General features: G+C 71.2%; 54 protein-coding genes, 2 pseudogenes and 1 riboswitch (2 of these 57 running past the window's edge). Of the genes and pseudogenes, 28 read left to right on the forward strand and 28 right to left on the reverse strand.

Annotation, left to right across the window (positions count from 1 at the left end):
- The 6 genes and pseudogenes from ACO1BR_RS22270 to ACO1BR_RS22295 all read left to right on the forward strand — a co-directional run.
- Positions 1-36, forward strand: the 3' end of a protein-coding gene (locus ACO1BR_RS22270; RefSeq protein WP_426796839.1) for a SigE family RNA polymerase sigma factor. The gene continues 468 nt to the left of window position 1, outside the view; 36 of the gene's 504 nt are visible here — the last part of the coding sequence; its start codon lies beyond the left edge, outside the window; it ends in the stop codon at positions 34-36.
- Between the two features lie 10 nt (positions 37-46).
- Positions 47-556, forward strand: coding sequence for a hypothetical protein (locus ACO1BR_RS22275; protein ID WP_426796840.1), 510 nt, complete (start codon positions 47-49; stop codon positions 554-556).
- Positions 557-804: 248 nt separating this feature from the next.
- A pseudogene (secY, locus tag ACO1BR_RS22280) lies at positions 805-2,109 on the forward strand (preprotein translocase subunit SecY); the annotation flags it as partial.
- An 8-nt stretch (positions 2,110-2,117) separates the two neighbouring features.
- Positions 2,118-2,189: pseudogene (locus ACO1BR_RS22285) on the forward strand (adenylate kinase); the annotation flags it as partial.
- 648 nt (positions 2,190-2,837) lie between these two features.
- Positions 2,838-3,296 carry a DUF7144 family membrane protein gene (locus ACO1BR_RS22290; protein ID WP_426796841.1) on the forward strand — a complete coding sequence of 153 codons (459 nt, stop codon included), beginning with the start codon at positions 2,838-2,840 and terminating at the stop codon, positions 3,294-3,296.
- Positions 3,297-3,854: 558 nt separating this feature from the next.
- Positions 3,855-4,058: a hypothetical protein gene (locus tag ACO1BR_RS22295; RefSeq protein WP_426796842.1), complete on the forward strand. Its 204-nt coding sequence runs from the start codon at positions 3,855-3,857 to the stop codon at positions 4,056-4,058.
- A gap of 258 nt (positions 4,059-4,316) precedes the next feature.
- On the opposite strand, the gene rox is transcribed toward ACO1BR_RS22295, so the two are convergent.
- Both rox and ACO1BR_RS22305 read right to left on the reverse strand, forming a co-directional pair.
- The gene (gene rox / locus ACO1BR_RS22300; RefSeq protein ID WP_426796902.1) at positions 4,317-5,789 is read right to left on the reverse strand and encodes a rifampin monooxygenase; all 1,473 of its coding nucleotides are present in this window, start codon (positions 5,787-5,789) and stop codon (positions 4,317-4,319) included.
- A gap of 225 nt (positions 5,790-6,014) precedes the next feature.
- Complete coding sequence (locus ACO1BR_RS22305) at positions 6,015-6,488, reverse strand: hypothetical protein (RefSeq protein WP_426796843.1); 474 nt, start codon at positions 6,486-6,488, stop codon at positions 6,015-6,017.
- A 401-nt stretch (positions 6,489-6,889) separates the two neighbouring features.
- On the opposite strand from ACO1BR_RS22305, the gene ACO1BR_RS22310 reads away from it, so the two are divergent.
- A complete protein-coding gene (locus tag ACO1BR_RS22310; RefSeq protein ID WP_426796903.1) occupies positions 6,890-7,993 on the forward strand; it encodes an aminopeptidase P family protein in 1,104 nt (367 codons plus the stop codon).
- Positions 7,994-8,090: 97 nt separating this feature from the next.
- Here ACO1BR_RS22310 and ACO1BR_RS22315 read toward each other — a convergent pair whose 3' ends face one another.
- Positions 8,091-9,368, reverse strand: coding sequence for an NAD(P)-binding protein (locus ACO1BR_RS22315; protein ID WP_426796844.1), 1,278 nt, complete (start codon positions 9,366-9,368; stop codon positions 8,091-8,093).
- Positions 9,369-9,841: 473 nt separating this feature from the next.
- Here ACO1BR_RS22315 and ACO1BR_RS22320 point away from each other — a divergent pair, with 473 nt between their 5' ends.
- Positions 9,842-10,486: a pentapeptide repeat-containing protein gene (locus tag ACO1BR_RS22320; RefSeq protein ID WP_426796904.1), complete on the forward strand. Its 645-nt coding sequence runs from the start codon at positions 9,842-9,844 to the stop codon at positions 10,484-10,486.
- A 184-nt stretch (positions 10,487-10,670) separates the two neighbouring features.
- Here the strand turns inward: ACO1BR_RS22320 and ACO1BR_RS22325 are convergent, their stop codons facing one another.
- Together ACO1BR_RS22325 and ACO1BR_RS22330 are read right to left on the reverse strand one after the other, a co-directional pair.
- Positions 10,671-11,168 carry a hypothetical protein gene (locus ACO1BR_RS22325; RefSeq protein WP_426796845.1) on the reverse strand — a complete coding sequence of 166 codons (498 nt, stop codon included), beginning with the start codon at positions 11,166-11,168 and terminating at the stop codon, positions 10,671-10,673.
- The gene (locus ACO1BR_RS22330; protein WP_426796846.1) at positions 11,165-11,482 is read right to left on the reverse strand and encodes a hypothetical protein; all 318 of its coding nucleotides are present in this window, start codon (positions 11,480-11,482) and stop codon (positions 11,165-11,167) included. The genes ACO1BR_RS22325 and ACO1BR_RS22330 overlap by 4 nt, the downstream gene beginning before the upstream one ends.
- A 46-nt stretch (positions 11,483-11,528) precedes the next feature.
- Between ACO1BR_RS22330 and ACO1BR_RS22335 the strand changes: the two genes are divergently transcribed.
- Complete coding sequence (locus tag ACO1BR_RS22335) at positions 11,529-12,872, forward strand: SGNH/GDSL hydrolase family protein (protein WP_426796847.1); 1,344 nt, start codon at positions 11,529-11,531, stop codon at positions 12,870-12,872.
- 184 nt (positions 12,873-13,056) lie between these two features.
- On the opposite strand, the gene map is transcribed toward ACO1BR_RS22335, so the two are convergent.
- On the reverse strand, positions 13,057-13,824 hold the full coding sequence (map, locus tag ACO1BR_RS22340) for a type I methionyl aminopeptidase (RefSeq protein WP_426796848.1): 768 nt from the start codon (positions 13,822-13,824) through the stop codon (positions 13,057-13,059).
- 117 nt (positions 13,825-13,941) lie between these two features.
- On the opposite strand from map, the gene ACO1BR_RS22345 reads away from it, so the two are divergent.
- A complete protein-coding gene (locus tag ACO1BR_RS22345) occupies positions 13,942-14,229 on the forward strand; it encodes a helix-turn-helix domain-containing protein (RefSeq protein ID WP_159508592.1) in 288 nt (95 codons plus the stop codon).
- Positions 14,230-14,575: 346 nt separating this feature from the next.
- Here the strand turns inward: ACO1BR_RS22345 and ACO1BR_RS22350 are convergent, their stop codons facing one another.
- A complete protein-coding gene (locus ACO1BR_RS22350) occupies positions 14,576-15,151 on the reverse strand; it encodes a TerD family protein (protein WP_426796849.1) in 576 nt (191 codons plus the stop codon).
- A gap of 274 nt (positions 15,152-15,425) precedes the next feature.
- Here ACO1BR_RS22350 and arfB point away from each other — a divergent pair, with 274 nt between their 5' ends.
- Positions 15,426-15,854, forward strand: a complete 429-nt coding sequence (gene arfB, locus ACO1BR_RS22355; RefSeq protein ID WP_159508590.1) for an alternative ribosome rescue aminoacyl-tRNA hydrolase ArfB — start codon at positions 15,426-15,428, stop codon at positions 15,852-15,854.
- 779 nt (positions 15,855-16,633) lie between these two features.
- Here the strand turns inward: arfB and ACO1BR_RS22360 are convergent.
- Positions 16,634-17,248, reverse strand: a complete 615-nt coding sequence (locus ACO1BR_RS22360; RefSeq protein WP_426796850.1) for a flavin reductase family protein — start codon at positions 17,246-17,248, stop codon at positions 16,634-16,636.
- A gap of 403 nt (positions 17,249-17,651) precedes the next feature.
- Here ACO1BR_RS22360 and cdgB point away from each other — a divergent pair, with 403 nt between their 5' ends.
- From cdgB to ACO1BR_RS22375, 3 genes are all read left to right on the forward strand, one after another.
- The gene (cdgB, locus tag ACO1BR_RS22365) at positions 17,652-19,334 is read left to right on the forward strand and encodes a diguanylate cyclase CdgB (protein WP_426796851.1); all 1,683 of its coding nucleotides are present in this window, start codon (positions 17,652-17,654) and stop codon (positions 19,332-19,334) included.
- Between the two features lie 258 nt (positions 19,335-19,592).
- Positions 19,593-20,504 (forward strand): CBM35 domain-containing protein, encoded by a 912-nt coding sequence (locus ACO1BR_RS22370; protein ID WP_426796852.1) that lies wholly within the window; start codon positions 19,593-19,595, stop codon positions 20,502-20,504.
- A gap of 126 nt (positions 20,505-20,630) precedes the next feature.
- Complete coding sequence (locus ACO1BR_RS22375; RefSeq protein WP_426796853.1) at positions 20,631-20,972, forward strand: peptidase inhibitor family I36 protein; 342 nt, start codon at positions 20,631-20,633, stop codon at positions 20,970-20,972.
- Between the two features lie 150 nt (positions 20,973-21,122).
- On the opposite strand, the gene ACO1BR_RS22380 is transcribed toward ACO1BR_RS22375, so the two are convergent.
- From ACO1BR_RS22380 to ACO1BR_RS22390, 3 genes are all read right to left on the reverse strand, one after another.
- Positions 21,123-22,052 carry a 1-phosphofructokinase family hexose kinase gene (locus tag ACO1BR_RS22380; protein WP_426796854.1) on the reverse strand — a complete coding sequence of 310 codons (930 nt, stop codon included), beginning with the start codon at positions 22,050-22,052 and terminating at the stop codon, positions 21,123-21,125.
- A gap of 182 nt (positions 22,053-22,234) precedes the next feature.
- Positions 22,235-23,464 carry an N-acetylglucosamine-6-phosphate deacetylase gene (gene nagA, locus ACO1BR_RS22385; protein ID WP_426796855.1) on the reverse strand — a complete coding sequence of 410 codons (1,230 nt, stop codon included), beginning with the start codon at positions 23,462-23,464 and terminating at the stop codon, positions 22,235-22,237.
- A complete protein-coding gene (locus tag ACO1BR_RS22390; protein ID WP_426796856.1) occupies positions 23,464-24,396 on the reverse strand; it encodes an ROK family protein in 933 nt (310 codons plus the stop codon). The genes nagA and ACO1BR_RS22390 overlap by 1 nt, the downstream gene beginning before the upstream one ends.
- Before the next feature lie 298 nt (positions 24,397-24,694).
- Here ACO1BR_RS22390 and ACO1BR_RS22395 point away from each other — a divergent pair, with 298 nt between their 5' ends.
- The 3 genes from ACO1BR_RS22395 to otsB all read left to right on the forward strand — a co-directional run bounded on the left by ACO1BR_RS22395 (position 24,695) and on the right by otsB (position 27,521).
- The gene (locus ACO1BR_RS22395) at positions 24,695-25,963 is read left to right on the forward strand and encodes an extracellular solute-binding protein (protein ID WP_426796857.1); all 1,269 of its coding nucleotides are present in this window, start codon (positions 24,695-24,697) and stop codon (positions 25,961-25,963) included.
- A 331-nt stretch (positions 25,964-26,294) separates the two neighbouring features.
- A complete protein-coding gene (locus tag ACO1BR_RS22400) occupies positions 26,295-26,492 on the forward strand; it encodes a DUF3263 domain-containing protein (RefSeq protein WP_426796905.1) in 198 nt (65 codons plus the stop codon).
- A 111-nt stretch (positions 26,493-26,603) separates the two neighbouring features.
- Positions 26,604-27,521, forward strand: a complete 918-nt coding sequence (gene otsB / locus ACO1BR_RS22405) for a trehalose-phosphatase (RefSeq protein ID WP_426796858.1) — start codon at positions 26,604-26,606, stop codon at positions 27,519-27,521.
- Between the two features lie 87 nt (positions 27,522-27,608).
- Here the strand turns inward: otsB and ACO1BR_RS22410 are convergent, their stop codons facing one another.
- The 4 genes from ACO1BR_RS22410 to ACO1BR_RS22425 form a co-directional block, all read right to left on the reverse strand.
- Positions 27,609-28,283 (reverse strand): hypothetical protein, encoded by a 675-nt coding sequence (locus tag ACO1BR_RS22410; protein ID WP_426796859.1) that lies wholly within the window; start codon positions 28,281-28,283, stop codon positions 27,609-27,611.
- Between the two features lie 86 nt (positions 28,284-28,369).
- The gene (locus tag ACO1BR_RS22415; RefSeq protein ID WP_426796860.1) at positions 28,370-29,494 is read right to left on the reverse strand and encodes a cytochrome c oxidase assembly protein; all 1,125 of its coding nucleotides are present in this window, start codon (positions 29,492-29,494) and stop codon (positions 28,370-28,372) included.
- Positions 29,495-29,612: 118 nt separating this feature from the next.
- On the reverse strand, positions 29,613-31,106 hold the full coding sequence (locus ACO1BR_RS22420; protein ID WP_426796861.1) for an alpha,alpha-trehalose-phosphate synthase (UDP-forming): 1,494 nt from the start codon (positions 31,104-31,106) through the stop codon (positions 29,613-29,615).
- Between the two features lie 49 nt (positions 31,107-31,155).
- The gene (locus ACO1BR_RS22425; protein WP_426796862.1) at positions 31,156-32,142 is read right to left on the reverse strand and encodes a glucosyl-3-phosphoglycerate synthase; all 987 of its coding nucleotides are present in this window, start codon (positions 32,140-32,142) and stop codon (positions 31,156-31,158) included.
- A gap of 172 nt (positions 32,143-32,314) precedes the next feature.
- Positions 32,315-32,467, forward strand: a riboswitch (SAM riboswitch).
- A 17-nt stretch (positions 32,468-32,484) separates the two neighbouring features.
- On the opposite strand from ACO1BR_RS22425, the gene thrC reads away from it, so the two are divergent.
- The 4 genes from thrC (at position 32,485) to groL (ending at position 36,793) form a co-directional block, all read left to right on the forward strand.
- Positions 32,485-33,762, forward strand: a complete 1,278-nt coding sequence (gene thrC / locus ACO1BR_RS22430; protein ID WP_426796863.1) for a threonine synthase — start codon at positions 32,485-32,487, stop codon at positions 33,760-33,762.
- Positions 33,763-33,834: 72 nt separating this feature from the next.
- Positions 33,835-34,113, forward strand: a complete 279-nt coding sequence (locus tag ACO1BR_RS22435) for a MoaD/ThiS family protein (protein WP_426796864.1) — start codon at positions 33,835-33,837, stop codon at positions 34,111-34,113.
- A 441-nt stretch (positions 34,114-34,554) separates the two neighbouring features.
- Positions 34,555-34,758: a cold-shock protein gene (locus tag ACO1BR_RS22440; RefSeq protein WP_010035953.1), complete on the forward strand. Its 204-nt coding sequence runs from the start codon at positions 34,555-34,557 to the stop codon at positions 34,756-34,758.
- A 412-nt stretch (positions 34,759-35,170) separates the two neighbouring features.
- Positions 35,171-36,793: a chaperonin GroEL gene (gene groL / locus ACO1BR_RS22445; protein ID WP_426796865.1), complete on the forward strand. Its 1,623-nt coding sequence runs from the start codon at positions 35,171-35,173 to the stop codon at positions 36,791-36,793.
- Positions 36,794-37,351: 558 nt separating this feature from the next.
- On the opposite strand, the gene ACO1BR_RS22450 is transcribed toward groL, so the two are convergent.
- Entirely contained in the window at positions 37,352-38,467 is a 1,116-nt protein-coding gene (locus ACO1BR_RS22450; RefSeq protein WP_426796906.1) for a PP2C family protein-serine/threonine phosphatase, read from the reverse strand.
- 833 nt (positions 38,468-39,300) lie between these two features.
- On the opposite strand from ACO1BR_RS22450, the gene ACO1BR_RS22455 reads away from it, so the two are divergent.
- A complete protein-coding gene (locus ACO1BR_RS22455; protein ID WP_426796866.1) occupies positions 39,301-40,041 on the forward strand; it encodes a DUF998 domain-containing protein in 741 nt (246 codons plus the stop codon).
- Between the two features lie 76 nt (positions 40,042-40,117).
- Here the strand turns inward: ACO1BR_RS22455 and ACO1BR_RS22460 are convergent, their stop codons facing one another.
- On the reverse strand, positions 40,118-41,197 hold the full coding sequence (locus tag ACO1BR_RS22460) for a hypothetical protein (RefSeq protein ID WP_426796867.1): 1,080 nt from the start codon (positions 41,195-41,197) through the stop codon (positions 40,118-40,120).
- 301 nt (positions 41,198-41,498) lie between these two features.
- Between ACO1BR_RS22460 and ACO1BR_RS22465 the strand changes: the two genes are divergently transcribed.
- On the forward strand, positions 41,499-41,951 hold the full coding sequence (locus tag ACO1BR_RS22465; protein WP_426796868.1) for a hypothetical protein: 453 nt from the start codon (positions 41,499-41,501) through the stop codon (positions 41,949-41,951).
- A 20-nt stretch (positions 41,952-41,971) separates the two neighbouring features.
- On the forward strand, positions 41,972-42,106 hold the full coding sequence (locus tag ACO1BR_RS22470) for a hypothetical protein (protein WP_268249828.1): 135 nt from the start codon (positions 41,972-41,974) through the stop codon (positions 42,104-42,106).
- A gap of 114 nt (positions 42,107-42,220) precedes the next feature.
- Here ACO1BR_RS22470 and ACO1BR_RS22475 read toward each other — a convergent pair whose 3' ends face one another.
- Both ACO1BR_RS22475 and ACO1BR_RS22480 read right to left on the reverse strand, forming a co-directional pair.
- Entirely contained in the window at positions 42,221-42,508 is a 288-nt protein-coding gene (locus tag ACO1BR_RS22475) for a DUF397 domain-containing protein (RefSeq protein WP_426796869.1), read from the reverse strand.
- Positions 42,492-43,331 (reverse strand): helix-turn-helix domain-containing protein, encoded by an 840-nt coding sequence (locus tag ACO1BR_RS22480; RefSeq protein ID WP_426796870.1) that lies wholly within the window; start codon positions 43,329-43,331, stop codon positions 42,492-42,494. The genes ACO1BR_RS22475 and ACO1BR_RS22480 overlap by 17 nt, the downstream gene beginning before the upstream one ends.
- Positions 43,332-43,443: 112 nt before the next feature.
- On the opposite strand from ACO1BR_RS22480, the gene ACO1BR_RS22485 reads away from it, so the two are divergent.
- Positions 43,444-43,722, forward strand: a complete 279-nt coding sequence (locus tag ACO1BR_RS22485) for a hypothetical protein (protein ID WP_426796871.1) — start codon at positions 43,444-43,446, stop codon at positions 43,720-43,722.
- Between the two features lie 265 nt (positions 43,723-43,987).
- Here the strand turns inward: ACO1BR_RS22485 and ACO1BR_RS22490 are convergent, their stop codons facing one another.
- The 3 genes from ACO1BR_RS22490 to ACO1BR_RS22500 all read right to left on the reverse strand — a co-directional run bounded on the left by ACO1BR_RS22490 (position 43,988) and on the right by ACO1BR_RS22500 (position 47,694).
- Positions 43,988-45,607 carry a PTS transporter subunit EIIC gene (locus ACO1BR_RS22490; RefSeq protein WP_426796872.1) on the reverse strand — a complete coding sequence of 540 codons (1,620 nt, stop codon included), beginning with the start codon at positions 45,605-45,607 and terminating at the stop codon, positions 43,988-43,990.
- Positions 45,608-45,658: 51 nt separating this feature from the next.
- The gene (gene murQ, locus ACO1BR_RS22495; protein ID WP_426796873.1) at positions 45,659-46,612 is read right to left on the reverse strand and encodes an N-acetylmuramic acid 6-phosphate etherase; all 954 of its coding nucleotides are present in this window, start codon (positions 46,610-46,612) and stop codon (positions 45,659-45,661) included.
- A gap of 65 nt (positions 46,613-46,677) precedes the next feature.
- The gene (locus ACO1BR_RS22500; RefSeq protein ID WP_426796874.1) at positions 46,678-47,694 is read right to left on the reverse strand and encodes a MurR/RpiR family transcriptional regulator; all 1,017 of its coding nucleotides are present in this window, start codon (positions 47,692-47,694) and stop codon (positions 46,678-46,680) included.
- 129 nt (positions 47,695-47,823) lie between these two features.
- On the opposite strand from ACO1BR_RS22500, the gene ACO1BR_RS22505 reads away from it, so the two are divergent.
- Positions 47,824-48,186: a hypothetical protein gene (locus tag ACO1BR_RS22505; RefSeq protein ID WP_159508570.1), complete on the forward strand. Its 363-nt coding sequence runs from the start codon at positions 47,824-47,826 to the stop codon at positions 48,184-48,186.
- Position 48,187: 1 nt separating this feature from the next.
- The gene (locus ACO1BR_RS22510) at positions 48,188-48,457 is read left to right on the forward strand and encodes a DUF4031 domain-containing protein (RefSeq protein WP_043265638.1); all 270 of its coding nucleotides are present in this window, start codon (positions 48,188-48,190) and stop codon (positions 48,455-48,457) included.
- Positions 48,458-48,522: 65 nt separating this feature from the next.
- On the opposite strand, the gene ACO1BR_RS22515 is transcribed toward ACO1BR_RS22510, so the two are convergent.
- The 5 genes from ACO1BR_RS22515 to ACO1BR_RS22535 form a co-directional block, all read right to left on the reverse strand.
- Positions 48,523-49,800, reverse strand: coding sequence for a Cmx/CmrA family chloramphenicol efflux MFS transporter (locus ACO1BR_RS22515; RefSeq protein ID WP_426796875.1), 1,278 nt, complete (start codon positions 49,798-49,800; stop codon positions 48,523-48,525).
- Between the two features lie 119 nt (positions 49,801-49,919).
- Positions 49,920-50,561, reverse strand: a complete 642-nt coding sequence (locus tag ACO1BR_RS22520) for an HD domain-containing protein (RefSeq protein WP_426796876.1) — start codon at positions 50,559-50,561, stop codon at positions 49,920-49,922.
- Between the two features lie 20 nt (positions 50,562-50,581).
- On the reverse strand, positions 50,582-51,445 hold the full coding sequence (locus ACO1BR_RS22525) for a transporter substrate-binding domain-containing protein (protein ID WP_426796877.1): 864 nt from the start codon (positions 51,443-51,445) through the stop codon (positions 50,582-50,584).
- 50 nt (positions 51,446-51,495) lie between these two features.
- Entirely contained in the window at positions 51,496-52,233 is a 738-nt protein-coding gene (locus ACO1BR_RS22530; protein WP_426796878.1) for a hypothetical protein, read from the reverse strand.
- Positions 52,230-52,709 carry a hypothetical protein gene (locus tag ACO1BR_RS22535; protein WP_426796879.1) on the reverse strand — a complete coding sequence of 160 codons (480 nt, stop codon included), beginning with the start codon at positions 52,707-52,709 and terminating at the stop codon, positions 52,230-52,232. The genes ACO1BR_RS22530 and ACO1BR_RS22535 overlap by 4 nt, the downstream gene beginning before the upstream one ends.
- Before the next feature lie 348 nt (positions 52,710-53,057).
- On the opposite strand from ACO1BR_RS22535, the gene ACO1BR_RS22540 reads away from it, so the two are divergent.
- Complete coding sequence (locus ACO1BR_RS22540; protein WP_426796880.1) at positions 53,058-53,780, forward strand: copper homeostasis protein CutC; 723 nt, start codon at positions 53,058-53,060, stop codon at positions 53,778-53,780.
- Between the two features lie 232 nt (positions 53,781-54,012).
- Here ACO1BR_RS22540 and ACO1BR_RS22545 read toward each other — a convergent pair whose 3' ends face one another.
- Positions 54,013-54,771 carry the 3' end of a HelD family protein gene (locus ACO1BR_RS22545; protein WP_426796907.1) on the reverse strand. The gene runs 1,407 nt beyond the window's last position, so 759 of the gene's 2,166 nt are visible here — the last part of the coding sequence; its start codon lies off the right edge, out of view — the gene reads right to left on this strand; its stop codon occupies positions 54,013-54,015.

A 54,771-nucleotide genomic window follows, 5' to 3' on the forward strand; every position in this document is an offset into this window, starting at 1 on the left:
CGTCAGCTTCTGGCTGAGGCAGAGCCGGTGGAGTGAAGAGGGAGCCATGGATCACTTCGAGCAGGAGCTGGCGCGGATGATGCGCGACAGCCAGGAGGACACGCTCTATGAGGACCGGCACCGAGACCGACTGCACGCCGGCGTTCGCGCACGCCGGCGGGCTCGTGCGGCCTGGACGGCCACCGGATCCGTACTGACCGTTGCCGGACTCGGCGTCGGACTGATGGTCATGCCCAACTCCTTCGCCCAGGACGGCCCCACCGGCCCTCAGCACCGCCCCGGCACCCCCGCCGAGTCGGTCCCGATGCCGTCGACGCCCCGCCCCGTGCCCACTGCCACGGACGCGCCGATGCCGACCTGCACGTCAACCACCCGGCCGGTGCCGATGCCGTATCGCCCCTCGCCCCCCGGGCCTCCGATGCCCACCCGCACATCACCCGCCAGGCCGGTTCCGATGCCGACCTGCGCCTCAACTACCGGTCCGGTGCCGATGCCGTACCGTCCCTCAACCGCCGAGCCGGTTCCGACGCCGACACAGACCTCGACCGCCAGGTAGCGCCCTGGCCGCGTTCAAGCGGTCCCGATGGGTGTGTGCGGAAGCCCAGTGTCCGTACACCTGGGTGAGAGGGAGACGGCGACTTCGTTTGCGCGCGCACCGCACCCTGGGCAACCGAGTCAGCCCCGGGGCCTACCTCGGAACCCGCCGTGCGGGCGGGCTCCGCGCAGTACAGCCGCTACGTATTCGTTGATCCTCAAGACCGTCGCCTCCCTGCCCTGAAAGTGGCGGGGGGCGCAGGAGGCACCGTGCTCACCGCGTTCGCCCGAGCGTTCAAGACGCCCGACCTGCGCAAGAAGCTGCTGTTCACGTTGGGCATCATCGTGCTCTACCGGATCGGAGTGCACATCCCGGTCCCAGGGGTGAACTACACCAACGTCGAGTTCTGCATGGAGCGGACCCACGCCAACAGCGGGTTGTTCGGCCTGGTGAACATGTTCAGCGGTGGAGCGCTGCTGCAGATCACGATCTTCGCGCTGGGGATCATGCCGTACATCACGGCGAGCATCATCCTCCAGCTGCTGACCGTCGTGATCCCGCGACTGGAGGCCCTCAAGAAGGAGGGGCAGTCCGGCCAGGCGAAGATCACCCAGTACACCCGCTACCTGACCGTGGCGATCGCCGCCCTGGAGGGCACCGCCCTGGTGACCACCGCCCGCGCCGGTTCGCTCTTCCAGGGCTGCACGCGCCAGATCGTGCCCAACGGCTCGGTCTTCACCACCATCACGATGGTCATCACGATGACCGCCGGCACCTGCCTGGTCATGTGGCTCGGCGAGCGGGTCACCGACCGCGGCATCGGCAACGGCATGTCGATCCTGATGTTCATCTCGATCGCCGCCCGCTTCCCGAGCGCGCTGTGGCAGGTCAAGCTCCAGGGCAAGCTCGCCGGCGGCTGGATCGAGTTCTTCGCGGTGATCCTGGTGGGCCTGGCGATGGTCGCCCTGGTGGTCTTCGTCGAGCAGGCACAGCGGCGCATCCCGGTGCAGTACGCGAAGCGCATGATCGGGCGCCGGTCCTACGGCGGTACCTCCACCTACATCCCGCTCAAGGTGAACCAGGCAGGTGTGACTCCCGTCATCTTCGCGTCGTCGCTGCTCTCCATGCCGGCGCTCATCGCACAGTTCAGCGGGTCGAAGGCGGCATGGGCGACCTGGATCGCCACCATCTTCACCAAGGGAGACCACCCCGTTTACATCGCCGCGTACGTCTTGTTGGTCGTGTTCTTCGCCTTCTTCTACGTGGCCATCAGCTTCAACCCCGAAGAAGTCGCCGACAACATGAAGAAGCACGGTGGCTTCGTCCCAGGTATCCGGGCTGGTCGCCCGACGGCCGAGTACCTCAGCTACGTGCTCAACCGGATCACGTGGCCGGGCTCGCTGTACCTGGGGCTGATCGCGCTCGTACCAACAATGGAGTTGGTGCTGTTCAACGCGAACCAGAACTTCCCGTTCGGCGGGACGAGCATCCTCATCATCGTGAGCGTGGGCCTGGAGACCGTGAAACAGATCGAGAGCCAGCTTCAGCAGCGCAACTACGAAGGGTTCCTCCGCCGACGCGAATCGTCCTCGTCGGACCCGCGGGAGCCGGCAAGGGTACCCAGGCCGCGTACCTCGCCGAGAACCTCGCGATCCTAGAGGTTCATCCCCGCCCTGAAGAAGGTGCGCATCCGCCTGCCCGTCGGCCGTCCCCACACCCGGCCCGCTGCCGTGGCCGGAGCAATCCACGTCCCGCCGACAGTGGTGTGCGCGGGAGGCAGAGATCCGGCGCCTGCGCCCGCCTCTCGGTAACCCTGACGAGCCACAGTCGCCACGCGGCGACAGCCGGCCTCGGCTCCCTGGGAGAAATCCGGGAGAAGACCTTCTCCCGAAGCCCCTGCGACACCATGCCATACCAACCCACACCAACCCACTGACCTGGGCAGATACCCGAACACGCAGGTAAGGATCTTGCCCGTATGTCATTCGGGACGGAGAGGTCGTGGGTTCACATCCCGCTGTGGCGAATCTTTTCCTGCGTGAGCGATACGTGAGCGGACGGCGGAACACGAGGTGCCGAAAGCCGGACCCAGGGTCAGGGCGGGCGGCGCTGACCTGCAAGAACAGCACCGCCCGGCCTGATCCAACACCGGTGAGAAGAGTGCGTTCCAGCCCCGCCCTGGGGGCGAGCAGCGGGGTGGGATTCCGCGGTCTCCGGGTGGCGGGTTGCAGTCGCGGCACCGGAGAATTGAGGTGACGCTGTCAGGGGAGCGTGGCTCGCCTCGCACGAGCTGTGTGCGTCGGTGGCCGCGCTGGACAGAAAGGCGGCGGCCATGGCAACGGTGCCCGATAAGGGGCGGCAGGGGAGTCCCTACAGCAGCGAATTGATCTCCGGCCAGTCCCTGTTCGCGGGAACGACGCTGATGCTGAGCGGGCCGCTCAGCATTCTTCAGGGCGTAACCGGCATCACCCGCGACACCGTGTTCTCCTCGCCTCGGTACGACTACCGGTTCGATCTCGCCGCTTGGGGTGGGATTCACCTCGTGGTCGGAGTGGCGCTCGTCGTAGCAGGCGTGGGGATTCTGCTCGAAAAGAGCTGGGCGCGCGCGGCTGGTATACCGGTGGCGGCAATCAGCCTGGTCACCCAGTTCATGTTCGTTCCGTACTACCCCGTGTGGTCCATCATCGTGATGACGCTCGACCTCCTGATCATCTGGGCGCTGAGCAGATCGTTCCATCCCGGAACCAGCGGCGGTCGGTGAACCCGGACCGGGCCTTTGCCGGTGGGAACCGGGTAGGGGCTCACACCGCACCGTCCAGGTCCGTTATGTGCGCGACGATCTGGTCGCCGACGCCCTCCAGCAACTTCCCGGACCGCCGGCGGCTCCAGGCGGCGCCCCGGGGAACGGTGGCGGCGGTGGCTTCGGCGGCCGGCTGCTGTCGACGGATCGCCCCCGGCGGTCGGCCCCCGGGGCGCCCTGCTTGCCCTGCGCCCGCTGGGGCGCTGTGCAGTGACCGGTCCGCCGAGGATGACGTCGGCGGATGACGTCGGCGGCCGGGAATGTGAGCTGTGGACTGTGCCGGCATGTGGAATGCGGCCGTGCCGGATAGGGGCCGGCATCTCGGGGGCGAGGAATCGCCCGGTGACGGTAGCGGTAATGGTGACGGCGATGGTGGGGATGCCGGCGGGGAGTGCAGCGGCGCCTTACGTTTTACGTTTCTCATGGTGCGGTGGGTCGTTGAACGGGCTGAGGTATACCGAGGCAGCCGTGTCCCGGTAGGAAGAAGGGAACATCACTGTGCGTCGAATGAGTTCCGGTATGGCCGTGGCCACAGGCATTGCCATGAGTGGCGTGTTCACGATCGCGGCCGCCCACACGGCCTCTGCGTCCGTTACCGGCGGGACCATCCCCTATGCAGAGTGCATGAAGGACCTGAAGGTGCAGCACGGGACGGAGAAGTCGCCTGCGATCGTATGCGATGCGATGGCGAAGCAGGGGTGGATTCAGCAGCCGACGGGCTGACTCTTTTCGCCTGCTGCCAGGTTGCCTCGTTGGGGCCGATGGTGTTCTCGCCCCCCGTGCCTTGACACCACGAAATGTGTTTCTTGCGATGGCAGTTCTGGCAGTGCTGGCAGTGCGGCGGGTGTGAATGGTCAAGTCGGCGACCTCGCCTGCGAAGGGACGTGGACGCTCGCGGTTTGGGGTTGGCGGCGGCCGCGCGCTCCGGTCCGCCCCGGAGGGCGGAGCCGGGGCGACAGCTCGCTGCGGACGCGGCTGCGGTCAGCCGACCCGCGCGCCGAACCACCTCGGTATCCGGCTGAGCAGATCCGCCTGGTCTTCGCCGGCCCAGACCACGTGACCGTCGGGCCGCAACAGCACCGCGGGTACGTCCAGTTCCTCGCTGACGTCGGTGACGTGGTCGATCCGGTCTTCCCAGCCCGCCACCGAGAGCCGGCCGGTCTGGTCGAGCAGAAGTCCGCGGCCGCCGTGCGTCAGCTCGTACAGGCGGCCCTGCTTCAGGCCCACGTCCCGCATGCGCCGGCCGAGCAGTTCATGCTCCTCGCCGAAGTCGTAGCGGACCGCGAGCGCCGTGATCTTCTCGGTCAGGTACCGGTTCACCTCGTCGAAGTCCATCAGTTCCGACAGCAGTTGGCGCACTGCCCGAGGGCCCGGCTCGGTGGACATCAGCTCGATCTGCGCGCGGGTGTTGACCAGCACGTCGGCGGCCACCGGGTGCCGTTCGGCGTGGTAGCTGTCGAGCAGCCCGTCCGGTGCCCAGCCGCCCACCTCGGCGGCCAGTTTCCAACCGAGGTTGAACGCGTCCTGGACGCCGAGGTTGAGCCCCTGCCCGCCGGTCGGCGGGTGGATGTGCGCCGCGTCGCCGGCCAGCAGCACCCGGTCGACCCGGTAGCGCTCGGCCTGCCGGGTGGCGTCGCCGAAGCGGGAGAGCCAGCGCGGTGAGTGCGCGCCGAAGTCGGTGCCGGCGATCGCCCGCAGCTGCCGTGTGAACTCCTCGAAGGCCGGCGGGACCGAGCGGTCCGCGGCCAGCCCCTTGGCAGGCACGACGACGCGGTACACGCCGTCCCCCAACGGCATGGCGCCGAACCGCTTCTGGGTCTTGCGGACTTCGGCCATCACGGCGGTCAGCGTCTCCGGTGGCGCGGTCAGCTCCATCTCGCCCAGCAGCGTCTCGACCCTGCTGGGCTCGCCGGGGAAGCCGACGCCGAGCAGCTTGCGCACCGTGCTGCGTCCGCCGTCGCAGCCGACGAGGTAGCGCGAGCGCAGCCGTGTGCCTTCCCCTCCCGCGGCGGCCACGTCCTCACTGGCGGGGGTACCCCCATGGGCCAGTTCGACGGTCACCCCGTGCTCGTCCTGGCTCAGCCCGACCAGCTCGCAGCCGCGCCGGATCTCGGCGCCGAGTTCGACGGCGCGCTCGGCCAGCAGGCGGTCGGTGGTGGTCTGCGGGATGCCGAGGACGTAGGGATGGGTGGTGTCCAGCCCGTCGGGCGCCGGCTTGTCGATGGCGGCGAAGAAACCGCCGACGGGGTACTTCCGGCCGTGCGCGAGGAACCGCTCCAGCAGACCGCGCTGGTCCATCACCTCGATGCTGCGTACGTGCATGCCGAGCGCACGGACATACGGGAGCGGCTCCGGCTCCCTCTCCAGCACGACCACGTGCACGCCGTGCAGCCGCAACTCGCAGGCCAGCATCAGGCCGGTCGGTCCGCCGCCGGCCACGATGACGTCGATCACCACTACCCCCATGTGCGCAGGTTCTCTTGCTTCGGCCGGTGATTCTGCGGCACGACCGGGGCCTTGCCGCAAGGCCCCCCATGCGCTATACGTTGAGAGTGGCAAGGAGTGAGTGACCTCCTTGCCTTTGTTTTTGCCCCGTGGTTTCGCGCCCTCTGGTTTTGCGCCCCGTGGGTTCGCCCGTGGTCAGCGATGGGCCGAGGTGGGGTGCGGGTGGGCCCTCGGTCAGCGGGGCCACTTCTCTGGGGTGCTGCTGGTGATCACGTGGCAGACGGCGGGCTTGCCGGGGCCGGGGGACTTCCCTGAGGCGACGACCCGGATGCCGTCCAGCAGGATGCGGCAGGTGGCGGTCCCGTTCCCGCTCGGGGTGACCTCCACACGTGCCTCTTTGCCGGTGTTGACGACGACGTTCGTGCTCCAGGGCAGCTTGGTGGAGCCCAGCCGCTCGTCCCTGTAGTCGGGCTTGGAACTGTCGGGGTTGCGCCGGAAGCTGAGGGCGGCGGCCTGCGGTTCGCCGCCGGACGACGTGGCCTCGTACTTGAGGTACCAGGCGTTCTCGCCGCGCCACTTCTTCAGCTCGGTCATGTGGTCCTTCGCCCACAGCATCCCGCCGAGGATGAGGGCTCCGATCGCGACGAACGCGATCACGAAGTAGAGGTCACCCCGGCTGCGGCGCGACGACTGGTGTGGGGGTGCCATGGTGACCTCGGCCTGTTTCCGTGCCTGTCCGTGCCGGTCCGCGCGGCGTGGGGCTGCTGCCCGCGGTGCCGCACGCGGCGGCTTGGCTTTCCACGCCACCGTACCCACGGCGGGCATGGCCCGTAGTCGACCCGCTGGCCGATCTCGGCATCCGCCTCCGGTCGCATGCGCCCGGTGCGCGGGACGGCCTAAAGGATGACCGGCGGTGGGTGGTCACGGCCCGGACGCGGCGGTCGGGGCCGTTGGCGGATGTGGCGGTCCCGGACCGGGATGGTCCGGGGCTTAGGGGTGCGCGGGGGTGCGGCGGGTGGCGCTGGAGGGGTGAACGGGGCTTTGGGGGACTGGTTTTGATGGCGCGGGCGGGGGCGGGGCGGCGTAGGTTCGGTGGCATGGTGAGTGCGATGGCGCGGGACGATTACGTACGGCGGATGGAGCGGGCCGGGCTGGCGGCGGTGGAGGCCGGGCTGGCCGGTCTGATTGTGACGCCGGGACCGGATCTGGTGTGGCTGTGCGGGTACCGGCCGCCGGCGGTGACCGAGCGGCTGACCGCGCTGGTGATCGAGCCGGGGCGGGCGGCGCGGCTGCTGGTGCCCGTGCTGGAGCAGCCGGATGCGGAGCGTGCGCCGGGGGCCGGGGCGCTGGAGGTGGCGGGCTGGTCCGACGGGGCGGATCCGTATGCGGAGCTGGGCAAGTGGCTTGCTCCGCGCCGGCGTTACGGGGTGGCGGACGGGATGTGGGCGCTGCATCTGCTGGGGCTGCAGCGGGCGGTGCCGGGGAGCGGGTATGCCGCGCTGACCGAGGCGGTGCCGATGCTGCGGGCCGTCAAGGACGCGTACGAGGTGGAGCGGTTGGCGGCGGCCGGGGCGGCGGCAGATGCGACATATGAGGACATCCTGGGCGTGCGCTTCGGTGGGCGGCGGGAGTCTGATGTGGCGGCGGATCTGGCGCGGCTGCTGACGGAGCACGGGCACAGCCAGGTGGACTTCACGGTCGTCGGGTCGGGCCCCAACGGAGCCAACCCGCACCACGAGGCGGGGGATCGGATCATCGAGGACGGCGACATGGTCGTACTCGACTTCGGGGGGCTGAAGGACGGGTACGGGTCGGACACGACGCGGACCGTGCATGTCGGGGAGCCGGGTTCCGAGGAGCGCAAGGTGCACGGGATCGTGCGGGAGGCGCAGCAGGCGGCGTTCGAGGCGGTGCGGCCCGGTGTCGCCTGCCAGGAGATCGACCGGGTGGCCAGGAGGGTCATCAAGGCGGCGGGGTACGGGGAGTACTTCATCCACCGGACCGGGCACGGGATCGGGGTGACCACGCACGAACCGCCCTACATGGTGGAGGGCGAGCACCTCCCCTTGGTGCCCGGGATGTGCTTCTCGATCGAGCCGGGGATCTATCTGCCGGGGCGGTTCGGGGTGCGGATCGAGGACATCGTGGTGTGCACGGAGTCGGGCGGGCGGCGGCTGAACGAGACGGACCGGGGGCTGGCGGTGGTGGCGTAGGGGGGTGGGTGCCCGGTGTCCGGGCGCCCAGGTGTCTGGGTGTCCGGGTGTCCACGTGTCCACGTGTCCGTACCTGGGTACCTGGGTGCCCGGCTGTCTAGTGGGCCGATGTCCGATCCGGGGACCGGGTCCTTGAGGGGGCGGGTGCCTGTTCCGTGGGACGGGTGTCTGAGGGGGTGGGCACCTGATCCGTGGGACGGGTGCTTGACCTGGGGGTGTCAGGGTGCGGGCGCGGGCCGCCGGACAGGGCGAGCGCGACGGCCTGCAGGGCGCTGGTGAACGAGACCTCGGAGAGCACGCCGGGTGCCGCGACCTGGTCGCCCGCCAGGTAGACGCCGTGACCGCGGTCGATCGCCGGGCGGTCGCGCCAGGTGGTGCCGGGGAGGTCCACCGCTCCCGTACGGCCGGCGGCAAGCGACTCGCGGCGCCAGGTGGTGCGGTCGCGCCAGTTGGGGAAACCGGCGTCGAGGAGGCGTTCGGCGCGGGCGATCCCGGCGGCGCGGGTCTCGTCCGGGGCGATGCCGACATGGCCCTGGATGAGCTGTTCGCCCTCCGGCGCCAGGCCGGGATCGGGGCCGGTGAACCGCTCGATCCAGCCGGGGAAGTCGAGCCCGGACACTACGAACGGGTCGCCGCGCCGGGTCCGTACGGCGAGGTCGAGCAGCACGGCGCGGGCGCTGCTCCAGCGGAGCCGGTCGTCCTTGAGGAGGGCGCGGGCGGAGTCGAGGTGGGTGGCGACGACGACCGGCGTGTCCTCTGGCAGTGTCTCGACGCGGGCCCCGGTCTCGATGCGTACGCCCAGGTCACGGGCGTACCGTGCCATCCCGTCGATGAGTGTGACCCAGCCCCCGGCGACGTAGTGGGCCTCGGGCGGGAGGCTGGTGTTGCGGCGCAGCCGTTCCTGGACGAAGGCGGCGGAGAGCGAGCCGGGGTCGTGGTGGAAGGTGGAGACGCCCACGTAATGAGCCGCGGCGCGGGCGGTCGGTTCGCCGACCCGGCTGCTCGCCCAGCTGAGGAAGTCCCGGTCGACCGGGGCGGTGCGGTGGCGGCGCAGCGTCGTCACCATGCCGAGCGGGGGCAGCCGGTGCAGCCTGCCGTGGTGCAGGAAACGCAGCCGGGTCGCCTCAAGGGGGCGCAGCGGGGCCAGCGGCGGCAGCAGGCCGCGCTTCTTGAGCCAGGGCCAGTGCGGGCCGCGGTTGTAGAGGGCGTGCCCGCCCTCGTTGGTGCGGTAGGGGGCGTCGGCGGTGCGGGCGCGGCCGCCGAGGGTGCGGTGGGCCTCGTAGAGCGTGACGGCGGCGCCGGACTCGGCGGCGGAGATGGCCGCGGTGAGGCCGGCGAAGCCGCCGCCGATGACGGTGAGGCGGTGGTGAGCCATGTGGGGCTCCTTTGGTGGCTGTGGCTGTGGCTGTGGCTGTGGCCTTTGTTGTGGCGGTGGCCGTGGCCGTGGTTGCGGATGCGGTTGCGGTTAGGCGTGCTCGGTGGTGCGGGGGTGCTCGTGGGCTTGGACGGATGGGGGTGCGGCGGATGTGACATGCGGCTGGCGAATCGGGTGTTTGTGCAGGTCAGGGCGATTGTCAGTGGTGTGGGTCACTATGGGTCGAGTAGCTGCGGACCGGTCGCGGGCTGGTCGCGAACCGCTCGCGAACCGGTCGCGAAGGGACCACTGAGGGTTCGGGGAGGGGGCAGAGAGGGTTCGGGGAGGGGCAGGGAGGCTTCAGGGAAGGTCCGGGAGGGGGCGCGGGCGGAACCGCGAGTGGGCCACTGAACGGGATCGCGGTTCGGGATTGTGGAATCGGTTCGTGCGGGACGGAAGGCGGTGATCGCGTGGCGGGGCGCGGCAAGGAGACGGTGCGGGCGGTGCGGCGGCCGGAGGTGCGGTTGCCGGAGCTCCAGCCGTACGACGGCGCGGAGCTGGAGCCCGAAGGGGACTACGACGGGCTGGAGTTCGCGGGGACGGACTGTTCGCGGCAGTCGGCGCGGGGTGCGAGGTTCATGGACTGCGCGCTGCGGCGATGTGTGCTGGACGAGGCGGTGCTGAGCCGGGCGCGGATCATCGACAGCGTGCTGAGCGGGGTGCGCGGGGTCGGTACGGACCTGTCGCAGGCGATGCTGCGCGATGTGGAGGTGTCGGACGCCCGGCTCGGCGGGATGCAGCTCCACGGTTCGGCGCTGGAGCGGGTCGTGGTGCGCGGCGGGAAGATCGACTTCCTGAATCTGCGCAAGGCGAAGTTGCGGGATGTCGCCTTCGAGGGGTGTGTGCTGGTCGAGGCGGACTTCGGCGGCGCGCAGCTGGAGCGGGTGACGTTCGACGACTGCACCCTGGCGCGGGTGGATTTCAGCGCGGCCCGGATGAAGGACGTCGATCTGCGTGGTGCCGCGGCGGTGGATATCGCGCGGGGGATCGACTGCCTGGCGGGCGCGGTGATCAGTCCGGCCCAACTCATGGATCTGGCACCGGCGTTCGCGGCACAGGTGGGCGTACGGGTGGAGTGAGCGGGTGGGTGAGTGGATGAAGCGAGCGGGTGGGGCGAGTGGATGGGGTGAGGCGGCGGCGTAGGGGGAGCGAAGCGGTGGAGCAGCGTGAGGGCAGAGACGTGGGAGGACGTGCGGGGCGTGAAAGGCGCGCGGCGAGGAGGGGCGGCGTGTCGGGGGAGGGCGCGCCCGTCGGCCGTAAGGGTCAGACGCGGGGGAAGCGGGCCTGGAGTTCCCAGATGGCGGGGTTGTCGGCGAGGCCGTCGTGCATATCGGTGAGGTCGGCGATCAGGTCGTGCAGGAAGTCGCGGGCCTCACGGCGGAGCGCGGCGTGGTTGAAGGTGAGCGGGGCCTCGTCGGCGGGCATCCAGTCGGCGTCGATGTCGACCCAGCCGAAACGGCGCTCGAAGAGCATCCGGTCCGCGGATTCGGTGAAGTCGAGTTCGGCGTGGATCGGCCGGGCGGAACGGCTGCCGCGCGGGTCGGTGTCGAGCTGCTCGACGATGTCGCACAGCGCCCAGGCGAAGTCCAGTACCGGCACCCAGCCCCAGGCCGTGGACAGCTCGCGGTCGGACTTGGTGTCGGCGATATAGACGTCGCCGCAGAAGAGGTCGTGGCGCAGGGTGTGCACATCCGCGGTCCGGTAGTCCGTCTGCGGCGGATCCGGAAAGCGGCGGGAGAGGGAATAGCCGAGGTCGATCACGTCTTGATGGTGTCACGCCGGTGCGGCGGGCGGTCCGGATGGTCGGCCGCCGTCCTTCCGCCCCGGCCGGCCCGGGGCCCGTGTGACCTCGGGCCGATCACGGCAAGGGCCTCGCCGACGGGGGGACGACGTACGGCGTGATCGCCGATGGCGAGGTCGCGGACGGCGTGATCACGCACGGCGAGACTGCGCACGGCGAGACTGCGCACGGCGAGACCGCGTACGGCGAGACCGCGTACGGCGAGACCGCGTACGGCGAGACCGGGCACGACGAAGTGACGCACGACGAAGTGATGCACGACGAGGTATCGCACGACGAGACCGTGTACGACGGGATCGTCATGGCCAGAGGGTGGGGTAATGATCATGTCTGGTTCGCTGGTGAGACGTTCGGGCGTTGCGCTGGTGTCGGCGGCGGCGCTGGTGGCGCTGCCGGTGCTGCCCGTGGTGCTGGGCGGTGCGGGTGGGCAGGGCGCGGCGGCATACGCGGCGGGTTTGGGCGCCGGCGGTGGACTGGCCGGTGTCACCGCGCCGTATGCGCAGGGGCATTGGCGTGGTGGCTGGGCGGCGGCGCCGCAGCGGGCCACCGGGGTGTTTGGCAAGAACTGGTCCGAGGACGGCTTCGCCCGGCAGACGGTGCGTCAGGTCGTCCGGGTCAGTGCCGGCGGTGCGCAGGCCCGTATCAAGCTGTCGAACCGCTACGGCGCAGCGCCGCTCAAGGTGGCCGGCGCGACCATCGCGCGGACCGCGCAGGGGGCTTCGGTGCAGGCCGGGTCGGTGCGGCAGCTGACTTTCGGGAACGGGCGGTCGGCGACCATACCGGCGGGTGGTGAACTGCTCAGCGACGGCGTGGGGTTGCGGGTGCGCGCCCTGGAGTCGGTGACCGTCACGCTGTATCTGGACGCGCCGACCGGCCCGGCCACCTTCCATGCGATGGCGATGGCCACCAGCTATCGCGCGGCCGGTGACCACCGCTCCGATGTGGGGGCCGCGGCGTTCACCGAGACCTCGCAGTCCTGGTACTACCTCTCCGGTGTCGAGGTCGCGGGCGGTGGGTCGGTCGCGCGGCGCGACGGGGTGGTGGCCTTCGGGGACTCCATCACCGACGGGTACGGCTCCACGGTCGACACCGATCGCCGCTATCCGGACCGGCTGGCCGAGCGGTTCGCCGCCGCGGGCCGCCCGCGCAGTGTCCTGAACGAGGGGATCAGTGGCAACCAACTGACCAACAGCACCAGCGGGTTCGGCGAGAAGGCCGTGGTCCGCTTCCGGAAGGACGCGCTCAACACGCCGAACGTGGGCACCGTCATCCTCCTGGAAGGCATCAACGACATCGGTATGAGCGAGTGGAGCGGCGCGCCGGGCGGGCCGACACCCGCGGTGTCCGTGCAGCAACTCATCGCTGCTCAGCGGGAGTTGATACGTCAGGCGCACGGCAGGGGCATCCGGGTGATAGGTGCGACGCTGACACCGTTCAAGGGAGCCGCGTATTACACCGAGCGGGGCGAGATCAAGCGCGAGGCGCTGAACGACTGGATACGCACCTCCGGTGAGTTCGACGGGATCGTGGACCTGGACCACGCGGTGGCCGATCCCGCCGACCGGAGCCGGATAGCGCCCGCCTACGACGAGGGCGACCATCTGCACCCGAACGACGCCGGCTATCGCGCGATGGCCGAGACGGTCGACGTCGACGCGTTCTGAGGGCGCCCGTGCTGTCGTAGGCCCTGGCGGCGGCTCGCCGTCCTGTGACCGCGGCGAGTCAGCGCTGGTGCTCACGGCGGCGCTGGTGCCTACGGCGGGGCCCGTGCCTACGGCGGTGCTGGTGCTTACGGAGGGTCCGGTGCCTACGGCAGTGCTCGCGCCTACGTCGGCGGAGCGCTCGCGCCTACGGCAGGGTCAGTACGCGTGGCCCGTCGTCCGTCACCGCGACGGTGTGCTCGAAGTGGGCGGCGCGGCTGCCGTCGATGGTGCGCAGGGTCCAGCCGTCGGGGGCCGCGTAGTAGCTGTCCCCGCCGCCCGACAGGAACATCGGCTCGATGGCGATGACCAGGCCGTGGCGGAGGACGAGGCCGCGGCCCGGCCGGCCTTCATTGGGGACCGCCGGGTCCTCGTGCATCGCGCGGCCGATGCCGTGGCCGCCGAAGTCCTCGGCGATGCCGTAGCCGGCGGAGCGTCCGACGCTGCCGATGGCGTGCGAGACATCGCCGATACGGGCGCCCACGACGGCCGCCGCGATGCCCGCTTCCAGGGCGCGCCGGGTGGTCTCCATCAGCCGGTGGTCCTCGGGCCGCGTGGCGCCGACGGTGAAGCTGGTGGCCGCGTCGCCGGCCCAGCCGTCGACGACCGCACCGCAGTCGATGCTCACCAGGTCGCCGTCGCGGAGCCGGTAGCCGTCCGGGATGCCGTGCACGATCGCGTCGTTGACGGAGGCGCAGATCACGGCCGGGAAGGGGGTCGGCGCGAAGCTGGGGCGGTAGCCGAGGAAGGGGGAGGTGGCGCCGGCCTCGCGCAGGACCGCACGGGCCACCTCGTCCAGATCCATCAGCCGTATGCCGGGGGCGGCCGCGGCGCGGACCGCGGACAGGGCGTCCGCGACGACCCGGCCGGCCACGCGCATCGCGTCCAGCGACGCATTCGTCTTGATCTCCACCATCGGTACGACCTCCCGTTCGGGCCGCCCGTACGCACCTCGGTGCCGGGCGGCGGCCACAGCTTCGTGCAGCCGGTATTTGTTTACCGGTATTTGTTTACCGGTATTAGTATCACGGGCATGGTGCGCACTCCACTGACCCCCTGGGAACGCGAACGCGGCGAGCGGCTGGGCACGCTGCTGCGCGCGGCGCGCGGCGAGCGGAGCATGGTCGAGGTCGCCGCGGCGGCCGGGCTGTCCGCGGAGACGCTGCGCAAGATCGAGACCGGGCGGGCGCCGACCCCGGCGTTCTTCACGGTCGCCGCCCTGGCCGGCACGCTCGGGCTGTCGCTGGACGAGGTGGCGGTGCTGGCCACGCCCCCGGACGCCGCGCCGGAAGCGGCCGCCCACGGTGGCGCGGCGGCCTAGCGAGGGGCTGTCCGACGGGTGCAGGGCCGGGCCCTCGATGCACGGACGGCCCCGTCCGGGTCCGGCTCCTCACGCGAAGGGCCGGCCCCCCCGGGAACCGGCACCCGGCGTGGCGGGTAGGGCCCCAACGCGAAGGGCCGGCCCCCTTCCGGGAACCGGCCCTCTGGCGGGGCGTCACCTACTGCCTGCGCCTCACCTGCCGCCGGCGCTCCACCTACCGCCGTTGCCGCGCCTGCTGTCGGTGCCCCACCGGGTCGCCCAAGCGTGCACCCCGAGTGCCCCAGGCGTGCGCTCCGAATGCCTCAGGTGTGCACTCCGAGTGCCCCGGGTGCGGACTCCGAATGCCTCAGACGTTGACGCCGAAGTCCTGGGCGATGCCGACCAGGCCGGATGCGTAACCCTGGCCCACGGCGCGGAACTTCCAGTCCGCGCCGTTGCGGTACAGCTCGCCGAAGACCATGGCGGTCTCGGTGGCGGCGTCCTCGCTGAGGTCGTAGCGCGCGATCTCGGCGCCGCCGGCCTGGTTGACGATGCGGATGAAGGCGTTCCGCACCTGGCCGAAGTTCTGGCTGCGGCTCTCGGCGTCGTAGATGGAGACCGGGAAGACGATCTTGTCGATGTCGGCGGGCAGCGCGGCGAGGTCGACGTTGATCGACTCGTCGTCGCCGTCGCCCTGGCCGGTGGTGTTGTCGCCGGTGTGGACGATGGACCGGTCCGGCGTCGCCTGGTTGTTGAAGAAGACGAAGTGCTGGTCGGAGTAGACCTTGCCGGTGGCGTTGACCGCGATGGCGCTGGCGTCGAGGTCGAAGTCCGTGCCCGTGGTCGTGCGGACGTCCCAGCCGAGGCCGACCGTGACGGCGGTCAGGCCCGGCGCCTCCTTGGTGAGCGAGACGTTGCCGCCCTTGGACAGGCTTACAGCCATGGGAAGTCCCTTTCCTCGTCGAGGTCGCGGGCGTGCGGTCGCATGGGTGCGGTCACACGCTTCGGGCTCCGCCTCGGGCGGAGCCGCCGTTACCCACCTCAACGCGGCCGGGGGACCGGGTGGTTCCAGGTTTCTTTACTTTCTCCACTCGATTCCTTGCCTGATCCTTTGCCTGTTCCTGGCGTCGGACTTTGCCCGGTCCTGATGTCGGAGCCGGGAGCCGGCCGGGAAAAGTGAGGTGACGGGCGCCCGTGGGCGCGAGATCATGGGAGGCATGTCCGGGCCCTATGTCATCCGAGGTTCGGTCGCCCTGCCGGAGGCCGAGCTGGTCTGGCGTTTCTCGCGCTCCTCCGGGCCGGGCGGCCAGCATGTCAACACCAGCGACAGCCAGGTCGAGTTGCGCTTCGACCTGGCCGGTACGAAGGCGCTGCCCCCGGTGTGGCGGGAGCGCGCCCTGGAGCGGCTGGCCGGCCGGCTGGTCGACGGAGTGCTGTCCGTACGGGCCTCCGACCACCGCTCCCAGTGGCGCAACCGCGAGACCGCGGCCGTACGGCTCGCCGCGCTGCTCGCCGAGGCCACCGCGCCGCCACCCAAGCCGCGCAGGAAGTCGCGGATCCCGCGCGGTATCAACGAGCGGCGGCTGCGCGAGAAGAAGCAGCGCGGCGAGACCAAGCGGGGCCGCTCGGGCCGCGATTGGGGCTGAGGGGGCTGCCGGCTCCCAGGGCTTTTCCGCCTCTGCCCCATCGGACGGACTTCAGGGCTTTTCCGCCTCTGACCCATCGGACGGACTTCAGGGCTTTTCCGCCTCTGACCCATCGGACGGACTTCAGGGCTTTTCCGCCTCTGACCCATCGGACGGACTTCAGGGCTTTTCCGCCTCTGACCCATCGGACGGACTTCAGGGCTTTTCCGCCTCTGACCCATCGGACGGACTTCAGGGCTTTTCCGCCTCTGACCCATCGGACGGACTTCAGGGCTTTTCCGCCTCTGACCCATCGGACGGACTTCAGGGCTTTTCCGCCTCTGACCCATCGGACGGACTTCAGGGCTTTTCCGCCTCTGACCCATCGGACGGACTTCAGGGCTTTTCCGCCTCTGACCCATCGGACGGACTTCAGGGCTTTTCCGCCTCTGACCCATCGGACGGACTTCAGGGCTTTTCCGCCTCTGACCCATCGGACGGACTTCAGGGCTTTTCCGCCTCTGACCCATCGGACGGACTTCAGGGCTTTTCCGCCTCTGACCCATCGGACGGACTTCAGGGCTTTTCCGCCTCTGACCCATCGGACGGACTTCAGGGCTTTTCCGCCTCTGACCCATCGGACGGACTTCAGGGCTTTTCCGCCTCTGACCCATCGGACGGACTTCAGGGCTTTTCCGCCTCTGACCCATCGGACGGACTTCAGGGCTTTTCCGCCTCTGACCCATCGGGCAGACTTCAGGGCCTTTCCGCCCCTGGGTCATCGGACAGGTCCCAGGCCCTCAGCCCAGCTGGCGGTACTTCCCCCGGAAGTACGTGAGCGGCCCGTCGTCATCGTCGGACGTCGTGGTCGCCAGGACGCGCCCGATGACGAGGGTGTGGTCGCCGGCCACCACCCGCTGCTCGGTACGGCACTCCAGCGTCGCCAGGGCGCCGCCGATGAGCGGGGCGCCGGACGCTTCGCCGCGTACGAACGGAAGGTCCTCGAAGAGCAGCCGGTCGCTGATGCGGCCCTTCATGGCGAATCGTCCCGCCACCTGGCGCTGATGGCCCGAGAGTACCGAGACGGCCCACAGTGGCTGCTGCGCCAGCAGGTCGTCCATCCGGGAGTCGTTGCGAACGCTCACCATGACCAGCGGCGGCTCCAGGGACACGGACAGGAACGCCGTCGCGGTCATGCCGACGTCCTCGCCGCGTGGGCCGGCGTCCGGGTCGTGGGCGGTGATCAGCACCACGCCTGCGGCGAGGCGGGACAGGGCGGCACGGAACTCGTCGTCACTCACCCCAACAGAATGCGCGATCGGCGCGTCGCCCGGCACGGAGGCGAGGGAGACGGTGGGTGCGGCGGGTGCGGCGGAGCCGGCGGCCGGGGTGGCGGCGGGAGTTTTCGTGAACACGCCATGAACGCTAACTTCGACCCGCCCCGGTCTGCATCGGGCCCCGGGACCACTTGCGTCCTAGGTCCCGCGGCGGAGGCGACCGCGACTGCGGAGCGTGCCGGGGCGGCGGCCGGGGGCGGGGTGTGCAGAAGTGCTCGGAGGTGGCTGGAATTTGCGTTCAGGAAGATTTCAGGGCGTGGGTGAGCGGTGTTCGGGCGGCCTGGTGAGCTGTGAACGCGGACCGGTAACGGGCCGTCACGGCTTGTGACTTGAGTCACAGCGGGCGCTAATTGTTGACCCTGTGTACCGAGTGAACAGCTCACTGTGATTCAGTGAGCGTGGAATCGGACGACGAAGACGACGAAGAAGAAGACGACAACGAACCGGTGGAGTGCTGTCGAGGTCTCAGGGAGAGCGAGCGATGGAGACCGAGTCGGAGCCCTATGTCCGTCTTGCGACCCTGCGGCAGCTGCACCAAGTGGTCGCCGAGCTGAATACCGCCCGCAGCCTTGCGGACACCTTGCAGTCCGTTGCCGACGGGGCGATCGTCGGGCTGGGCTTCGAGCTCGCCGCGGTCAATCTCGTGCGGCCGGACGGCGACCTCGTGGTCGCCGCGGTGGCCGGCAGCGCGGGTGCCGAGGCACTGATGGCCGGGCGGGTGGGCTCGCGCTCCTCATGGGAGCGGCGGCTGTCCATGGGGGAGCGCTGGGGCGATCTGTGCTTCATCCCGTACACCGAGGGGTGGGTGCTGGATGACGACGACGTGCCCCAGTGGCACACCGCCGGACCCGCGCCCCGCTTCCCCGACGAGTGGCACCCGATGGACCGCCTCTTCGCGCCGATGTACACGGCCGCCAACGGCAACGGCGAGCTGCTCGGGGTGCTCTCCGTGGACCGGCCGCGCAACGGCCGGCGCCCCGGCCCCTGGGGCCAGGAGGCGCTCCAGATGTACGCGTTCCAGTCGGCCATCGCGATCAGCAACGCCCGGCTGCGGGCCAACATGCAGCGTGCCCTGGTCCGGCTGGAGCGCGAGCAGCAGGCGCTGCGCGCCAGCGAGGAGAGCTTCCGGCAGGCTTTCGAGTACGCGCCGAGCGGGATGGCCGTCGCCGAAATGGGCGGTGACCAGCACGGACGGCTGCTGCGCACCAACGACGCGCTGTGCCGGCTGCTGGGCCGCCCGGCGTCCACGATGCGCCGGCTGTCCTTCTCCGACCTCGTGCACCCCGAGGACATCGGCACCCTGCTGCGCACCTCCGCCGAGGGCGGCCGGGCCGAGCTGCGGCTGGCCCGCCGGGACGGCACGTACGTCTGGGTGTCGCTGCGCAACTCGGTCGTCGCGGACACCGCCGACGGGCCCCGCTTCCTGCTCACCCACGTCGAGGACATCGAGGAGCGCAAGCGCCATGAGCTCCAGCTCGCGCACCGCGCCAGCCACGACTCGCTGACCGGACTGCCCAACAGCGCCGAACTGCGTGCCCGGCTCGGCGCGCGGCTGTGCTCCCGTCGGCCGGGCTCGCTCGCCGACGCCTACGCCTCCTCGGGTGCGGACGGTTCCGATCCGCGCGCCCCGCACGGCTTCGGGGTGGACGGCCCGGAGCCGTTCGAGGGGCTCGACGGCTTCGAGGGCAAGGCCGGCAGCCCGGTCCCGTTCGACCACCACATCCACCTCGTCGCGCCTCCCGACGGGCCCGAGGACGACGGCTCCAAGGGGCTCGCGGTCCTCTTCTGCGACCTGGACGGCTTCAAGTCGATCAACGACCGCTTCGGGCACAACACCGGTGACGCGGTGCTGATCGAGGTCGCCCGGCGGCTGACCAGCGGCGTCCGGGACGGCGACACGGTCGCCCGGCTCGGCGGCGACGAGTTCGTGGTGCTGGCCGACGGGCTGGGCACGGCCGATGCCCAGGACCTCGCGGTCCGGCTGCGGAACGCGATCATCCCGCCCATCCGGGTCGAGGGCCGGGCCGTACGCGTCGGTGCCAGCTTCGGCATCGGCTGGGCGAGCTGCGGCATGACGGCCGAGGAGGTGCTGGAGTCCGCCGACCAGCGGATGTATGTGGAGAAGCGCTCCCGGTCGAAGGGGAACCGGCGGGCGGCGGGCTGAGCGCGGGCGCTGGGCCGGGAACCGCGGCCCCGGTGCCGCGCATCTCACACCCGCGGCATCGTGCCTGGCGTACCGCCCGTTCACCGATCGTTGGTGATCTTGTGATGGGGCGGGATCGGCGTGGTACGGCCCTGACGGGGTAGGCTGCGCCGATGCGGCGCGGCGTCGCCGGGGCCCGGAAAGACAGTTCGCGCGGATGCCCGCGAACGCGTACATCACGCGTACGGACGCGTACGGATCGCTTGGGAGTGACAGGGGATGACGGCCGGTAACAACGGCGCGGACACGCCGGAGAACGACGACCCGTTCGGCTACCTCTACCGCTCGGAAGGCGGCGAGGGCGGCGCGGGCCCGTCGGGCGACGGCGGTGCGGCGCGGCAGCCGGGCGTTCCGCGGACCTCCTACAACCAGGTCCGCGCGGTCGGCCAGCGCCAGTACGGCGGCCAGCAGGCCCCGCAGCAGTCGTACGGCCAGCAGAACGCCCACTACGCCGCACCCGAGACGCTGCCCGGAGGCGGCGAACGCACCCGCCAGGCCCCCGCGTACGGCAACCAGGAGCCCCGGCGCGGCCGCAACGGCCTCCTCATAGGCGCGGTCGCGGTCGTCGCGGTGGTCTGCATAGGCATCGGCGTGGCGATGCTGACCAACAGCGGCGACAGCACGAACGACACCGCGCAGAAGCCCGGCCCGACGGCCGGCGACTCGGTCGAGCCCAGCGCCCAGCCCTCCACCAAGCCCACCCCCGGCGCGCTCCCCAAGGACGACGCGGGCGCGCTGCGGCTCAGCGGTGGCGCGACGACCGCCAAGGACATCAAGGGCGCCCAATCGGCCAGCGGTTCGTACGTCACCGGCTTCAACCAGGTCGGGGCGAAGGTGCAGTGGACCCTGGATGTGCCGGCCGCCGGCGACTTCCGGCTGAATGTGCACTACAGCATCCCGGGAGAAGACGCCAACGCCACGCTCTCGGTCAACGGCAAGCCCAACGGCTCGCCGCTGGGCCTGAAGAACTTCACACACCACCCGAAGGGCGACTGGGTGCAGGGCTGGCAGACGACCTGGGCCCCGGTCACCCTGAACAAGGGCACCAACACCATCGAGATCGCCTGCGCACAGGGCAATCAGTGCAACGTCATCCTGGATCAGGTGTGGCTGACGGGGGCCAATCAGTAGGCGGCGACTGCTACTTCTCCAGCTCAGGTGGGCAAGTCCGTTGTCCCGTATACCGCCTTGACAAGATCACTTTGTCTCTGTGGAGGATGGGACGGTAACAGTCCATTTGATCTGGGGAGATCACGCATGAAGTTACGTGCCTTGGCCCTGTCCGGTGTTGCCTTGTTGGCCGTGCTGCCGCTCACTGCGGGAACAGCCGAGGCTGCTGCCAAGTGCCCAAACGGCAACGTCTGTGGCTGGACGCAGCCGAACTTCGCGGGCCATGAGTCGGACGTGTTCCAACCCACTTCGGGGTGCAACGGCTTTGACAGTGATGCCCGGTCGGTATCCAACCAGCAGTGGCACCGGGTGACTGTCTACAGCGATACCGGGTGCTACGGCGAGCACTTCGACCTGACCCAGGGGCAGTACTCGGCCAAGACTCCGTGGCCAGTGAAGAGCATTGCCGTCTGGGGGCCGGACCAGTAGCAGACGGCCTTGCGGTGATGGGAGCCGAGGGTGCGACCAACCGCGTCGTGCCCGCAGCCCGTTGTCCCTCGGAGTGCTGTGCTTCGGAGCCCTGTCCCGGCAGTTGAACGGCGGTAGGCGAGGGCCGCTGAGCGCGGCCCTGAAGGGCCCTCACGCCGCCGTAGGACGATCCGTCACCACCACGTGCGGCAGCAGTTCTTCGTAGGTGGCGGGGTCGAACTCGCCCGCGGCCGGGGCCCGTACGGTGGCCGCCGACAGGGCTACCGCGCGGGTCAGCCGGTCCGGCCAGGGGAGTTCCTCGACGAGGCCGGAGAGCAGGCCGGCCACGGCGGAGTCGCCGGCCCCGGTGGGGTTTCCGGTGAATCGGCGGGGCGGGGTGGCCTGCCAGGCGCCGTCCGCGGTGACCGCGAGCATGCCGTCCGCGCCCAGGGAGGCGGCCACCGCATGGGCGCCGCGGCGGCGGGCGTCGCGGGCGGCGCGCAGCGGTTCGGTGCTGCCGGTGAGGGCGGCCAGCTCGTCGGCGTTGGGCTTGGCGAGGTCGGGGCGGGCGGCCAGGCCGCGGCGCAGCGGTTCGCCGCTGGTGTCGAGGAGGACGGGGACGCCGGCGGCGTGCGCGGCGCGGGTGAGGCGGGCGTAGACGTCCACGGGGACGCCCGGCGGGAGGCTGCCGCAGAGCGCCACCGCCCGTGCCTCGCCCAGCAGTTCGCGGTAGGTGCCGAGAAACGCGGACCATTCGGCGGGGGAGACGGTCGGGCCCGGTTCGTTGAGCTGGGTGGTGTCGCCGGTGGCGGCGTCGACGACCGCGATGGTGCGGCGGCTGGTGCCGCCCACCGGGACCAGTGCGTCGGTGACGTCGGTCTCCTGGGTGAGCAGGGCGCGCAGCGCCTCGCCGGTGCCGCCGCCCGCGAAGCCGGTGGCGACCGTGCGGTGGCCGAGCGCGGCCAGTACGCGGGCGACGTTCAGGCCCTTGCCGCCGGGGCGTTCGGCGACCTCGGTGACGCGGTTGGTGGCGTGCGGGTGGAGCCGGGGGACGCGGTAGGTGATGTCCAGGGCGGCGTTCAGCGTGACCGTGAGGATCATGGTCTCCCCTCCGGGAGGCCGGCCGGACGGCCGTGGGTCTGGCACCGCGTGCGGCGGTGGCATACGGACAAGTGCGCGAGCGATCATGCCATCGCGGATGCCGGTACGCCCAGACCCGGTACGGGCACCCGGTGTTGCCCGGTCACCAGGCCGGCGGCCGGGCGCACCGGGTGCCCGTCGGTTCAGGCACCCTGCGGGCGCACCAGCCACTCACCCCGGCGCATGACGCCGACCAGCCCGTAGGCCGCGTCCAGCACCACCAGGTCGGCGTCCTTGCCGGTCTGGAGGGAGCCGGTCCGGCCGTCGATGCCCAGCAGCCGGGCGGGGGTGGCGGAGAGTGCCCGCACGGCCTGATCGATCGTCAGGCCGTCGACGGTGACGGCCCGTTGGAAGGCCCGGTCCAGGGTGAGCGTGGAGCCGGCGATGGAGCCGGCCGTGGGGCCCTCGCTGATCCGGGCGACCCCGTCCTTGACCTCGACCCGCATCGGGCCGAGCGGATACATCCCGTCGGTCATGCCGGCCGCCCCCATCGCGTCCGTGATGAACGCGACCCGCTCGGCGCCCGCTTCGCGGAACGCCATCTGGAGGACCGCGGGGTGCAGATGGGTGCCGTCGTTGATCAGCTCGACGGTGATCCGCTCGTCCTCCAGGAGGGCGGCGACCGGGCCGGGAGCCCGGTGTCCCAGTGCGGGCATCGCGTTGAAGAGGTGGGTGGCGACGGTGGCGCCGGCGTCGATGGCCCGGCGGGTGGCGTCGTAGCCGGAGTCGGTGTGGCCGATGGCGGCGATCACCCCGGCGTCGGTGAGGAGCCGTACGGAGTCCAGTCCGCCGTCGAGTTCGGGGGCGACGGTCATCATCCTCGCGGTGCCGTGCGCGGCGTCGACGAGCTTGCGGACGTCGGCCGGGTCCGGGTCGCGCAGCAGCTCGGGCTGGTGCGCGCCGCAGCGGTGCGGGGAGATGAACGGGCCCTCGAAGTGGATGCCCGCCAGGTCGCCCTGCTGGACCAGCTCGGCCAGCACCGCGGCCTGCCGGGCGAGGTCGCCCAGTTCGCCGGTGACGGTGGAGGCGAGCATCGAGGTGGTGCCGTGCCGGCGGTGGGTGCCGATGACCTTCAGGCACTCCTCGGGGTCGGCGGACGAGAAGGAGCCGCCGCCTCCGCCGTGGACGTGCAGGTCGACGAAGCCGGGGACGATCAGGTGCCCGGTCAGCTCGACGACCGTCTCCGCCCCGGCATCTGCGTCGCCGGACGCCGGCACCCGGTCCGGGTCGCGGCTGTGGACCCCGGCGATACGGGTGCCCTCGACGGTGAGCCGGCCGCCGTCGACGACGCCGGACGGCCGGGCGATGCGGGCGCCGGCCAGGACGGTGCGCCGGGGGGCCGAGGTCCGTCCCGCGGACTGTTGCTGTGCCATCAGGCGGTTACCTCCGTGGAGAGTAGATCCCAGGCGAGCAGTCCTGCGCCCAGGCAGCCGGCGGCGTCCCCGAGGGCCGCCGGAACGATCGAGGGGAGCCGCTGGAACGTAACGCGCCGTCGGACCGCTTCCCGCAGAGGCGCGAACAGCGTGTCGCCCGCCTCGGCGAGCCCGCCGCCGATGATCAGCGTCCGCGGGTCGAGCAGGGTGAGCGCGATGACCAGGCCGTCGGCGAGGGCGTCCACCGCGTGCTGCCAGACCTCCCGGGCGCGCCGGTCGCCGGACTCCACGGCTTTGGCGCAGTCGGCGGCGCCGGCCGCCGGATCGCCGCAGACCGCCGCCCAGTCGCGGCCCACCGCCGCGGCCGAGGCCACCGTCTCCAGGCAGCCGCGCTGTCCACAGCCGCACGCGCGCCCGCCGGGCCGCACGACGATGTGGCCGATCTCGCCGGCGCTCCCGTGGGCGCCCGCCTCGATTCCGCCGCCGATCCCGATGGCGCCGGCGATACCGGTGCCCAGGGGGACGAACAGGAACCGGTCGGTGTCCCGGCCCGCTCCTATCCGGCCCTCGGCCAGGCCCCCGGTGCGGACGTCGTGGCCGAGGGCGACCGGCACCCCGCCGAGCCGCCGGGACAGCAGGTCGCGCATCGGCACGTCCCGCCAGCCGAGGTTGGCGGCGTAGACGGCGATGCCCGTGGCCTCGTCGACGATGCCGGGGACGGCGACGCCGGCGGCCAGGGCGGTGCTGCCGAAGCGCGCCCGGCCGAGGTCGCGCAGCTCGGCGGCGAAGCCGAGGATCGTCTCGACGACGTCGGCGGGGCCGCGTTCGCGCCCGGTGGGGCGTCGCGCCTCGTGGAGCAGGGTGCCGTCCGCCCCGGCGAGGGCGGCCTTCATTCCGGTGCCGCCCACATCAAGGGCGATGACGTGTCTCACGGGAACAGTTTCGCGCGATCCGCCATGAAAGGTCTAGTCCACTCGCCGGCCCGGTCGCGCCGGCGCCCGAATTCGGATCTGTCGTACGCACGGGTAGCATTTCCTCTTCGCCATCCCACACGGCGCCTGACCTGCGCAAGAGGCGGGGCGATAGGGAAACGGAATGGCGAGTGGTGTAGACCTTGTGAGGGACAGTGGGGAGACTCGCTGTTCTGCGTCGATCTTGGGCGACCCCCGAGACGGCGGTGGGAATGGCCCGGCAGACACGGAATTTCGGGACAAAGGGGCGGTAACAGCGGTGCAGCGGCGGTACTTGAGCCTGGCGGCGGCGGGACTGGCCGCCACCATCACACTGACTCTTACCGGTTGCGGAAGCGGTTCGGGCGGCAACGATGTCACCCTCAAGCTGATCGCGGCGGACTACGGCGACAGCAGGGCCAACAGCTCCCAGCACTACTGGGACGGGCTCGTCCGGGAATTCGAGGAGAAGAACCCCGGCATCAAGGTCGACGTCAGCGTCTACAGCTGGACCGACGTCGACAAGAAGGTCGAGGACCTGGTCCGTTCCGGCAAGGCCCCCGACATGGCCCAGATCGGCGCGTACGCCGACTACGCCGCCCACGGCAAGCTCTACACCGCCGACGACCTTCTCTCCATCCCCGTCCAGGCCGACTTCGCGCCCTCCCTCGCGGAGGCCGGCGAGTACCAGCGGCTCCAGTACGGCCTGCCCTTCGGGGCCAGCACCCGGCGGCTCTTCTACAACAAGAAGCTCTTTGCCCAGGCCGGTATCGCCAACCCGCCGCAGAACTGGGACGACATCGTCAGCGACGCCCAGGCGCTCAAGGCGCACGGCGTGAAAATACCCTTCGCGCTGCCCCTCGGCCCCGAGGAGACCCAGGCCGAGACGCTGGAGTGGATGCTCGCCGGAGGCGGCGGCTACACCGACAACATCGGTAAATACACCGTCAATTCGGCCGAGAACGTCAAGACCTTCGAGTGGCTCCAGAAGGACCTCGTCGGCAAGGGCCTCACCGGCACCGACCCCGCCAAGCTCAACCGCGGGGACGCCTTCGCGGGCTTCGCCGCCGGCCAGGTCGGCATGCTCAACGGCCACCCCACCCTCATGAAGCAGGCCGAGGCCAACGGCATCGACTACGGCACCGTCGAACTCCCCGGAACCAACGGCAAGGCCAAGGCCACCATGGGCGTCGCCGACTGGATGATGGCGTTCAAGCAGAACGGCCACCGCGCGCAGATCGGGAAGTTCCTCGACTTCGTCTACAGCGAGAAGAACGTCCTGAAGTTCTCCGCGGACTACAACCTGCTGCCGGTCACCACCTCCGCCTCCCAGGCGATGCTCGCCGACGACCGCTTCAGCAAGCTGCACGGCTTCCTCACCCAGCTCCCCACCGCCCAGTTCTACCCGTCCAACAAGATCTCCTGGCCGCTGGTCTCCAAGACCGTCAAGGCCCGGATGGGCGCCGCCGTCGGCCCGCAGGGCAATCCGTCCGCGGTGCTCACCGACATCCAGAACACCGCCGACACCGCCGACAACGCCACCGAGTGAGGCCGGCGGGTCCGAGGCCATGGGCCGGGCAAACGAGGCCACGGGCCGGGTAATCGAGGCCATGGGCCGGGCGATGGAGCCGCGGTCCGGGCGCGGGGGCCCCGGGCCGGGCACCGCGACCCCGGACCGGGCGCCCGAGGGCGTCCGGCGGTGGGCTTATCGTGGGAATGTGAGGGCGGAGCACGTGGAAGGCGCAGACGGCGCAGACGGCGCAGAAGGCACGGACAGCACGGACAGCACGGACAGCACGGACAGCACGGACAGCACGGACAGCACCGACGGCGCGGACGGCGCGGGCGCGGAGCGCGGGCTCTCCTCCCGCGACGAGGCGGTGCTCGCCGTGGAACGCCGTTCCTGGCCCGGCCCCGGCGCCAAGGAGCGCGCCATCCGCGAACAGCTCGGCATCTCCCCGACCCGCTACTACCAACTCCTCAACGCGCTGCTCGACGACCCCCGGGCGCTCGCACACGACCCGGTGACCGTCAACCGGCTGCGCCGCGTACGGGACGCCCGCCGCGCCCGCCGCTGACCCCTACCGCCGCTGGCCCCTCCCGGCGCCGCCCCCTCGGCGCCCCGGCCCGCCGCCCCGATGCGCCCGTACACCCGGCGTGCGCCCGTGCCCCGCCGGTAGGGTCGCCCCATGGGCAGCACCCCGAACGCCGCGCCGCACCCCGAACCGACGCCGGACCCGGCCCCGACGCCCCCCGCCGTCCCCACGCCGCATTCCGCCGCCGGTCGCGAGGGCCTCGCCGCGCTGCTGGCGCATCCCGAACGCGCCGTCGTCGCCCTCGACTTCGACGGCACGCTCGCCGACATCGTCCCCGACCCGGCGAAGGCCCGCGCCCACCCCGGCGCCACCGCGGCCCTCGCCCGGCTCGCCCCGCACCTGCGCGCGGTCGCCGTCATCACCGGCCGCCCGGCCGCCGTGGCGGTCCGTCTCGGCGGTTTCGACGGCATGCCGGGCCTGGACCACCTCACTGTCCTCGGCCACTACGGCGCCGAGCGCTGGGAGGCCGCGACCGGTGCGCTGCACGCCCCCGCCCCGCACCCCGGCATCGCCGCCGTACAGGCCGAACTCCCCGGCGTACTGGACCGTTCCGGCGTCTGGCGCGGCACCTGGGTCGAGACCGCCGTCGAGCGCAAGGGCGGCCGGGCCGTCGCCGTCCACACCCGCCGCGCCGCCGACCCGCAGCACGCCTTCGAGACGCTGCGCGGACCGCTCACCGAGCTGGCCGAGCGCCACGGCCTGATCGTCGAACCGGGCCGGCTGGTGCTGGAGTTGCGCCCGCCGGGCATGGACAAGGGCGTGGCGCTCGCCGACTGGGTCCGGGAGACCGACGCCGCCGCCGTCCTCTACGCGGGCGACGACCTCGGCGACCTCGCCGCCTTCGCCGCCATCGAGAAGCTGCGCTCCGACGGGCCGGGCGGCGTCCTGGTGTGCAGCGGCAGCAACGAGGTCACCGAGCTGGCCGAGCGCGCCGACCTGGTCGTCGACGGCCCCCGGGGCGTGGTGGCGCTGCTCGGCGCCCTCGCGGACCGCATCGAGAGCCGGGGCTGAGCCCGCCCGGGCCGGAACACCCGGCCCGGGCCGCTGCCGGGCGCCGCTCTCTCCCTGCGGCCCGGGACCGTTCCCCGGGGCCCGGGACTACTCCTTGATGCCCAGGGAGGACAGCGCCGTCGTCCAGTCGTGCGCGATGGCCTGCTGCGCCTTGGCCAGGTCGGTCTTGCCGGAGCAGATGGCGGTCTTGAGCTTGTTCTCCACCCCGTCCTTGGGGTTGTTCGGCCCGGCGCCCGGCTTGTGCCCCGGGGACGGCGGCTCCACCCACAGGTTGCGCGGGTCGTTGGGGTCGCCGCCCAACTGGAGGCTGATGAGGTGGTCGTACTCGGCGTCGTGCATCGGGCCGGTGTAGCCGTACGACTTGGCGTTGGCGGCCTTCTCCCGGTTGGTGATGCTCACCGGCGGCCGGATGCCCTTGGTGTAGCCGCTGGAGCAGATGGTGGCCTTGAGCGTCTGCTGCGTGACCTTCGGGTTGGTCGCCCCGGGGGTGCACTTGGGGTCGGGCAGCGGCTGCTTGTCGGCGGTGTAGCGGACGTGACAGGTGCCGGGGTCGGGCTGCTTCTGGACCGTGTACGCGGACTGCGGCCCGGGGCCGACGGGTATCGGCCCGGACGGGGCGGAGGCGGAGGAGCCCGGCGCCCCGGACTTCGAGGAGCTGCCGCCCTTCGGGTCGGACCCGCTCTTGCCGGACGTACAGCCGGCGAGCGTGGTCGCCAGGACGGTGACGGCCGCAACCGCGGTCCATCGTGCGGAGATTGACATAGAACAAGAACTACCCCACTCCGGCCCCGCACAGGCGCGCGGTGGGAGTGTGGGGGAGCATCCGCGGGGCGCCGGGCCCGGCTGGGCTAGCGACCCCGCCGGAAGCGCTCGCCCACCGCGCCCTGGTCGGTCTCCCACCAGGGCCGGGTCAACTCCGGTTGCGGAACGGCGGGTTCCGCCCGCCGTACGGCCGGTTCGCCCGCTGTGTCGGTGCTGCCGGTGTTGTCAGTGTTGCCGGAGTTACCGGTGTTGCCGGTGTCTTCGGATGCCCGCCCGGCCGGGGTCGGGGCCGCCGCGGGGGCGACCACCGCCAGCTCCCGGTCCAGCTGCGCGTCCAGCGCCGCCGTCCGGCCGCGCTCCGCCCGCACCCACTCCGCGAACACCGCGATCATGAACGGCAGTCCGACCAGCTCCGCGATCGACAGCATCAGCCCGCCGCCGAGCATCTGGTCCTGCTCCGGACTCGGGCCCCACGGCCGGTGCTGGGACGTGTACCAGCCGCCCGCGATCAGCGTCCCGCTGGTCATCACCACGATCCCGGGCACCGCGTCGACCAGCCCGTCCACCAGCACCAGCAGGGCCCGCACCGGATGGCTGCACCACGAGGGCAGCAGCTCCTCCCGGGTGAGCATCGGCAGTACGAACAGGCTGCCGGTGACGATCAGTTGCAGATACATCAGCTCGTGCAGCGGGTCGTGCCGCAGCGCCGTCGAAAAGTACGGCGTGAAGTAGATCGCCAGCTCGGAGGAGAGCACCAGAACGGTACTCACCAGCGGAAACGTCAGCAGCCGCAGCACCCGCCCGGAGAGCGCCGCGCGCAGCCGCCGCGCCGTACGACCGTCCTCGGGCAGCGCCCGCAGCGCCAGCGAGAGCGGATCGCCGAGCGCCAGCCCGAGCGGCGCGATCAGATCGAGCACGATGTTCTGCACCGCGGCCGGCCAGAACAGCTCGTGGTCATAGACCGCCAGCCCGGACATGGTCGCCACCACGACCGCCCCGAGCCCCAGGCCCGCGAACGCCACCGTCCGCGCCACCGGCCACCGCTCCCCGCGCCGCGCCAGCCGGACGACTCCCCAGCCGTACAGGCCGCCCAGCACGAGCACCAGCACGAGCGCGTACGGGTCGAGCTGCCAGCTGCCGGCCAGCCGCCCCGCGGTCGGCTCCGGCAGACCGGCCGCGAGCGTCGTGGTCGCAAGCGTTGTCACTGTCACGGACCACCACGCTAGCCGGGCCCGCGAACGATCTACCGGCGGGGCACCTCGGGGCGGCTCCGTCCGCGCCTTCAAGGCGCAGGCGGACCGACCACCGACGCGCCCGCGCGGGCGCCGATCACTCCGCCAGCGCCCGCAACTGCTCCAGGAACCACCGCGCCGGCGGCAGCGCGGTGGCCGCCGCGGCCAGCCGCGCACTGCGCTCCGCCCGCTCCCGGGCGGGCATCGACAGCGCCGTGTGCAGCGCCTCCGCGGTCGCCCCGACGTCGTACGGATTGACGCCCAGCGCGTCCTCGCCCAGCTCCTCCCAGGCGCCCGCCTCCCGCGACAGCACCAGCGCACAGCCCGCGTCGGACACCACCGGCACCTCCTTCGCGACGAGGTTCATCCCGTCCCGGATCGGATTGACCAGCGCCACGTCCGCGAGCCGGTACGCCGCCAGCGACCGCGCGAAGTCGTCCTTCACATGCAGGACGACCGGCCGCCAGCCGGCCGTCCCGAACTCCGCGTTGATCTCGTCCGCGAGCCGGCCGACCTGGGCGGTGTAGTCGCGGTAGACGGGCAGGTCCTGCCGCGAGGGGTAGGCGAACGCGAGGTGCACCACCCGCTCCCGCCACTCCGGGCGGTCGGCCAGCAGCCGCCGGTACGCGAGCAGTCCGCGCACGATGTTCTTGGACAGCTCCGTCCGGTCGACCCGGACGATCGTCTTCCGGTCCGCCCCGCCGATCTGCTCCCGCAGCGCCGCCATCCGCTCCTCGACATCGGCCTGCCGCGACCGCTCCCGCAGGAACTCCGCATCGGCGCCCAGGCCGTGCACCCCGATCCTGGTCCGGTGCGCCGTGCGGTCCGGCGGCATCGCGATGACGCTGGGCGCCTCGTGGCGCGGCCAGTGCGCCGTGCAGTCCCCGCCCAGCGCCTGCTCGCAGCAGGCCGTGAACGCCCGGGCCCACCGCCCGGTCAGGAAGTTCGCCCGGTCCGCGCCGAGGATCCCCAGCACCAGCTGCCGCTGGATGTCGTCGGGCAGCATCGCGAAGTACTCCGGCGGCGCCCAGGGCGTGTGCGAGAAGTGCGCGATGCGGACGTCCGGCCGCACCTCGCGCAGCATCCCCGGCACCAGCGCCAGGTGGTAGTCCTGCACCAGCACCGCCGCCCCCGGGCTCGCACAGTCCGCGAGCGCGGTGGCGAACGCCGCGTTGTACGCCTCGTACGCCGCCCACTGGCCGCGGAAGTCCGCGTCGAACACCGGCTCCAGGGGCGTCTGGTACAGCATGTGGTGCACGAACCACAGCACGGAGTTGGCGATGCCGTTGTACGCGGCGGCGTGCACATCGGCCGCGATGTCCAGCATCCGGACGCGCTGTCCACCGGTGTCCGCGGTATCCAGCAGCCCACCGGTCCGCCGCACCGCCTCCCGGTCACCGTCCCCCAGCGCCGAGCACACCCACACCGCGTCCGTCTCCGGGCCGATCGCCGACAGCCCCGACACCAGCCCCCCGCTGCCCCGCCTCGCGGTCAGCTCCCCGTCCTCTCCCAGGGCGTACGACACCGGCCCACGGTTGGACGCGACGAGAACCTCGGCACCTGGCTGGACCGCACTGCGCTCGGAGACCATGTCGCGACATTAACCACTGACCGATCCGCGCAAACGTACGGATCGCCCCTCAGGCCGCCCGCCGTTCCGCGTATTCGGGGATTTCGGCCATCGGCGGACGCTCCTCGGTGTCCACATCCGTCGTCCGCGGCACGAAGCCGTGCTCGCCGCGGTCGAACTGGGTGAGCCGGGGGCGCACCAAGTGACCCCGGGCCAGCCGGAGTTGCGCGGTCCGGTAGATCGCCGCGGCCATCCGCCCGAGGGCCTGCCCGCCCTGGTGGCGGTGCTTGCGCACCCCCACGTCCACCTGCGCCAGCGCGTCCAGCCCGACGGTGTGCAGCGCGTCCACCAGCAGCCCCAGCTCGACCCCGTACCCGACGGGGAAGGGCAGCCGCTCCAGCAGCGAACGGCGGGCCGCGTACTCGCCGCCCAGCGGCTGCACGAAGCCGGCCAGCTGCGGCCAGTGCAGATTCAGCAGCGGCCGGGCCACCAGCTCGGTCACCCGCCCGCCCTGCTCGACTCCGGGACGCCCTCCCGGGCCGGCCGCCGCCGACCCGGCCCCGGTCTCCAGCGGCCGGTCGTACATCGCCTTGACGAAGTGGATCTCCGGATCGGTCAGCAGCGGGCCGACGATCCCGGACACGAAGCCGGCGGAGAACTCCCGCAGGTCGGCGTCCACGAAGCAGACGATGTCGCCGGTGGTGACCAGAAGGGAGCGCCACAGGACCTCGCCCTTGCCGGGCACGGCCGGAATCCGGGGCAGCACGCTGTCCCGGTGGACGACCCGGGCGCCGGCCTCGGCGGCGACCTCGGCGGTGCGGTCGGTGGAGCCCGAGTCCAGCACCACCAGCTCGTCGACCAGCGGGACGTCGGCGGTCATCAGCTCGGCCCGGATCGTGGCGACGATGGCGCCGACCGTGGCCTCCTCATCGAGCGCGGGCAGCACCACGCTCACCGTCCGGCCCGTCTGGCGCTTCGCCTCCAACAGCTGCTCCAGCGGCCGGTCCGCGGCGGACCAGGAGCGGCTGCCGAGCCAGCGCTCCACCTCTTCCAGCACGTCTACGACACTCCTCGATGGGCGCCCCGGGGGCGACCGCTGTGATCCATCTCGCGGTTCGGACGACTATCTCAACCGTCAGCGCCTTCGGTTACAGTCTTGAACAACGCGGATCGCCCTCGCATGTCGGGGTCGCCGCGCCACAAACGCCTGGGTCCGCCCAGCGCCATACCGCTCATCCAGAGGGGCAGAGGGATACGGCCCGTTGAAGCCCCGGCAACCCTCCAGTCGGTCTCCGCCGCAGCACGCACTGCGCGCGAGGCTCCCGGCTAGGGAAGGTGCCAAATCCGTCTCACGGCGAGATGCGTCGTGAGGAAGATGAGGAGAAAGGGCCTCGCCTCCATGGCTGTGCACGTCACCGAATCCACTCCGTCTGTCGCTCTGGGCCCCGCCGTCGCGCTCTCCTGCCGCGAGTGCGGGCAGCGCTTCGACCTCGGCCCGATCTTCGCGTGCCAGGAATGTTTCGGCCCGCTCGAAGTCGCCTACGAGCTGCCGACCGGCGACCCCGAGAGCCTGAAGAAGCGGATCGAGGCCGGCCCCGACAACATCTGGCGCTACGCCCCGCTGCTCCCCGTCCCCGCGGACGTGGCCGACAAGCCGAACCTCAACCCCGGCTTCACCAAGCTCGTCAAGGCCGACCGGCTCGCCGCCGAACTGGGCGTCACCGGCGGCCTGTACGTGAAGGACGACTCCGGCAACCCGACCCACTCCTTCAAGGACCGGGTCGTCGCGATCGCCGTCGAGGCCGCCCGCGCCTTCGGCTTCACCACCCTGTCCTGCTCCTCGACCGGCAACCTGGCCGGTGCGGTCGGCGCCGCCGCGCGCCGCGCGGGCTTCAAGTCCTGCGTCTTCATCCCGCACGACCTGGAGGCCGGCAAGGTCGTGATGGCCGCGGTCTACGGCGGCGACCTGGTCGGCATCGAGGGCAACTACGACGACGTCAACCGCTTCTGCTCGGAACTCATCGGCGACCCGCTGGGCGAGGGCTGGGGCTTCGTCAACGTCAACCTCCGCCCCTACTACGGCGAGGGCTCCAAGACGCTGGCGTACGAGATCTGCGAGCAGCTGGGCTGGCGGCTGCCGGACCAGATCGTCATCCCGATCGCCTCCGGCTCCCAGCTCACCAAGATCGACAAGGGGCTCAAGGAGCTGATCGCCCTTGGCCTCGTCGAGGACCGGCCGTACAAGATCTTCGGTGCGCAGGCCGAGGGCTGCTCGCCGGTGTCGGCCGCCTTCAAGGCCGGGCACGACGTCGTACGGCCGCAGAAGCCGAACACCATCGCCAAGTCGCTGGCGATCGGCAACCCGGCCGACGGTCCGTACGTGCTCGACATCGCGCGCCGCACGGGCGGTGCGGTCGAGGACGTCGACGACGAGCAGATCGTGGACGCGATCAGGCTGCTGGCCCGTACGGAGGGGATCTTCGCGGAGACCGCGGGCGGGGTGACCGTCGGCGTGACCAGGAAGCTGATCGAGAGCGGTGTGCTCGACCCGTCGCTGACCACGGTCGTGCTGAACACCGGTGACGGCCTGAAGACCCTCGACGCCGTCGCCGCCGGTCCCACGGCCACCATCCGCCCCGACCTGGACGCGTTCCGCACGGCCGGCCTGGCCGGCTGAGCCGCTTTCGCCCCTACGCTGCCGCCGGGCAGCCTCCACAGTCCTACCCCGCACCCGCTGGAAGGCAGAACCATGAGCGTCAAGGTCCGCATCCCCACCATCCTCCGTACGTACACCGGCGGCGCGGCCGAGGTGGCCGCCAAGGGCGCGACCCTCTCCGAGGTGATCGCCGACCTGGAGAAGAACCACCAGGGCATCGCGGCCCGTGTGCTGGACGACGCGGGCAAGCTCCGCCGGTTCGTGAACGTCTACGTCAATGACGACGACGTCCGCTTCGAGCAGGGCCTTCAGACCCCCACCCCGGACGGTGCGGGCGTTTCGATCATTCCCGCGGTCGCCGGAGGCTGCTGAGCGATCTGCCGCATTTGGCGCCTAATTTGCGCCAACTCTTGCGTTGCTTGACCGAAATTGCCCCGTCCGGCATAAACGGACGGGGCAATTCCGCGTTGTGAAAGGGGATACCATTGGGGCGATCCCCCTCGGCCTATCTCCGCGCGCGTGCCGAACGCATATGAGACCGCGGTGAGTTGTGCCCAAACTGTGCGCGGTCTTTGTCGCTTACGTGGCTTATTCCCGGCCCGAATTGCACCGGAAAATTGTGACTTCCGGTCATATTGCCGATTCCCTGCCGCCGGAATTCTCGTCCGATTGACCTGTTGCGCTGGGCATCGGTCCAGATACATTCAGCGGCGGTCGACGCGTTCCGGCGCACACCCCCATTCGCGGGGTGAGGTCTGACCCGGGTCCGCGGAGTGCGGTCCTGTGCAAGGGCCAGTAATAGGGGAGTTAGGCATGGCTCAGGGCACCGTCAAGTGGTTCAACGCGGAGAAGGGGTACGGCTTCATCGCGGTCGACGGTGGTGCGGATGTATTCGTCCACTACAGCGCGATCCAGATGGACGGTTACCGCACCCTTGAGGAGGGTCAGCGGGTCGAATTCGAGATCTCGCAGGGCCAGAAGGGGCCGCAGGCGGACATGGTTCGGGTCAGCGCCTGAGGCGGCGACCGACTGCGCGTCGGGAAGGCCCGCACCCTACCCATGGGGTGCGGGCCTTCCTGCTGCCCTTTTGCTGCCTCGCGGCCGCTGCCCGCCAGGGCGCGGATGTACCGACCGGCGCGCGGCGGGCCCCGGCGCGCGGGTCCGGGGCGGCGCACGGCGCGCGGCCGGGGCGGGGCGGGCGCACGGGGCGGGCTCGGGAGTGTGGACGGGACGGTGGGCGCTTGCACTCGACAGGGTCGAGTGCTAATCATTGCGTTAGCACTCTCCCCGTGAGAGTGCTGAATATGGACCGGGTCGGTGAGGCCCGCAGGCCGGGTGGGGCAAGGAACCACAAGGCATGCAGGCCGTCCGTCGCGGGCGCCAGCGCGGTCCGAGCTTTCTCCACCCCAGTCCGGGAGGACCACTTCACATGGCCAAGATCATCGCGTTCGACGAGGAGGCGCGGCGCGGCCTTGAGCGCGGTATGAACCAGCTCGCCGACGCCGTCAAGGTCACCCTCGGCCCCAAGGGCCGCAACGTCGTCCTTGAGAAGAAGTGGGGCGCCCCCACGATCACCAACGATGGTGTCTCCATCGCCAAGGAGATCGAGCTGGAGGACCCGTACGAGAAGATCGGCGCCGAGCTGGTCAAGGAGGTCGCGAAGAAGACGGACGACGTCGCCGGTGACGGCACGACGACCGCGACCGTCCTCGCCCAGGCGCTGGTCCGCGAGGGCCTGCGCAACGTCGCCGCCGGCGCCAACCCGATGGCCCTGAAGCGCGGCATCGAGAAGGCCGTCGAGGCCGTCTCCGGTGCGCTGCTCGACCAGGCCAAGGAGATCGAGACCAAGGAGCAGATCGCCTCCACCGCGTCCATCTCCGCCGCCGACCCGCAGATCGGCGAGCTGATCGCCGAGGCCATGGACAAGGTCGGCAAGGAAGGCGTCATCACCGTCGAGGAGTCCCAGACCTTCGGTCTGGAGCTGGAGCTCACCGAGGGTATGCGCTTCGACAAGGGCTACATCTCGGCGTACTTCGCGACCGACATGGAGCGCATGGAGGCGGCGCTTGAGGACCCCTACATCCTCATCGTCAACTCCAAGATCGGCAGCGTGAAGGACCTGCTGCCGCTCCTGGAGAAGGTCATGCAGTCCGGCAAGCCGCTGCTGATCATCGCCGAGGACGTCGAGGGCGAGGCCCTGTCGACCCTGGTCGTCAACAAGATCCGTGGCACCTTCAAGTCCGTCGCCGTCAAGGCCCCGGGCTTCGGTGACCGCCGCAAGGCCATGCTCGGCGACATCGCCATCCTCACCGGTGGCACCGTCATCTCCGAGGAGGTCGGCCTCAAGCTGGAGAACGCCGGTCTCGACCTGCTCGGCCGCGCCCGCAAGGTCGTCATCACCAAGGACGAGACCACCATCGTCGACGGTGCCGGCGACAGCGAGCAGGTCCAGGGCCGGGTCAACCAGATCCGCGCCGAGATCGAGAACAGCGACTCGGACTACGACCGCGAGAAGCTCCAGGAGCGCCTCGCGAAGCTGGCCGGCGGCGTGGCCGTCATCAAGGCCGGTGCCGCGACCGAGGTCGAGCTCAAGGAGCGCAAGCACCGCATCGAGGACGCCGTTCGCAACGCGAAGGCGGCCGTCGAGGAGGGCATCGTCGCCGGCGGTGGCGTGGCCCTGCTGCAGGCTTCCTCGGTCTTCGAGAAGCTGGAGCTGGACGGCGACGAGGCCACCGGTGCCGCCGCCGTGAAGCTGGCCCTGGAGGCCCCGCTCAAGCAGATCTCCGTGAACGCCGGCCTTGAGGGTGGCGTCATCGTGGAGAAGGTGCGCAACCTGACCCCGGGTCACGGCCTGAACGCCGCGACCGGCGACTACGTCGACATGATCGCCGAGGGCATCATCGACCCGGCCAAGGTGACGCGCTCCGCGCTGCAGAACGCCGCGTCGATCGCCGCGCTGTTCCTCACCACCGAGGCCGTCATCGCCGACAAGCCGGAGAAGGCCGCCGCGGCCGCTCCGGGCGGCATGCCGGGCGGTGACATGGACTTCTGATCGACTTCGGTTGATCACCGTCCGCTCGTTCGCCGGGGCGGTACCTCCTCTCCCAGGGGGTACCGCCCCGGCGGCGTTTCCCCCTCCCCGCATCCCGTCCTGCCGTTCCCGCGTGCGTTCCGTCGGCGTGCCTCTGTGTGTTCCGTCCGCCGTGGCTACCCGGAACTCCCGGGCGGGCACGGCGACATGGCGGTCGGCGGGTCGGGGTCACGGCAGCCCGGCCGGGTTACCGCAGGCGGTCGAGGAGCCAGGAGCCAGGAGCCAGGGGCCGGGGCGGCGACGGCCGGCGATCCGGTGACGACCCGGCGATCCGGTGACGGCCGCGCGGACGACCGCCGCGCCGACGCGCACTCCGGCTTCCTACCCGGCCGACTGATCAACGCTGATTTCAGCCGCACGCTGTCCACCGCACGCTGTCCAGGGCACGCCCAACACAGGCCCCCGAGGCGTGACTTCTCCCATCTTGGGAAGCCAATCAGCGCTCCCGTTGGCCAATCCCGTGCTCGGGCGCCGATGTGGTCCGAACGGAGCGCGCTGCCGCGGAGGCGGCAGGCCGGGTCATAGGCGCTCGATGACCAGGGCGGTGTCGTCGGTGACTCCGCCGGGCGGCAGCAGGTCGGTCAGCAGGGCGTCGGCGAGGGTTTCGGGGGCGGCTGCCTGGTGGCGAGCCAGGGAATCGGCGAGCCGCGCGAGGCCGGTGTCGATGTCTTCGCGGCGGCGTTCGACCAGGCCGTCGGTGTACAGCGCGAGGACGTCGCCCTCGGCGAAGGGCACGGTTGCCTGGGGCCGGGGGGCGTGTTCAGGGCGAGCGCCGAGTGGGGGGTCGGTGGCCTGGTCCAGGAACTCCACGGTGCCGTCCCGCTGCAGGAGGGCGGGTGGCGGGTGGCCGGCGCTGCTGTAAGTGACGGTGTGGGTGTCCCAGTCGATGAACGTCGTGGCCACTGTGGTGTTCTCGGCGCCGGCGAGGGAACGGGCGTACAGCCCGAGGACTTCCAGGGCCCTGTCGGGACCGTCGACGGCGCGGCAGGCGGCGCTGAGTGCGCTGCGCAGTTGTCCCATGACTTTGGCCGCGGGCAGGCCGTGGCCGACGACGTCGCCGACCGCGATCGCGATGCGGTCGCCGGGCAGGTCGACCAGGTCGTACCAGTCGCCGCACACGTGCAGCGTGTCGACGGCGGGCCGGTAGCGTACGGCCGCCTGGTGGCGCCCGACCGGGCGGGAAGCGGGCAGCATGGCCTCTTGCAGGCTCAGCGCGACTTCGCGGGCGCGGATGAGTTCGGTGACCTCCTCCACCCGGTGCAGCAGCAGCGCCACCCGCCCGTCCGGACCGAAGACGGGAGTGTTGATCCAGGTCCAGTACCGCTCGTTTCGTACCCCGGGCCGTTCAGGGTCCTCCAGGTCGGCGCGCTGCACCGCCATGATGTCGCGCTCACCGGTTGCCGCCACCCGGAGCAGTGACGCCTGAACGTTGGGCGTGACGGCCGCGGCAGGGGCGTCCGGGTTGTCGCGGAAGTCGTCGGGCAGGTAGCTGCCGATGACCTGCTCGCGGGTGCGGCCCAAGGTGCGCAGGAACCCCTCGTTGGCGTCCGCGTAGATCAGCTGCGGGGTCAGCAGTGCCACCGCGCCGGGAAGGGCCTGGAACACGGCCGCGTAGTCGATCTCCGGTTCCGCCACGTCCTTTTCCGCCACGTCCTTTCCCGCCTCGACGTCGCCACTGGTGTATCTCCACGATAGGACTCCTGCGGCGGAGCTGGGCAGGTCGCATGGGGCGGCCGGCAGGAAGGGCTGAGGAAGTCCGTACGGCGCGCTCGGCAAGGCATGCCGAGCCGTGGGGCCCGCGGCCGGCCAAGAACGCTCGGACCGCCCAGCTGAAGCACTCGGACCGACCGGACGGCGCGCTCGGCTTTCTGGAGCAGGTCCCGCCCGCCTCTCCGGTTCCCGTCTCCGGTTCCCGTTTCGTTCATCGCCGTACGCGGCCGTCCAGAGCCGTTCACCCCGCCCCTCTGGGCACGGCTTCCGTCGGATCCGAACGCCCGCGAACACGTCCGATCACACCCTGCCCAGCGCGCCCAGCGCGGACAAACCTGCCGAGCGTGTGGGGTGTCCGAGCCATGCCAGTTGCCTCCGCGGGTTCACCGCCGGCGCGGTTCCGTTCCGGCGAGGCGATGACAGCGCGACGGTCACTGTCCACACCGGGCTGGATGTGGACAGTCACGATCACGGCTGCACGGAAGCGGGACCGCCGGTAGAGCGGCGATGGAGGGTTGCACCCGTGAATGGGTGTTCATGCGGTCAGGATCGGGCTGATTGCGGTCAGCGGACGATCGCCGGCCTCGCTGACGGACACACCGACGCGGTGCCGGAATTGGCTGGATCGCGCGATCAGGGGACGGGTTCGGCCTGTCGAGTGATGGCAGGGCGCGCAACGACCGGCCCGCCAACGTAGCGGGCATTGCGGGAGGGAACCTCGCCTTGTCAGCCCGCCCCCACTGGAACAGGACCCGCACGTGCCGAACGCCACGAGGACCAGTGCCCGCGCACCGTACGAGCCGCACCTGGACCAGCTCGCCCCCCTGGCCGGCCGGGAGGCGTGCGCGGCGGTCATGTTCGCCGTTGCCGCGCTGCTCTATAACTGGTGGCTGCTGGAGTTCCTGCTGCCCACCGGCCTCGATCCACGGCACTCGTATGTCAGCGAGCTCTATGCCGCCGACCAGCCGTTCCGCTGGCTCTTCGGCGGACTGGAGAGCTTCTGCGCCGTGCTGGTCGTCACCGGCTCACTGCTCGCCCGCCGCGCGGTGCCCGGCCGCTGGGCACGCCTCGGCTGGCTGGCCATGGTCGGCCAGGGCCTGTCCTCCCTGGCGGACGTCCTCCTCCCCATGGCCTGCGCACCCTCCGCGGAGCCCGGCTGCGAGGCCGTCCACCCTTGGCACACCGCCACCAGCGCCTTCGCCCACTTCTTCCTGTTCGCCTCGATGGTGCTGCTCAGCCGCGCCGCCAGCCGCGACCGCCGCCGCCTGCCGCTGATCCGCCGCTGGGGCACCCGCGTCCTCGCGCTCGCGCTGCCCGCCGCCGTCCTGACGGTCGGCCCGCTCCTCGGCCACCCCGGCTGGCACGGTGTCCCCCAGCGCGCGCACCTCACCCTGGTGGGGGTGTGGTTCGTGCTGCTGTCGGCCGAACTGGCCAGGGCGGCCCGGAGAAGCGGCCGAACGCTCCTCGCACCCACGCGCGGAACGGTGCGACGGCACTGACCGGTCCGGCCGGACCGGACGGACCGGCCGCACCGCGGCCTATGTCGGGCTGTGTCGGGCTGTGTCCCGGCCAGGGCTATGCCCTGCTCCGCGTGCCGACCTGCGGCCCGGAGGGCGCCGACACGCGGCGGATGGCGCGCAAGTGCTGGACGTGGGCGCGGACTTGGGCGGGTGGGGTACGGGCCGGGCCACGGTCCGGTGGCGCCTCGCCCCGGCAGGCGCCGCAGATTCCTCCGGGGAGCGCGCCCGGGCGTCCGGGAACACCGCAGACCGTGCACTCCATCATCCGGAGGGGCGTGAGCGGATCGAGAGCGTCGGGCGGACCGAGGCGGCTGAGTCCGCCGCCGGGACCGAGGCCGCTGCCGGCGCCGGGACCGCTGCCGGGGTCGAGGGGCCGCTCCCGGGCGGCTTCGGCCGTGACCGGCGGCAACTTGTCGACGAGCCTGCGGTGCGCGAGTCGCCCCGGGTGGTGGATCGGCTGCGGCAACCCCGTCGTGAGCGCGGCCAGTACCTGTTCCGGCGACGCGCCCCGCGCCAACCACTCCTCGGCGTACGCCTCCAGGGCCGTGCAGTCCGCCGCCGAGAGCGTCATCCGCGGTTCCGCCCGGCCGAGCGCGGCCAGCAGCGCGTACGCCCGGCTGTGGGGGCGCGGCGGACGCGCCGCGGCCGGGGGTTCGTCCTCGGGGGCGTCCGCGGGCTCCTCGTGGGGCCGGGGCTGCGTGCGAGGCCGCTCGTCCGACGGCGCCCCGGCAGTCGGAACGTTCCCGGCCCGTAACGCCGCCCACCAGGCGTCATCCCGCGGCGTCCGCGAGAAGTACGTCCGCGTCACCCATTGCTGACTGCCGTCGTCACTCATCAGGTGCTCGGTGAACTGGCGCAGATGACCCGCCTCGGACAGCCGCCGCCGTACGGTCCGCAGCGCGCACTGGCCGTAGTCCGCCAGCACCTTGGCCAGCGTCTTCACGGAGATGTCCGCCCCTTCGGGCAGCCGGTCGAGGTACGCGGCGACCGACGCCTCACGTCGGGGCAGATGCGCGAAGTCGCAGGGGCGGGCCGGACGTTGGCCGGGTGCGCTGCGTTTGCCGAAACCCGGCTTCGCGAGGGGGTGCGGGTGTGCGGAGAGGTGCCGAGGAGAGCTAAAGTCTTCGTACGCCATGGGATCGCTCTATTCGATCTTGTTGGTGAGCCGCAGGATCGCTGGTTTCGATCCTGTTGCTGAGACCCCGGCCGGTGTTGCTAGCACCTGCCGGGGTTGATTTCTTGCTGCGCACGCTAAACCGACGATACGTCGCGTGGCAAACCCGCTACGGAACGTCATCCCTCCTGGTATGCGCGGGAGTTGCCGCGCGGGGGCGGGTGGGTGGGTTTCCAGCCATCCGCCCGTTCCTTGGAAAGAGGGCTCGGATCGCGAGGCTTGAGCCCCGGGGCATGGGCGATTCGCGTACGCTGCTGCGGCGATGACCGAGTTTGTCGAAGAGGTTCGCTCCCGTACCGTCCGCCTGCTGCGCATGGCCAACACGACGGACGACCGGCTGCGCAAGCAGATCGTGGACTACGCCGACGCAACCCCGGAGCCGCCCATCATGGGCCCGCTGGGCATCGGCACGACCGGTTGCCCGCGCTGCCGCCGGACCATGTGGCAGCAGCGGGACAGCGAGGGGCCCGTCTGGGTCTGCGCGTTCTGCGGTCATGTCGAGGGAGTGACGATGCTCTGCCCGCACTGCAAGGTGGCGATGAAGTCCCCCTCTCCCGGCTGGGTGGACCGCTGGTCCTGCCCTCGATGCCCGAGGGTCGCCGCCACCGGCGACAGCGCGGAGGAGATAGAGGCCCGCGAAGCGGCGCGCCTCAAGGCGGTCGAAATGCTTGACCATGCCATCGCTCTGCGTGAAACCGAGTCCGACTCCGGGTAGAACGCATCCGGGAGGTCGGTATGGGGCAAATGATCGAGACGCGCGGATGCGGCAAGTGCCACAGCACGATGTACAAGACCGTGGAAACCGACGAGAACGGCAATCCCACCGACGAGTCGCAGTGGGTGTGCAGCAACTGCGGACACGTGGAGTGAGTGCCGGACATCGTAGTCACGACGTGAACTACGGCGTGACTACGACGTGACAGGGGCTCGTGACGCGCCCGAGCGGCGCAGCACGAGCCCCTTTACCGCATGCGGAACGGACGGCTACGGCCGGCGATCGCTGCCCGCTTCCCTCTCCTTGACGCCCGCGAGGAACGCCGTCCACACCGCCGTCCGGAACACGAGCCCCGGGCCCTGCGGAACCTTGGAGTCGCGAACCGGAACGATGCCGGGGTGATCGTCGGAGACTTCGAGGCAGTTGCCGCCCTCACCGCCGCTGTACGACGACTTACGCCATGTGGCGACTTCGAGGCAGTTGCCGCCGCTGCCGCCGCTGTAGCTGGATTTGTGCCAGGTGGCGGTGCTCAGGTCGTACTCAGGGATGCTCTTCATGGGCGTAATCCTCCGCCACCGATTCAATCAGGGCCAAGGATTCTTTCGGTGACAATGCGTTGGCCCCAAGGAAATCGTAGGCGAGTTGGTAGTGAGCGACTGTGGCTGGATCGTCGTGCAGCAGTCCGGTGCCAAGACCCTGGAGGTAAGCCAGCGGGGGCGCATCTTCGAAGGCCATCAGCTTGAGAGAGCCCTCAAGGGCTGCATGTGCCCCGGCCCTGAACGGCAGTACCTGAACGATCGCCCGGTGACGCCGGAACAAGTCTGCGACCTGGCCCAGTTGCTCAGTCATCACCCTGGGGCCGCCGACTGCTCGGCGCAGCGCCGCCTCGTCCAAGATGCACCAAACGAACGGAGTTGTTGGGCTGTCGAGGAGCCGCGTTCGGTCCATTCGGTTCGCGACCAGTTCGTCGATGACGTCTCCTGTCGCCGTCGGCTGGTAAGCACGGAAAACGACCCGCGCATACGCCGGAGTCTGAAGCAATCCCGGGATCAGCAGCGGCTCGTACTCCCTGATCGTTGTCGCAATCGCCTCCGCCTCCGCAGCCTCCGCGAAGTGGTCCGGGTACTTCGACTTCGTCGCCGCTGTGCAGTTGCGCTCGAAGTACCCGTCCGTGCCCAGGATCTGGTCTATCTGCTGGGCGATGTCGACGTGCATGCGCCGCGTGCCCGCCTCCAGCTGGCCGATGAAGGAGGCGCTGACGAAAAGGCGGTTGCCCAGCTCCTCCTGTGTGAGTTCGGCCTTCTCGCGCTGGTGGCGCAGTTCGGCGCCGAGCATTGCGCGGGGTGATGAGGAGGGGTCGAGGGGTTTCGGTCCGGGCATCGCAGCAACTCCCTGGTGGAACGGAACGGTTGTTGGGTCTGCGCCTCTGTCCAGGCTAGACCGGTTGCCGCCACGCTGTGTGCATAACGAAGAACGCACAGTGCGGAAGGTGATGGTGGAAGTGCTCACGGCGAGTGAGAGGGAGCAGGCGGCCGAGCAGGCCACGGCGGAACTGGACGGCGCGCTGCGGGCGGTGGGGGTGACCCTGCCCTCGCTGTGCGTGGATCCGGTCTCGGCGGCCAGTACGTTCATGGCGCCGCTGGTGGAACTGGGACGGTGCAACGTGGAGACCGCACGGCGGTTGGCCGAGGTCCTCGCGGAGTACGCGAAGGGTGCCGCCTACGGGCACGACGTGCGCGACGGGCACGGCCCGGAGGGACGGCGGCGGTGATTCCGGCGGTCGGCAGCTATGCGATGGACGGGCGTGACGGGCGGATCGGGCGGGTGAGCGGCCACCGGGGGGCCGTTCGTGCAGCTCCGGCCGCCCGGCGGCGGCGCGGAGTGGAACTGCCCGCCCGGTCTGCTGCGGGCAGCTCCGCGGTGCGCCGTGCTCGCGGCCAGGCTGCGGGACCTGAACTGGCGGAGCGGCCGGATCCCGTGACGTGGCGAGTGCGTAACTCCCCTCGTTCGGTGGATGGTTGGGCTTCGTGGCGGTGCTACCCGGCGTCCTGGAGCGGCGCGCGGGCGTCGGTCAAACTGCCCCGATGGGGGACAGGTGGCGCCGCCGTGCCGGCTTCCCCGGCTGTCGGCGCGGGGTCCATGGGCTGCGGGGTGGCGTTCAGGTCCGTACGCATCTGTCTGCTGAAGCCGAAGAGATACGTGGCGACGAAGCCGACCACATAGCCGATGGCGAGGCCGAGGGCGTAGACGGCGACCGTGGTGCCGAGCGGGTGGTTGCCCCTGACCAGGGGGAACAGGGCCCAGCCGGACGGGCCGATGGCGGTGGAGCCGACGGCGTCGCCGAGTTGGTTGAAGAGGCCGACGGTGCCGCCGCCGAACGCGCCGCCGATGCAGGCGGTGATGAACGGGCGGCCCAGCGGCAGCGAGACGCCGTAGATCAGGGGCTCGCCGACGCCCAGGAAGCCGGCGGGGAGGGCGGACTTGATGGTCGTACGGATCGAGCGGTTGCGGGGGAGGCGGACGTAGACGGCGAGGGCGGCGCCCACCTGGCCCGCGCCGGCCATGGCGAGGATCGGCAGCAGGACCGTGTAGCCCTGTTGTTGGATGAGGGTGGTGTGGATGGGGATGAGGGCTTGATGCAGGCCCAGCATGACCAGGGGGAGGAAGAGGCCGCCGAGGAGGAAACCGGCGACGGCGCCGCCGTGGGCGAGCAGCCAGGTGGCGAACGCCCCGATGGCCGTGGCCACTTCGCCCGCGGCGTACATCAGGCCGAAGACGGTGACCAGGCCGGTGAGGAGGACGGTGAGGGTGGGGGTGAGGAGGACGTCCAGGGCCTCCGGGATGCGTCTGCGGAGCTGCTTCTCCAACTGGGCGGCGAGGAGCGCGGCGGCGAGGGCGCCGAGGACACCGCCCTGGCCGGGGGAGAGCTTCTGGCCGAACGCGGTGATGTTGGCGACGCCCGGGAAGACGATGACCGCGGCGACCGCGCCGCCCAGGACGGGCGTACCGCCGAACTCCTTCGCGGTGTTATAGCCGACGAAGACCGCGATCAGCGACATGAAGCCGGAGGCGATGGCGGTGAGGGCCGGGACGAGGACGGGGAGCCAACCCGCGTTCGTCAGCAGGCCGTTGACCCCCGCGATGATGCCGCAGCCGATCAGGGCGGGGATGAGCGGGACGAAGATGTCGGCGATACGGCGGAGGAAGAGCTTGACGGGCGTAGCGTTGCGCGCCTTCTGACGGGCCTTGAGGACGGCGCCTTGCGCGGCCAGATCGGCGGCGGTGGGGTTGAGGGCGGTCGGGGTGGGTCCGGGCGCGGGTTGCGGGGTGTCCTCCGGGCCGGTGTGCGCTCCGGGGTGTGGTGCGGTCGGTGATTCCGGTTGCGGGGTGGGAGTGCTGTCGTCGGCCGCGAGGCGCTCCAGCTCCGGGGTGACCCGGGCGACCGTGCCGGGACCCAGCACGATCTGGTAGGTGTCGTCCTCCACCACGCCCAGTACGGCCGGGAGCGCCTTCAGGGCCTCGTCCTGGACCAGGGAGCGGTCCCGGATGCCCAGGCGGAGGCGGGTCATGCAGTGGGCGATGGAGGTGATGTTCCGGGCGCCGCCGACGAGGGGGAGGATCGCGGCGGCGGTGGCGCGGTTCTTGTCTTCGGTCATGTGCGGCGCCTTGCTGTGTATGACGTAGCGTCAGCAGATTTGTGGGTGGCTTCAGTTGCCCGGGTGGGCGGACTGGAGGGCGGCGCGCAGGTGGCCGCGGGAGGAGCGCAGAAGGCCGGCGGCCCGGCGGCCGTCGACACCGCCGAGAAGAACGAGGATGGCGTTCTTCACCTCACCGTCCGTCTCCGCGAGAGCGGCCTCGATCTCCAGGTCGGTGGCGCCCGTCGCGAGCGCGACGATGCGGCGCGAACGGGCCCGCAGCTTCTCGTTGGAGGCGCGGACGTCGACCATCAGATTCCCGTAGGTCTTGCCCAGCCGAATCATGGTGATGGTCGAGAGCATGTTGAGGACGAGCTTCTGGGCCGTGCCCGCCTTGAGGCGGGTGGAGCCCGTCAGCAGCTCGGGTCCCACGACGATCTCGATGCCGTGCTCCGCGGCTGCGGCGAGAGCGGAATCGGGGTTGCAGGAAAGGCCGACGGTCAGCGCCCCGATCGCGCGGGCGTGCTCGACGGCACCGATGGCGTACGGCGTACGGCCGGACGCGGAGATGCCGACGACGGTGTCGCGGTCGGCGACGGCGATCGCGGTCAGGTCCTCGACCGCCAGCTCCTTGCTGTCCTCGGCACCCTCGACGGCCGAGACCATCGCCGTGGGGCCGCCCGCGATGAGGCCGAGGACCTCGGAGGGGTCGGTGTTGAACGTCGGCGGGCATTCGCTCGCGTCCAGCACGCCGAGGCGGCCCGCCGTACCGGCACCGGCGTAGATCAGCCGCCCCCCGCGGGCCATACGGGCCGCGGTGGCATCGATGGCGGCGGCGATCTCGGGCAGGCGGGCGGCGACCGCGGCGGGGACGGTGGCGTCCTCGCCGTTCATCGTGCGGGCGATCTCCAGGGTGGAGCGCCGGTCGATCTCCGCGAGGTCGGGCCGGAAGGCTTCCGTGGTGAGGGCATCCAACTGCGTCCGGAGAGCGGCGTAGTTGGGGTCGTGGGCAGCTGGGCTGGTCATGGCTGGCGGCTCTCTTCGGGCAGGCGGGGGTGGCGGAGGGGCGGCGGCCGGTGCCCGCGGCGCGGTCAGTGGCCGGTGCGAGGGGAGTGGCGGTGGGCCAGCGCCTCGTAGGAGGCGGAGAGCGCCGGGGCGGCGGTCTCGTACGTGCGCTGTGCCACGCCTATGAAGAGGCAGTCGACCACCAGGAGTTGACTGGTCCGGGAGGACATCGCGGCGGGGCGCAGCTCGCTCTCGCGGGCCGTGGACGTCGTCAGGATGTGGTCGGCGTACGCGGCGATCTCGCCGTCCGGGCGGCCGGTGATGGCGATGGTCGTCGCGCCGTGGTCGAAGGCCACCCGCAGGGGCTCTATGACGTCGGTGGTCCGGCCGGAGTGGCTGATCGCGATGGCGACGTCGCGGGCCCGCATCTGCACGGCGTTGGTCACGGCGAGGTGCGGGTCCGAGTGGGCATGCGCGATCAGGCCGATACGCAGCAGCTTCTGCACCAGATCCTGGGCGACGAGGTTGGAGGCCCCTATTCCGTACACGTCGATCCGGCGGGCCGCGGCGAGGGCGCCGACGGCCGCTTCGAGCTGGGTGACGTCCAGCGCGGCGGCGGTGTCGGCCAGGCACTGCCGCTCTTCCTGCGCGAGCTTGGCGACGACGTCGATGAGGGAGTCGTCGACCGCTATGTCCGCGGTCACCGCGGGCGCGCTGCCGGCCGCCTGCTGCGCCGCGAGCGCGGCCAGCGCCAGGCGTAGATCGCGATAGCCCGGATAGCCGAGCAGCCGGGAGGTGCGGACGACGGTGGCTTCGCTGGTGCCGGTGCGCTCGGCGAGGCCGGTGACGGTGAGGGCGGCGCAGCCGGCGGGGTCGCTCGCGACGGCCTCCGCGACGCGCTGCATGGAGCGGGTCATCGTCGGGGCGAGGGTGCGGACCTTGGCGGCCAGCGCCGCGGGCGCGGGGGACGCCGGAGCGGATCTGCTCGCGGGTCGGATGCCGGGCCGGATACCGGATCGGGACTCCGGCCGGGGGTCGGGGTGGGTCTCGGGGTGAGGCTTGGTGGTCTCGTCCTTGAAAGTTTCCTTCACTCCGCTGTTCATGACTGAAAAGTAATTTCAGCGTGGTGGCGCGTCAATACCCTCCGTGATGCCTGTGGACAGTTGCGTGGCCGCTCGGCGGCGCCTGTGGACAACTTCGACCGGTCGCGCGGACCGCGAGAGAATGTGTGCATGGAGCTGGAGCAGGCATTGCATACCGCGCGAGCGCTGGTGCTCGCCGATCTGATCGCGGACGAGGTCGCGGACGCCGACATCGTCTCGCTCGTCGAGGACGCGGTCTCCCACCGCCGGTGGTGGGTGGAGCAGTGGCCTGACGGTGCGGCGTTCCTCGCCGGGCTGATAGCGCAGGACGTACAGGACGCGCTGTTGGAACGGTACGGACGCTGGCCGCTGTGTCCGGTGTGCATCGAGTCAGGCGATCCCCATGCGCTGGACGTGGAGCCGGAGTTGGGGCCGGATCCGCACTGGGTGTGCCCGAAGACGGCGGTGGCGGTGGCCCCCGTAGGCCGGCTCCGCGCGCCGGCGGAGGGATGAGGTGGCGATCTACATAGATCCGCCCACGTGGCCTGGACACGGAAGGATGTGGTCACACCTGGTGAGTGATCGCTCGTTCGACGAGCTGCATCGCTTCGCGGCTGAAATCGGCGCGCCGCCGCGGGCGTTCGAGCGCGACCACTACGACCTGCCGGCAGAGCGCTATGGGGACGCGGTGCGGGCGGGAGCCGTGGAGGTCGGGTCCAAGGAACTGGTCCGGCGACTGACGGAAGCGGGGCTGCGACGCCCCAAGGGGCGCCCTGGGGCGTAGCGGGCTGCCACGCAACGCAGGGCGCCGGGGGGAGTGCGCTGAGGGGAGTGTGCCGAGGGGGTGCGTCAGGGCCGGTTGGCGGTCTCCGGGGTGGGGGTGGTGGGTGCGGGTGTGGGGGACGGGGCGGGGGAGGGGGAGGAGGAAGCGATCAGCCGGGACTGGGCGGTCGCGCGGTGCAGGCGGAAGGCGACGGCCGTGGTGGCGACCGCTACGGCTGCCAGGGCCGCGCCGGTCCAGGCGACGGACGGGTAACCCCAGCCCGCGCTGATGGCCAGGCCGCCCAGCCAGGGGCCGAGGGTGTTGCCGACGTTGAAGGCGGCGGTGGTGGTGGCGCCGGCGAGGGTCGGCGCAGCGTTCGCGACGTTGAACATCCGGGCGTTGAGGGCCGGTGCGGTGGTGAACGCGGTGACGCCGAGCATGAGGGAGAGGCCCACGGCGGCGACCGGGCTGTGCGCGGTCAGCGCGAGGAGGGCCAGTACGGCGGTGGAGGCCGAGATTCCGGCGAAGAGCGTGCCGAAGAGGTGGGCATCGGCGATGCGCCCGCCGATGAACGTACCGATCAGCGCGCCGACGCCGAAGAGCGCGAGCACCGTCGGGACCCAGCTCTCGGCGAGGCCGGCGGTTTCGGTGAGGAGCGGGGAGAGGTACGAGAAGAGGGCGAAGACCGCGGCGCCGTTCATGGCGGTGGCGATCAGCGCCAGCCAGACCTGCTTGTCCTTGTAGATGCTCAGCTCGCGGCGGAGCTGCGGGCGGTCCTCGCCGGTCGGGACCGCCGTGTACGGGACGAGGGCGATGACGCCGACGAGGCCGACGACGGAGAGGGCGGCCACCGCCCAGAAGGCGGAGCGCCAGCCGGCGTGCTGGCCGAGCAGGGCGCCGGCGGGGACACCGGCGATGTTGGCGATGCTCAGGCCGCCGACCATGACGGCCATGGCGCGGGCGCGCGCGGTGACCGGTACGAGCGATACCGCCACCGCCGCGCCGACTGCCCAGAAGCCCGCGCAGGCCAGTGCGCTGATGACGCGGGAGGCGAAGAGGACGGCGTAGGACGGGGCCAGGGCACCTGCCGCCTGGCCCAGCCCGAAGACGGCGAGCAGGGCGATGAGGGTGGTGCGGCGGGGGAGGCGGAGGGTTGCCGCGGCGAGTACGGGGGCGCCGACCACCATGCCGATGGCGAAGGCGGAGACCAGCAGTCCGGCTTGCGGGATGGAGACCCGCAGGTCCCGGGCGAGGGGCTGGAGGATGCCGGAGAGCATGAACTCGGACGTGCCCAGGGCGAAGACCGAGAGCCCCAGGACGTAGACGGATATGGGCAGGCGGGAGCGGTCGGCTGGTGCTGGCATGTCAGGTACCAACGGTGTTTGTGCGGCTTACATTCCCGATTCCCGGGAGCTTCCGCTCCGGATGCCCGCGGGCATCCGGAAATCCCTCCCGAGGGGTTCGCGGAGGGCGCTGTGGGGGCTCAGGTGCCGGTGGTCAGGAGGGAGAGTTCGGTGGCGAGGTTGTGGCGGGCCGGCTGCTCCCAGTGGGCCCGGCCGTGGGGCGTCGTGAACAGGCGGGGAAGGGCGAGGAGTTGGCGGAGTACGGCGGCGCGGCCGGTCCGGAAGGCGGGGTCGGGGACGAAGGCGTACTCGGCGCGGACGGCGGCGGCGTAGGCGGCGTAGCGCTCGGGGGAGCCGGCCAGTACGGCGAGGTCGGCGTCGCAGAGGACCTCGCCGTTGCGGTCGCCGTCGGCCGGGTCGTGGGTGACGGTGAGGCGTACGAGGCGGGCGACCTCGGCGGTGCGGGGGGCGTCGATGCCGAGTTCGGGGAGGGCGCGTTCGGCGAGGGCGGCGCTGCGCTCCTCGTTTTCCGAGCGGTCGGGGCGGTAGACAGCGTCGTGGAACCACGCCGCCAGCTGGACGGCCGGCAAGTCCTCGGCGTGGTCGGCGAGTTCGTCGATGCGGTCGAGGACCGCGGCGAGGTGATCGGTGGTGTGGTAATGGCGCTGGGGCTCGTCCCATCGGGCGAGGAGGTTCTCCGCGTACGGGGCGGGGTCGGGGCCCGCCTGGGGGTCGCGGGCGTTGGCCACGGTGGTGGCCCAGCGGCTGGCCAGGGTGGTCATGGGCGCCATTGTGCCCCGGTTCAGGTGCGGGGGGTGTCGCGGCAGGAGAGGGAGTCGATGGTTTCCACGCGGGGTTTGAAGTCGGTTTCCCAGGTGGGGTCGGCGGCGGGGATGGAGGGGAGGGACGTGGTGAAGTCGTGGCTCCAGTCGTTGTCGGTGACGTATTCGCGCAGCGCGTCGCGGAGTTTGAGGCAGTCGTTGCGGTGGCCCTTGGCCATGGCGATGCCGTAATGGTTCGCGGAGCCGAAGGTGATATCGGGGACGACCTTGAGGTCCGGGTTTTCCTGGGTGAATCCGTAGAGGATCATCTGGTCCGTGGAGACCGCGTCGGCCACCTTTTTCGTCTTGAGGTCGGTGATGCAGCTGGAGGCGTCGGGGGCTTCGTAGACCGCGATGTGGTTGCCGTCCGGTCCCTTGAGGGTGGTGGCGGAGGTGGTGCCGGGCCAGGTGCAGACGCGTTTTCCGGCGAGGTCGGACGGCTTGCGGATGCGGTTGTCGTTCTTGCGGACCATGAGGCCCTGGTAGGTGGAGGCGTACGGTCCGGCGAAGTCCAGTTCCTTCATGCGGTCGACGGTGATCGAGAAGGTGGCGATGACCAGGTCCTTCTTTTTGTCGGCGAGTACCGCGGTGCGGTCCTCCGACGGCACGATGCCGAAGTCCGGTTCGGCGCCCACGGATTTGAGGATCTGCTGGGCGACGGTGATGTCGAATCCGGAGAATTTGTAGTTGTGGACGACTCCGGTGCCCGGCTGGTCGTTCTTCGTGCCGACCGAGACCTTTCCGGAGGCGAAGAGCGAGGGCGGTTCGGAGGAGCCGCAGGCGGCGGCGGTGAGGGCGGTCACGGCGAGTAGGGCCGCCAGTTTCGTGGTGCGGGTGGTGATCATGCGGGTCCCCGTTCTTCTTGCCTTGCGCGTTCTTCGTGCCTTCCGTGCCCCTACCTGTCGTGGAGCGTCGCTTCGGTGGTGTGCACGTCCATGCGGCAGCCGCGGGCGGTGCTGAGCGTGACGTCGATCCGTACGGTGCTGACCTGCGCGCCCAGGGAGAAGTCGGCGGTGCCTCCGGGGCGGAGGGTCTGCTGCTGGGCGGCGACGCCGGAGGTCATCAGGGAGACGGTGGCGGACGATTCCGGGAGGCAGGTGGGGCCGGCCGGGTCGTGGTCGGCGATGGCGAGGGTCAGCCGCAGGGCGTTGCGGGGTTCCTTCAGGGCTGAGGCGTCGAGGCCGAGCGTGAGGGTGCGGTGGGCGGAGGCGTCCAGGGGCTGGGTGCCCTGAGAGGTCACCTTTCCCGTGACGTCGATCTCGCCGTGAAGGACGACGTTCCGGAACGCCAGCCAGCCGCCCACGGTGGCGAGGACGGAGACGAGGGAGAGGGTGGCGATGACGCGGGCGCCGCGGGGGCGCCGGATGAGGACGCGGGCGGCAGCGGTGGCGAGGGAGAGGGCGGCGAGGACGCCCCACAGGACGTACTGGCGGGCTGGGCCGTCCGGCCAGGTGGTGCCGGCGATGACCAGGGCGGTGCAGGCCAGGAGCAGCGGCAGCCAGCGGGCGCTGGGGTGCAGGGCCCAGCGAATGAAGACGTTCCGGATGGTGCCGGCGGCGATGGAGTGGTCGCCGTGGGTGGTGGGGCTCTGGTGGGTGTCGCCGCCGTCCAGCGGGGCTTTCGGTGGGGTCATGCGTCGTCCTGCGGGCGGGGGTTGCCTCCCATGGTGATGTTGCCGTGGATCTCGACGGCGGCGATGGAGCCCTGGCCGGTCGCGGTGGGGGTGTAGTGGACGGTCTGCGGGCCGGTGGCGGAGGCGAGCCGGGTGACGTGCTGGCGGAACTCCTCGGCGTCGCGCTGCCCGGCGGGGGACCGCAGCCAGGCGGTGACGGCGGTGGCGAGCAGTTGGCGGTCGTGGTCGTCGAGGGTGGCGAGCAGGGCGTCGAGGGCGTCCGCGCGGTGGGTGTCGAGGAGGGGCCCGGCGGCGTCGTCGCCGAGGTCGGCGTCGTCGCGGCGGTGCAACAGGCGGCGGAAGAAGCCCTCGCCGGCGGTCACGGTGCGTTCGGCGATCCGGTCCTGGGCGGCGGTGAGGACGGAGGTGCCGAGGCTGTTCGCCGCCACGGCGAGATAAGGGGCTATTTCCGCAGATACGGTCGCTAAGTCCGACATGAGATCCCCCGGTGTGTGTGGGCTGGGTGGCGCGATAGCGCAACACCCTTACGGGAAAGGCGTGTTACCCATGTGCGCGCTGATCCATACTCGTGCCATTGGGTGGTTTCGGGATGGCGGGAGGGGTGGGGTGCGGGTGGATTTCGGCCGTGTCCCGGGGGTGGGTGGCCGCGGTGGGGCCGGGGAGCGCTTAGGCTGGATATTGGACTAGACCTGTTGTGTCGGTGTGTCGCCACAGCGCACGGCGTCGTGCTTGCCATCGTGCTTGTCGTCGCGTGCGTGCGGTGCCCCGGCCTCCTGTCTCGCCACGTTGTCGCTCGCCATGTCGTCGTCGAAGGGTTGGGTCGTATGAATCAGCGCGCGCTCCTGGAGGTGATCGCGCTCGGTCCGCAGGACGCGATCGCCGCCCGGGCCGGCGGTGCCGACCGGCTTGAACTGGTCACGGACATGGCAGCGGACGGGCTGACGCCGCCGCGCGCCACGTTCGCGGCGATCCGCGCGGCCGTCGACCTTCCGCTGCGGGTGATGCTGCGGGCCGCCGACGGGTTCGCGGCCGGCGATGTGGACGCACTGTGCGCGCAGGCGGCGGCGCTGCGGGCGGAGGGGGCCGAGGAGTTCGTCCTCGGGTTCCTGACCCCGGACGGGCGGGTGGACCTGGCGGCCGTGGGGGCGCTGGCCGAGGTGATCGCCGGGTGCCGCTGGACCTTCCACCGGGCCATCGACCGGGCCGCCGACCGGGACGCGCTGCGCACGGAGCTGGCGGGCTGCGGCCGGTCCGCCGGGCTCGACACGTATCTGACGGCGGGATCGGCGCAGGGCGTCGACGAGGGGCTGGCGACGCTGGTGGCCGAGCAGGCGCGCACGGACGCGGGCGAGCCGGGATACGCGCCGCGGATCCTCGTGGGTGGCGGGCTGCGGCTGGAGCATCTGCCGGAGCTGCGGTCCGCCGGGCTGAACGCGTTCCACATCGGAGGCGCCGCCCGGCCCGGGGGCTGGGCGGCACCGGTGGAGGCGGCGGCCGTGCGGGAGTGGCGGGCGGCGCTGGACCTGCCGGTGGTGCAGCAGGTGTGAGGTGCGGGCCGCCGGCCGGGGCGGGCGCGGCCGGCGGGGGAGACCCCGGGAGCCGGTCCGACATCGGTGGGCTGGTGCGGCATCGGTGGGTGGCTGCCGGCCCGGTCGGCTGTCCCCCGACATCGCGACGGCCGGTTGCCCCCACGGCCGCCGACGGCTCGCTGCCCCTGCGGCCGTCAACCGTCGGTTGCCCCCTATGGCCGCCGTCGTCCGCCCGCCGCGGTGGGTCTCCTCAGTCGTCCGCCCCCGCGGTCGTCGTCAACTGCCCTGGCAGATCGGCCGCGTGGACGACGGTCAGGCCGGACACCGGCCGGGTCAGGCAGACGTACAGGCGGCGCAGCCCGGTCCGTTCGTCCGGTTCGCCGTCGACGATCGCGGCCGGCTCGTCCAGCACCACGTAGTCGTACTCCAGGCCCTTGGCCAGAGTGGCGGGCACCAGGGTCAGCCGGGCGGCGGCGGAGGTCTCCGCTCCGGGGGCCAGGCAGGTGATACCGGCCTCCTCAAGTGCCGTACGCAGCACCGGAATCCGGGCGTCCGCCGCGATCAGGCCGATCGATCCCTCCTTCGCGAGCGCATCGCGGCAGGCCCCGAGGACCGCGGAGTCCAGGTCCGCGGGCCGCACCGCGCGGATCGCGAAGTCGCCCGCCGACTCGCGGATCGAGGTGGCCTCCGTCAGATCGGGGGCGATGGCGGGCAGCAACCGGGACGCGTACGCGATGACCTCGCGCGGTACGCGGAAGCCCTGGGTCAGCTCCTCGACGGCCGAACCGGGCTTGCCCAGGTGAGCCAGCGCCTCCTGCCAGGTATCGGTCGCCCACGGGGTCGTGCCCTGGGCGATGTCGCCCAGGATGGTCGCCGAACCGGTCGTACACCGGCGGCCCACCGCCCGGTACTGCATGGGGGAGAGGTCCTGCGCCTCGTCCAGGACCACATGGCCGAGCGAGTGCGTACGGGTCACCAGGTCCGTCGCCTCGTCGATCAACACCGCGTC

Source organism: Streptomyces sp. YGL11-2, from assembly GCF_050054615.1.
Classification (GTDB): Bacteria; Actinomycetota; Actinomycetes; order Streptomycetales; family Streptomycetaceae; genus Streptomyces.

Bases quoted from the DNA above. Each gene is read 5' to 3' on its own strand.
- ACO1BR_RS22275 (WP_426796840.1), top strand. From the start codon at position 47: ATGGATCACTTCGAGCAGGAGCTGGCGCGGATGATGCGCGACAGCCAG.
- ACO1BR_RS22295 (WP_426796842.1), top strand. From the start codon at position 3,855: ATGGCCGTGGCCACAGGCATTGCCATGAGTGGCGTGTTCACGATCGCG.
- ACO1BR_RS22305 (WP_426796843.1), bottom strand. From the start codon at position 6,488: ATGGCACCCCCACACCAGTCGTCGCGCCGCAGCCGGGGTGACCTCTAC.
- ACO1BR_RS22310 (WP_426796903.1), top strand. From the start codon at position 6,890: ATGGCGCGGGACGATTACGTACGGCGGATGGAGCGGGCCGGGCTGGCG.
- ACO1BR_RS22315 (WP_426796844.1), bottom strand. From the start codon at position 9,368: ATGGCTCACCACCGCCTCACCGTCATCGGCGGCGGCTTCGCCGGCCTC.
- ACO1BR_RS22335 (WP_426796847.1), top strand. From the start codon at position 11,529: ATGATCATGTCTGGTTCGCTGGTGAGACGTTCGGGCGTTGCGCTGGTG.
- map (WP_426796848.1), bottom strand. From the start codon at position 13,824: ATGGTGGAGATCAAGACGAATGCGTCGCTGGACGCGATGCGCGTGGCC.
- ACO1BR_RS22345 (WP_159508592.1), top strand. From the start codon at position 13,942: ATGGTGCGCACTCCACTGACCCCCTGGGAACGCGAACGCGGCGAGCGG.
- ACO1BR_RS22350 (WP_426796849.1), bottom strand. From the start codon at position 15,151: ATGGCTGTAAGCCTGTCCAAGGGCGGCAACGTCTCGCTCACCAAGGAG.
- arfB (WP_159508590.1), top strand. From the start codon at position 15,426: ATGTCCGGGCCCTATGTCATCCGAGGTTCGGTCGCCCTGCCGGAGGCC.
- cdgB (WP_426796851.1), top strand. From the start codon at position 17,652: ATGGAGACCGAGTCGGAGCCCTATGTCCGTCTTGCGACCCTGCGGCAG.
- ACO1BR_RS22370 (WP_426796852.1), top strand. From the start codon at position 19,593: ATGACGGCCGGTAACAACGGCGCGGACACGCCGGAGAACGACGACCCG.
- ACO1BR_RS22375 (WP_426796853.1), top strand. From the start codon at position 20,631: ATGAAGTTACGTGCCTTGGCCCTGTCCGGTGTTGCCTTGTTGGCCGTG.
- ACO1BR_RS22380 (WP_426796854.1), bottom strand. From the start codon at position 22,052: ATGATCCTCACGGTCACGCTGAACGCCGCCCTGGACATCACCTACCGC.
- nagA (WP_426796855.1), bottom strand. From the start codon at position 23,464: ATGGCACAGCAACAGTCCGCGGGACGGACCTCGGCCCCCCGGCGCACC.
- otsB (WP_426796858.1), top strand. From the start codon at position 26,604: ATGGGCAGCACCCCGAACGCCGCGCCGCACCCCGAACCGACGCCGGAC.
- ACO1BR_RS22410 (WP_426796859.1), bottom strand. From the start codon at position 28,283: ATGTCAATCTCCGCACGATGGACCGCGGTTGCGGCCGTCACCGTCCTG.
- ACO1BR_RS22420 (WP_426796861.1), bottom strand. From the start codon at position 31,106: ATGGTCTCCGAGCGCAGTGCGGTCCAGCCAGGTGCCGAGGTTCTCGTC.
- thrC (WP_426796863.1), top strand. From the start codon at position 32,485: ATGGCTGTGCACGTCACCGAATCCACTCCGTCTGTCGCTCTGGGCCCC.
- ACO1BR_RS22435 (WP_426796864.1), top strand. From the start codon at position 33,835: ATGAGCGTCAAGGTCCGCATCCCCACCATCCTCCGTACGTACACCGGC.
- ACO1BR_RS22440 (WP_010035953.1), top strand. From the start codon at position 34,555: ATGGCTCAGGGCACCGTCAAGTGGTTCAACGCGGAGAAGGGGTACGGC.
- groL (WP_426796865.1), top strand. From the start codon at position 35,171: ATGGCCAAGATCATCGCGTTCGACGAGGAGGCGCGGCGCGGCCTTGAG.
- ACO1BR_RS22460 (WP_426796867.1), bottom strand. From the start codon at position 41,197: ATGGCGTACGAAGACTTTAGCTCTCCTCGGCACCTCTCCGCACACCCG.
- ACO1BR_RS22465 (WP_426796868.1), top strand. From the start codon at position 41,499: ATGACCGAGTTTGTCGAAGAGGTTCGCTCCCGTACCGTCCGCCTGCTG.
- ACO1BR_RS22470 (WP_268249828.1), top strand. From the start codon at position 41,972: ATGGGGCAAATGATCGAGACGCGCGGATGCGGCAAGTGCCACAGCACG.
- ACO1BR_RS22475 (WP_426796869.1), bottom strand. From the start codon at position 42,508: ATGAAGAGCATCCCTGAGTACGACCTGAGCACCGCCACCTGGCACAAA.
- ACO1BR_RS22480 (WP_426796870.1), bottom strand. From the start codon at position 43,331: ATGCCCGGACCGAAACCCCTCGACCCCTCCTCATCACCCCGCGCAATG.
- ACO1BR_RS22485 (WP_426796871.1), top strand. From the start codon at position 43,444: ATGGTGGAAGTGCTCACGGCGAGTGAGAGGGAGCAGGCGGCCGAGCAG.
- ACO1BR_RS22490 (WP_426796872.1), bottom strand. From the start codon at position 45,607: ATGACCGAAGACAAGAACCGCGCCACCGCCGCCGCGATCCTCCCCCTC.
- murQ (WP_426796873.1), bottom strand. From the start codon at position 46,612: ATGACCAGCCCAGCTGCCCACGACCCCAACTACGCCGCTCTCCGGACG.
- ACO1BR_RS22500 (WP_426796874.1), bottom strand. From the start codon at position 47,694: ATGAACAGCGGAGTGAAGGAAACTTTCAAGGACGAGACCACCAAGCCT.
- ACO1BR_RS22505 (WP_159508570.1), top strand. From the start codon at position 47,824: ATGGAGCTGGAGCAGGCATTGCATACCGCGCGAGCGCTGGTGCTCGCC.
- ACO1BR_RS22515 (WP_426796875.1), bottom strand. From the start codon at position 49,800: ATGCCAGCACCAGCCGACCGCTCCCGCCTGCCCATATCCGTCTACGTC.
- ACO1BR_RS22520 (WP_426796876.1), bottom strand. From the start codon at position 50,561: ATGACCACCCTGGCCAGCCGCTGGGCCACCACCGTGGCCAACGCCCGC.
- ACO1BR_RS22525 (WP_426796877.1), bottom strand. From the start codon at position 51,445: ATGATCACCACCCGCACCACGAAACTGGCGGCCCTACTCGCCGTGACC.
- ACO1BR_RS22530 (WP_426796878.1), bottom strand. From the start codon at position 52,233: ATGACCCCACCGAAAGCCCCGCTGGACGGCGGCGACACCCACCAGAGC.
- ACO1BR_RS22535 (WP_426796879.1), bottom strand. From the start codon at position 52,709: ATGTCGGACTTAGCGACCGTATCTGCGGAAATAGCCCCTTATCTCGCC.
- ACO1BR_RS22540 (WP_426796880.1), top strand. From the start codon at position 53,058: ATGAATCAGCGCGCGCTCCTGGAGGTGATCGCGCTCGGTCCGCAGGAC.